This is a genomic window from Mycobacterium sp. 48b (assembly GCF_048282725.1).
Lineage (GTDB): Bacteria > Actinomycetota > Actinomycetes > Mycobacteriales > Mycobacteriaceae > Mycobacterium.
Genome location: NZ_JBLVUL010000001.1, coordinates 4,929,997 through 4,984,656, shown reverse-complemented (window position 1 = coordinate 4,984,656; position 54,660 = coordinate 4,929,997). Strand labels below are relative to the sequence as shown.

58 protein-coding genes (2 of these 58 cut by a window edge) are annotated in these 54,660 nt (G+C 68.1%); 29 read left to right on the top strand and 29 right to left on the bottom strand.

The features are described 5' to 3' along the window. Both ACNQR1_RS24310 and ACNQR1_RS24305 read right to left on the bottom strand, forming a co-directional pair. On the bottom strand, nt 1–661 hold the 5' portion of the coding sequence (locus tag ACNQR1_RS24310) for a YihY/virulence factor BrkB family protein (protein WP_418048236.1). The gene continues 344 nt to the left of window position 1, outside the view; only the first 661 of its 1,005 coding nucleotides appear in the window; it begins with the start codon at nt 659–661; its stop codon lies beyond the left edge, outside the window. 73 nt (nt 662–734) lie between these two features. Further along, nucleotides 735–926, bottom strand: a complete 192-nt coding sequence (locus ACNQR1_RS24305) for a DUF7455 domain-containing protein (RefSeq protein ID WP_036444951.1) — start codon at nt 924–926, stop codon at nt 735–737. A gap of 159 nt (nt 927–1,085) precedes the next feature. Between ACNQR1_RS24305 and ACNQR1_RS24300 the strand changes: the two genes are divergently transcribed. The 4 genes from ACNQR1_RS24300 (at nt 1,086) to ACNQR1_RS24285 (ending at nt 4,474) form a co-directional block, all read left to right on the top strand. Beyond that, complete coding sequence (locus tag ACNQR1_RS24300; protein WP_418048235.1) at nt 1,086–1,457, top strand: DUF952 domain-containing protein; 372 nt, start codon at nt 1,086–1,088, stop codon at nt 1,455–1,457. 43 nt (nt 1,458–1,500) lie between these two features. After that, nucleotides 1,501–2,139, top strand: coding sequence for a TetR/AcrR family transcriptional regulator (locus ACNQR1_RS24295; protein ID WP_418048234.1), 639 nt, complete (start codon nt 1,501–1,503; stop codon nt 2,137–2,139). Nucleotides 2,140–2,225: 86 nt separating this feature from the next. Beyond that, complete coding sequence (locus ACNQR1_RS24290) at nt 2,226–3,422, top strand: LLM class flavin-dependent oxidoreductase (protein WP_418048233.1); 1,197 nt, start codon at nt 2,226–2,228, stop codon at nt 3,420–3,422. Then, a complete protein-coding gene (locus ACNQR1_RS24285; RefSeq protein ID WP_418048232.1) occupies nt 3,422–4,474 on the top strand; it encodes an alcohol dehydrogenase catalytic domain-containing protein in 1,053 nt (350 codons plus the stop codon). Before ACNQR1_RS24290 ends, ACNQR1_RS24285 begins: the two co-directional genes overlap by 1 nt. A 25-nt stretch (nt 4,475–4,499) precedes the next feature. On the opposite strand, the gene ACNQR1_RS24280 is transcribed toward ACNQR1_RS24285, so the two are convergent. From ACNQR1_RS24280 to ACNQR1_RS24265, 4 genes are read right to left on the bottom strand one after another with little or no spacing between them, the layout of a single operon-like run. Continuing rightward, nucleotides 4,500–5,282 (bottom strand): glucose 1-dehydrogenase, encoded by a 783-nt coding sequence (locus tag ACNQR1_RS24280; protein WP_418048231.1) that lies wholly within the window; start codon nt 5,280–5,282, stop codon nt 4,500–4,502. A gap of 2 nt (nt 5,283–5,284) precedes the next feature. Next, complete coding sequence (locus ACNQR1_RS24275) at nt 5,285–6,082, bottom strand: SDR family NAD(P)-dependent oxidoreductase (RefSeq protein WP_418048230.1); 798 nt, start codon at nt 6,080–6,082, stop codon at nt 5,285–5,287. Between the two features lie 40 nt (nt 6,083–6,122). Further along, nucleotides 6,123–7,094 carry an alpha/beta hydrolase gene (locus ACNQR1_RS24270; RefSeq protein ID WP_418048229.1) on the bottom strand — a complete coding sequence of 324 codons (972 nt, stop codon included), beginning with the start codon at nt 7,092–7,094 and terminating at the stop codon, nt 6,123–6,125. Beyond that, nucleotides 7,091–8,737 carry an AMP-binding protein gene (locus ACNQR1_RS24265; RefSeq protein WP_418048228.1) on the bottom strand — a complete coding sequence of 549 codons (1,647 nt, stop codon included), beginning with the start codon at nt 8,735–8,737 and terminating at the stop codon, nt 7,091–7,093. Before ACNQR1_RS24265 ends, ACNQR1_RS24270 begins: the two co-directional genes overlap by 4 nt. Before the next feature lie 148 nt (nt 8,738–8,885). Between ACNQR1_RS24265 and ACNQR1_RS24260 the strand changes: the two genes are divergently transcribed. Then, on the top strand, nt 8,886–10,325 hold the full coding sequence (locus tag ACNQR1_RS24260; RefSeq protein ID WP_418048227.1) for a wax ester/triacylglycerol synthase family O-acyltransferase: 1,440 nt from the start codon (nt 8,886–8,888) through the stop codon (nt 10,323–10,325). Here the strand turns inward: ACNQR1_RS24260 and ACNQR1_RS24255 are convergent. Further along, nucleotides 10,272–11,291, bottom strand: a complete 1,020-nt coding sequence (locus ACNQR1_RS24255) for a hypothetical protein (RefSeq protein ID WP_418048226.1) — start codon at nt 11,289–11,291, stop codon at nt 10,272–10,274. The genes ACNQR1_RS24260 and ACNQR1_RS24255 overlap by 54 nt on opposite strands. A 74-nt stretch (nt 11,292–11,365) precedes the next feature. Between ACNQR1_RS24255 and ACNQR1_RS24250 the strand changes: the two genes are divergently transcribed. Then, entirely contained in the window at nt 11,366–12,463 is a 1,098-nt protein-coding gene (locus tag ACNQR1_RS24250) for an acyl-CoA dehydrogenase family protein (protein WP_418048225.1), read from the top strand. 8 nt (nt 12,464–12,471) lie between these two features. Here the strand turns inward: ACNQR1_RS24250 and ACNQR1_RS24245 are convergent, their stop codons facing one another. After that, the gene (locus tag ACNQR1_RS24245) at nt 12,472–13,284 is read right to left on the bottom strand and encodes an IclR family transcriptional regulator (protein ID WP_418048224.1); all 813 of its coding nucleotides are present in this window, start codon (nt 13,282–13,284) and stop codon (nt 12,472–12,474) included. 210 nt (nt 13,285–13,494) lie between these two features. Between ACNQR1_RS24245 and ACNQR1_RS24240 the strand changes: the two genes are divergently transcribed. Beyond that, entirely contained in the window at nt 13,495–14,562 is a 1,068-nt protein-coding gene (locus ACNQR1_RS24240; RefSeq protein WP_418048223.1) for a hydroxylase, read from the top strand. Between the two features lie 72 nt (nt 14,563–14,634). On the opposite strand, the gene ACNQR1_RS24235 is transcribed toward ACNQR1_RS24240, so the two are convergent. Next, complete coding sequence (locus ACNQR1_RS24235; protein WP_418048222.1) at nt 14,635–15,429, bottom strand: SDR family NAD(P)-dependent oxidoreductase; 795 nt, start codon at nt 15,427–15,429, stop codon at nt 14,635–14,637. Between the two features lie 5 nt (nt 15,430–15,434). Further along, complete coding sequence (locus tag ACNQR1_RS24230; RefSeq protein WP_418048221.1) at nt 15,435–16,211, bottom strand: SDR family oxidoreductase; 777 nt, start codon at nt 16,209–16,211, stop codon at nt 15,435–15,437. Between the two features lie 253 nt (nt 16,212–16,464). Here ACNQR1_RS24230 and ACNQR1_RS24225 point away from each other — a divergent pair, with 253 nt between their 5' ends. Further along, nucleotides 16,465–18,111: a flavin-containing monooxygenase gene (locus tag ACNQR1_RS24225; RefSeq protein ID WP_418048220.1), complete on the top strand. Its 1,647-nt coding sequence runs from the start codon at nt 16,465–16,467 to the stop codon at nt 18,109–18,111. On the opposite strand, the gene ACNQR1_RS24220 is transcribed toward ACNQR1_RS24225, so the two are convergent. Further along, entirely contained in the window at nt 18,072–19,043 is a 972-nt protein-coding gene (locus ACNQR1_RS24220) for an alpha/beta hydrolase (protein WP_418048219.1), read from the bottom strand. The two genes, ACNQR1_RS24225 and ACNQR1_RS24220, sit on opposite strands and share 40 nt — an antisense overlap. A 332-nt stretch (nt 19,044–19,375) precedes the next feature. On the opposite strand from ACNQR1_RS24220, the gene ACNQR1_RS24215 reads away from it, so the two are divergent. Further along, nucleotides 19,376–20,815, top strand: a complete 1,440-nt coding sequence (locus ACNQR1_RS24215; RefSeq protein ID WP_418048218.1) for a histidine phosphatase family protein — start codon at nt 19,376–19,378, stop codon at nt 20,813–20,815. A gap of 113 nt (nt 20,816–20,928) precedes the next feature. Here the strand turns inward: ACNQR1_RS24215 and ACNQR1_RS24210 are convergent, their stop codons facing one another. After that, the gene (locus tag ACNQR1_RS24210) at nt 20,929–22,371 is read right to left on the bottom strand and encodes an RNA polymerase sigma factor (RefSeq protein ID WP_418048217.1); all 1,443 of its coding nucleotides are present in this window, start codon (nt 22,369–22,371) and stop codon (nt 20,929–20,931) included. A 205-nt stretch (nt 22,372–22,576) separates the two neighbouring features. After that, nucleotides 22,577–23,398, bottom strand: a complete 822-nt coding sequence (ppgK, locus tag ACNQR1_RS24205; RefSeq protein ID WP_418048216.1) for a polyphosphate--glucose phosphotransferase — start codon at nt 23,396–23,398, stop codon at nt 22,577–22,579. A gap of 155 nt (nt 23,399–23,553) precedes the next feature. Between ppgK and ACNQR1_RS24200 the strand changes: the two genes are divergently transcribed. Continuing rightward, nucleotides 23,554–24,393, top strand: coding sequence for an inositol monophosphatase family protein (locus tag ACNQR1_RS24200; protein ID WP_418048215.1), 840 nt, complete (start codon nt 23,554–23,556; stop codon nt 24,391–24,393). On the opposite strand, the gene cei is transcribed toward ACNQR1_RS24200, so the two are convergent. After that, the gene (gene cei / locus ACNQR1_RS24195) at nt 24,367–25,017 is read right to left on the bottom strand and encodes an envelope integrity protein Cei (RefSeq protein WP_418048214.1); all 651 of its coding nucleotides are present in this window, start codon (nt 25,015–25,017) and stop codon (nt 24,367–24,369) included. The genes ACNQR1_RS24200 and cei overlap by 27 nt on opposite strands. 165 nt (nt 25,018–25,182) lie before the next feature. Between cei and ACNQR1_RS24190 the strand changes: the two genes are divergently transcribed. After that, on the top strand, nt 25,183–25,485 hold the full coding sequence (locus ACNQR1_RS24190; protein WP_019344626.1) for a DUF4193 domain-containing protein: 303 nt from the start codon (nt 25,183–25,185) through the stop codon (nt 25,483–25,485). A 33-nt stretch (nt 25,486–25,518) separates the two neighbouring features. Here ACNQR1_RS24190 and ACNQR1_RS24185 read toward each other — a convergent pair whose 3' ends face one another. After that, complete coding sequence (locus tag ACNQR1_RS24185; protein ID WP_418048213.1) at nt 25,519–25,998, bottom strand: DUF3093 domain-containing protein; 480 nt, start codon at nt 25,996–25,998, stop codon at nt 25,519–25,521. Nucleotides 25,999–26,023: 25 nt separating this feature from the next. On the opposite strand from ACNQR1_RS24185, the gene dut reads away from it, so the two are divergent. Further along, nucleotides 26,024–26,488 carry a dUTP diphosphatase gene (dut, locus tag ACNQR1_RS24180; protein ID WP_418048212.1) on the top strand — a complete coding sequence of 155 codons (465 nt, stop codon included), beginning with the start codon at nt 26,024–26,026 and terminating at the stop codon, nt 26,486–26,488. Continuing rightward, on the top strand, nt 26,488–27,291 hold the full coding sequence (locus tag ACNQR1_RS24175) for a DUF3710 domain-containing protein (RefSeq protein ID WP_418048211.1): 804 nt from the start codon (nt 26,488–26,490) through the stop codon (nt 27,289–27,291). The genes dut and ACNQR1_RS24175 overlap by 1 nt, the downstream gene beginning before the upstream one ends. Nucleotides 27,292–27,303: 12 nt before the next feature. Here ACNQR1_RS24175 and ACNQR1_RS24170 read toward each other — a convergent pair whose 3' ends face one another. Next, the gene (locus tag ACNQR1_RS24170; protein ID WP_418048210.1) at nt 27,304–28,023 is read right to left on the bottom strand and encodes an alpha/beta fold hydrolase; all 720 of its coding nucleotides are present in this window, start codon (nt 28,021–28,023) and stop codon (nt 27,304–27,306) included. 134 nt (nt 28,024–28,157) lie between these two features. On the opposite strand from ACNQR1_RS24170, the gene ACNQR1_RS24165 reads away from it, so the two are divergent. Both ACNQR1_RS24165 and ACNQR1_RS24160 read left to right on the top strand, forming a co-directional pair. Beyond that, nucleotides 28,158–28,529 carry an OB-fold nucleic acid binding domain-containing protein gene (locus ACNQR1_RS24165; RefSeq protein WP_090425325.1) on the top strand — a complete coding sequence of 124 codons (372 nt, stop codon included), beginning with the start codon at nt 28,158–28,160 and terminating at the stop codon, nt 28,527–28,529. Between the two features lie 92 nt (nt 28,530–28,621). Next, entirely contained in the window at nt 28,622–29,230 is a 609-nt protein-coding gene (locus ACNQR1_RS24160; RefSeq protein ID WP_418050479.1) for a DUF3159 domain-containing protein, read from the top strand. Here the strand turns inward: ACNQR1_RS24160 and ACNQR1_RS24155 are convergent. Both ACNQR1_RS24155 and ACNQR1_RS24150 read right to left on the bottom strand, forming a co-directional pair. Further along, nucleotides 29,227–29,895 (bottom strand): potassium channel family protein, encoded by a 669-nt coding sequence (locus ACNQR1_RS24155; protein ID WP_418048209.1) that lies wholly within the window; start codon nt 29,893–29,895, stop codon nt 29,227–29,229. The two genes, ACNQR1_RS24160 and ACNQR1_RS24155, sit on opposite strands and share 4 nt — an antisense overlap. Continuing rightward, nucleotides 29,895–30,569 carry a potassium channel family protein gene (locus ACNQR1_RS24150; RefSeq protein ID WP_418048208.1) on the bottom strand — a complete coding sequence of 225 codons (675 nt, stop codon included), beginning with the start codon at nt 30,567–30,569 and terminating at the stop codon, nt 29,895–29,897. The genes ACNQR1_RS24155 and ACNQR1_RS24150 overlap by 1 nt, the downstream gene beginning before the upstream one ends. A 105-nt stretch (nt 30,570–30,674) precedes the next feature. Here ACNQR1_RS24150 and ACNQR1_RS24145 point away from each other — a divergent pair, with 105 nt between their 5' ends. Together ACNQR1_RS24145 and ACNQR1_RS24140 are read left to right on the top strand one after the other, a co-directional pair. Beyond that, nucleotides 30,675–32,669, top strand: coding sequence for an APC family permease (locus ACNQR1_RS24145; protein WP_418048207.1), 1,995 nt, complete (start codon nt 30,675–30,677; stop codon nt 32,667–32,669). Beyond that, nucleotides 32,666–33,883 (top strand): class I SAM-dependent RNA methyltransferase, encoded by a 1,218-nt coding sequence (locus ACNQR1_RS24140; protein WP_418048206.1) that lies wholly within the window; start codon nt 32,666–32,668, stop codon nt 33,881–33,883. Before ACNQR1_RS24145 ends, ACNQR1_RS24140 begins: the two co-directional genes overlap by 4 nt. 19 nt (nt 33,884–33,902) lie before the next feature. Here the strand turns inward: ACNQR1_RS24140 and ACNQR1_RS24135 are convergent, their stop codons facing one another. After that, entirely contained in the window at nt 33,903–34,991 is a 1,089-nt protein-coding gene (locus tag ACNQR1_RS24135) for a GGDEF domain-containing protein (RefSeq protein WP_418048205.1), read from the bottom strand. Between the two features lie 188 nt (nt 34,992–35,179). On the opposite strand from ACNQR1_RS24135, the gene nhaA reads away from it, so the two are divergent. Next, entirely contained in the window at nt 35,180–36,472 is a 1,293-nt protein-coding gene (gene nhaA, locus ACNQR1_RS24130) for a Na+/H+ antiporter NhaA (RefSeq protein ID WP_418048204.1), read from the top strand. 27 nt (nt 36,473–36,499) lie between these two features. Then, nucleotides 36,500–38,413, top strand: coding sequence for a 1-deoxy-D-xylulose-5-phosphate synthase (gene dxs, locus ACNQR1_RS24125; protein WP_418048203.1), 1,914 nt, complete (start codon nt 36,500–36,502; stop codon nt 38,411–38,413). Here dxs and ACNQR1_RS24120 read toward each other — a convergent pair. Further along, nucleotides 38,410–38,913, bottom strand: coding sequence for a phosphate-starvation-inducible PsiE family protein (locus ACNQR1_RS24120; protein WP_418048202.1), 504 nt, complete (start codon nt 38,911–38,913; stop codon nt 38,410–38,412). The genes dxs and ACNQR1_RS24120 overlap by 4 nt on opposite strands. A gap of 75 nt (nt 38,914–38,988) precedes the next feature. Here ACNQR1_RS24120 and ACNQR1_RS24115 point away from each other — a divergent pair, with 75 nt between their 5' ends. Next, the gene (locus ACNQR1_RS24115; protein ID WP_418048201.1) at nt 38,989–39,888 is read left to right on the top strand and encodes an alpha/beta fold hydrolase; all 900 of its coding nucleotides are present in this window, start codon (nt 38,989–38,991) and stop codon (nt 39,886–39,888) included. 9 nt (nt 39,889–39,897) lie between these two features. Here ACNQR1_RS24115 and ACNQR1_RS24110 read toward each other — a convergent pair whose 3' ends face one another. After that, nucleotides 39,898–41,145 carry an HRDC domain-containing protein gene (locus ACNQR1_RS24110; protein ID WP_418048200.1) on the bottom strand — a complete coding sequence of 416 codons (1,248 nt, stop codon included), beginning with the start codon at nt 41,143–41,145 and terminating at the stop codon, nt 39,898–39,900. 1 nt (nt 41,146) lies between these two features. Beyond that, on the bottom strand, nt 41,147–41,683 hold the full coding sequence (locus ACNQR1_RS24105; protein WP_418050478.1) for a DUF3000 domain-containing protein: 537 nt from the start codon (nt 41,681–41,683) through the stop codon (nt 41,147–41,149). 156 nt (nt 41,684–41,839) lie between these two features. On the opposite strand from ACNQR1_RS24105, the gene hemE reads away from it, so the two are divergent. The 4 genes from hemE to ACNQR1_RS24085 all read left to right on the top strand — a co-directional run bounded on the left by hemE (nt 41,840) and on the right by ACNQR1_RS24085 (nt 45,932). Beyond that, nucleotides 41,840–42,901, top strand: coding sequence for a uroporphyrinogen decarboxylase (gene hemE / locus ACNQR1_RS24100; protein ID WP_418048199.1), 1,062 nt, complete (start codon nt 41,840–41,842; stop codon nt 42,899–42,901). Then, complete coding sequence (locus ACNQR1_RS24095) at nt 42,898–44,253, top strand: protoporphyrinogen oxidase (RefSeq protein WP_418048198.1); 1,356 nt, start codon at nt 42,898–42,900, stop codon at nt 44,251–44,253. Before hemE ends, ACNQR1_RS24095 begins: the two co-directional genes overlap by 4 nt. A 4-nt stretch (nt 44,254–44,257) precedes the next feature. Then, nucleotides 44,258–44,953, top strand: a complete 696-nt coding sequence (hemQ, locus tag ACNQR1_RS24090) for a hydrogen peroxide-dependent heme synthase (protein WP_418048197.1) — start codon at nt 44,258–44,260, stop codon at nt 44,951–44,953. A 235-nt stretch (nt 44,954–45,188) separates the two neighbouring features. Further along, complete coding sequence (locus ACNQR1_RS24085) at nt 45,189–45,932, top strand: class I SAM-dependent methyltransferase (protein ID WP_418048196.1); 744 nt, start codon at nt 45,189–45,191, stop codon at nt 45,930–45,932. Between the two features lie 9 nt (nt 45,933–45,941). On the opposite strand, the gene msrB is transcribed toward ACNQR1_RS24085, so the two are convergent. Next, on the bottom strand, nt 45,942–46,358 hold the full coding sequence (gene msrB, locus ACNQR1_RS24080; RefSeq protein WP_418048195.1) for a peptide-methionine (R)-S-oxide reductase MsrB: 417 nt from the start codon (nt 46,356–46,358) through the stop codon (nt 45,942–45,944). A 117-nt stretch (nt 46,359–46,475) separates the two neighbouring features. Between msrB and ACNQR1_RS24075 the strand changes: the two genes are divergently transcribed. The 4 genes from ACNQR1_RS24075 (at nt 46,476) to ACNQR1_RS24060 (ending at nt 48,453) form a co-directional block, all read left to right on the top strand. Then, nucleotides 46,476–46,775, top strand: a complete 300-nt coding sequence (locus tag ACNQR1_RS24075; protein ID WP_418048194.1) for an SGNH/GDSL hydrolase family protein — start codon at nt 46,476–46,478, stop codon at nt 46,773–46,775. A gap of 19 nt (nt 46,776–46,794) precedes the next feature. After that, complete coding sequence (locus ACNQR1_RS24070) at nt 46,795–47,022, top strand: hypothetical protein (protein ID WP_418048193.1); 228 nt, start codon at nt 46,795–46,797, stop codon at nt 47,020–47,022. Nucleotides 47,023–47,030: 8 nt separating this feature from the next. After that, on the top strand, nt 47,031–47,780 hold the full coding sequence (locus ACNQR1_RS24065) for a helix-turn-helix transcriptional regulator (protein ID WP_418048192.1): 750 nt from the start codon (nt 47,031–47,033) through the stop codon (nt 47,778–47,780). Nucleotides 47,781–47,889: 109 nt separating this feature from the next. Beyond that, nucleotides 47,890–48,453 carry a class I SAM-dependent methyltransferase gene (locus tag ACNQR1_RS24060; RefSeq protein WP_418048191.1) on the top strand — a complete coding sequence of 188 codons (564 nt, stop codon included), beginning with the start codon at nt 47,890–47,892 and terminating at the stop codon, nt 48,451–48,453. On the opposite strand, the gene aftC is transcribed toward ACNQR1_RS24060, so the two are convergent. From aftC to ACNQR1_RS24045, 3 genes are read right to left on the bottom strand one after another with little or no spacing between them, the layout of a single operon-like run. Then, nucleotides 48,445–49,722 carry an arabinofuranan 3-O-arabinosyltransferase gene (aftC, locus tag ACNQR1_RS24055; RefSeq protein WP_418048190.1) on the bottom strand — a complete coding sequence of 426 codons (1,278 nt, stop codon included), beginning with the start codon at nt 49,720–49,722 and terminating at the stop codon, nt 48,445–48,447. The two genes, ACNQR1_RS24060 and aftC, sit on opposite strands and share 9 nt — an antisense overlap. Nucleotides 49,723–49,758: 36 nt before the next feature. Next, nucleotides 49,759–51,336, bottom strand: coding sequence for an alpha/beta hydrolase (locus ACNQR1_RS24050; protein WP_418048189.1), 1,578 nt, complete (start codon nt 51,334–51,336; stop codon nt 49,759–49,761). 28 nt (nt 51,337–51,364) lie between these two features. Further along, complete coding sequence (locus ACNQR1_RS24045; protein ID WP_418048188.1) at nt 51,365–52,135, bottom strand: pyrimidine reductase family protein; 771 nt, start codon at nt 52,133–52,135, stop codon at nt 51,365–51,367. A 34-nt stretch (nt 52,136–52,169) separates the two neighbouring features. Here ACNQR1_RS24045 and zapE point away from each other — a divergent pair, with 34 nt between their 5' ends. Next, a complete protein-coding gene (gene zapE, locus ACNQR1_RS24040) occupies nt 52,170–53,210 on the top strand; it encodes a cell division protein ZapE (protein ID WP_418048187.1) in 1,041 nt (346 codons plus the stop codon). On the opposite strand, the gene ACNQR1_RS24035 is transcribed toward zapE, so the two are convergent. The 3 genes in view from ACNQR1_RS24035 to ACNQR1_RS24025 are tightly spaced (at most 45 nt apart) and all read right to left on the bottom strand, a layout consistent with a single transcriptional unit that may run on beyond the window. Continuing rightward, complete coding sequence (locus ACNQR1_RS24035; protein ID WP_418048186.1) at nt 53,207–53,758, bottom strand: GNAT family N-acetyltransferase; 552 nt, start codon at nt 53,756–53,758, stop codon at nt 53,207–53,209. The genes zapE and ACNQR1_RS24035 overlap by 4 nt on opposite strands. Next, nucleotides 53,722–54,255, bottom strand: coding sequence for a hypothetical protein (locus tag ACNQR1_RS24030; RefSeq protein ID WP_418048185.1), 534 nt, complete (start codon nt 54,253–54,255; stop codon nt 53,722–53,724). The genes ACNQR1_RS24035 and ACNQR1_RS24030 overlap by 37 nt, the downstream gene beginning before the upstream one ends. Nucleotides 54,256–54,300: 45 nt before the next feature. Next, nucleotides 54,301–54,660 carry the 3' portion of a PPOX class F420-dependent oxidoreductase gene (locus tag ACNQR1_RS24025; protein ID WP_418048184.1) on the bottom strand. It continues 66 nt past the right edge of the window, so the window shows 360 of its 426 coding nt (coding positions 67–426); its start codon lies off the right edge, out of view — the gene reads right to left on this strand; its stop codon occupies nt 54,301–54,303.

Sequence of the window (54,660 nt, the reverse complement as noted above, 5' to 3'; positions counted from 1 at the left end):
TCAGCCGATGCGTCGGGATCGGTGCGGGCAACGAGACCCGGTACAGGATGGTCACCCCGACGAACACTGCCAGGAACAACGCCGGGTAGTAGCCGTACCTCAGCACGTTGTCCCAGCTGTCGGGGATGTGTTCGGAGATCGCCCGGGGTCCGAGCGCGAGCAGCGGCGCCATGCCGATCGCGGAGATCAGCATGATCACGTACAGGCCCAGCGCGTAGAAGCGCTGCCGCACCGGATGCCGCAGCGGTGTCTGATCGTGGGCCTCCACGATGGAGTCCACGAATGCCGACACCGCCGACGACCCGGCCCACAGCGAGATCACGAAACCCACGGACACCACCTCGCCGCGGGCGCCCTTCACGATGTCGCGGATCGTCGGTTCGATGATCTCGTTGACGACGTTGGGGGAGAAGAAGCTGTTCGCCGCGTTGATCAGCTGATCCTGGATCGTCGGCAGGGTGTCCGGCCCGAACAACGGTGCGATGTAGGCCAGGCTGCCGAGCATCCCCAGCAGGAGGGGAGGCAGTGACAACGCGCACCAGAACGCCGCCTGTGCCGATTCCGAGAAGATGGAATCGTCCCAGCTCTTCGACAACGTGCGTCGAGTGATGTGCCAGATGTGGTGGCGTGATGGTGGTACTGGAAGCGGCTGGCCAGTCATGACCAGTCAAGCATTACTGACGAAACGTGCTCCTGCCCAGGCGGGTGGTGTCCGAGGCGACGGCTGATGGCCGTCAGGCGTCTGCGGTGCTGGTTTCCAGCACCGCGGCCAGCTCGACCAGCTTGGCTTCGTGCTCGTTTGCGTGGTGCTGGCAGAAGAGCAGCTCGGCTCCCGAAGGCAGCTTCGCGCGCACGCGTGCCGCCGCACCGCAACGATCGCAGCGATCGGCTCTCGTTAGCTCCGGGCTTGTCAGAGTTGCGTTCATGGCTCCTCCGTCTTCTGCTCTGCGCATCTCGGCAAAGGCGCCTTGATTGCGTATGTCTACTCTGTCAGACGTTTTGGATTCCGGCCTTGTTCCCCAGGGGTTCACCGGTGTGTCGTGTCTCACTTGGCCGCCGTGTTGCTGGACGGGCAAGCTGGCGGTATGAATCCATCGCCGTGTGTCCTGGTTCACTTGTGCAGTGCCGAGGACTGGCTGACGGCTCAGCGTAACGGCGAACATCGCCCCGACTCACTCGGGGTGCAGGGATTCGTCCACCTCTCGGCTCCTGAGCAGGTTCATCTGCCGGCGAACCGGCTCTACTCCGGACGCGGCGACCTGGTGCTGCTGCACATCGATCCCTCGAAGCTCACGGACCCGGTGCGCTGGGAGCCGGGGGTGCCGACGGACCCCGAGGCGATGCTGTTCCCGCATCTGTACGGTCCGCTGCCGGTGGACGCTGTGATGACCACCACGGCCTACGCGCCCGACGATCAGGGGCGGTTCGCGCCGCTGGCCGACACGCCGTCGGGGTAGCGCGCAGCTCAGCGGCCGGCACGGCGCGTGCCATGCTCGTCACGTGTCCGGCGCAGCCCAGAATCGGCAGGGCGCGGCCACCCGGCTGCGTCTGGTGAAGGCCGCCGAACGATTGTTCGCCGCCCAAGGGGTGGACGCGGTGTCGGTGCGGGCGGTCAATGCGGCCGCGGGACTCGGCGCGGCGTCGGTGCACTACCACTTCGGATCCAAGGACGACCTGCTGCGTGCGGTGCTCACCGACGTCGGTGCTCCGGTGCGCGACGAGATCGCGGCCAACGTGGCGGTGCTCGCGGCCGATCCGGTCGCGCCCAGTCCCGACGCTCTCGTCCGGGCGGTCACCGGGCCGTACCTGAAACTGTTGCTCCGCCACCGGGTCCGGGGCATGCGCTGGATCAAGATCATCGCCCAGATCTCTCAGGAGAACAATCCGGTGTTGCTCGATACCGAACAGCGCCTGCCCGATGAACTGTTCGCACAGGTGCAGCGGGCGTTCCCCGATTCGGATCCCGCGCGCCTGGAACTGCGGTGGGCCATCTCGATCATGAACTTCATCCAAGCGCTGAGCCGGGCCGACGAATGGCGCCGCAACGGCAGCCGGCTGGACGAGACCGAGCTGCGGGACTTCTATGAAGATCTCGTCTGTTTCGTCGTCGGCGGCGTCGATCGCCTTCTCGGTTCCTGACCGGTCCGTCCTGTCCAGTGGGAGATTTTGCGGCGAAATTTCTGGATCAGTTGATCCAATCAGTCGATCCAGATAGCGTCCCGGGCATGTGGAACTCGAGTTCGATCAAGTTCGGGGCCTTCCTCGCCCCATATCACCCCCTCGACGCCGACCCGGCGCTGCAGTTGCGCCGTGACATCGACTTGATGGAGCACCTCGACCATCTCGGCTTCGACGAGGCGTGGATGGGTGAACACCACTCGACCGGGTCCGAAATCGTCCCTGCGCCGGACATGTTCATCGCGGCAGCGGCCGAGCGCACCGAGCGCATCCGGTTCGGCACCGGCGTGATCTCGCTGCCGTATCACCACCCGCTGATCACCGCGGACCGCATCACCCAACTCGATCTGCAGACGCGCGGCCGGCTGATCGTGGGCACCGGCCCGGGCAAGATCCCGCTGGACGCGCACATGATGGGGATCAACCCCGTCGACCAGCGCCGGATGCAGGGTGAGGCGCTGGAGGCGGTGCTTCGCCTACTGCGTGGCGAGGTCGTCGACATGGAGACCGACTGGTTCACCCTTCGTGACGCGCGCGCCCAGCTGCCCACCTACGATCCGGCAGGCATCGAGGTGGCCACCGCGTCGACCATCTCTCCGAACGGGTCGGTGCTCGCCGGAACGCACGGGCTGTCCCTGCTGTCACTGGCCGCCAGCTCGCCGGCCGGGTTCGATGTGCTCGACCGCAACTGGGGTGTCTACGAGAAGGTTTCGGCAGAGAACGGGTACCGGGCCGACCGCTCCAGCTGGCGCCTGGTCAATCCGATGTTCATCGCCGAGACCCGGGCCGAGGCCGAGCGGGCCGTCAGCCGCCGGATCCATGCCATCGCCGAATACGTCAACCGGCAGCAGGGCGTCAAACCCGACTGGGCCCAGACCCCCGAGGGCATCATCAACCAGTGGCGCACCGACAACCTGGGTGAGTTCGGCCAGGTCGTCATCGGCACCCCCGAAGATGCGATCGCTCAGATCGAGCGCCTCATCGAGAAGACGGGCGGATTCGGCACGCTGCTGATCCTGCATGTCGACATGGCCAGTTGGGAGGACACCAAGCGCAGCTACGAGCTGTTCGCCTCGGAGGTCGTCCCGCACTTCAAGAGGCGCAACGCGGGCAGGCAGGCCAGCCTGCAGTTCGCCGAGGACAACAGCGAGTACCTGCTGGGCGGCCTGATCGGCGCGATCACCAAGGCGCACACCGACTATTACGGCCAGCCTGCCGGGCAGCTCGCCGGACAGGGGGCGTGATGCGCGCGGCGGAGTACTTCGACGGACAATTCACCGTCACCGACGTCACCGAACCGCCGGCCACCGGGCCCGGACAACTGCGCATCAAGGTCGCGGCCTGCGGCATCTGCGGCAGCGACCTGAGCATGTCGAAGGATCCCTGCCGGTTCGTCTCGGTCGCGGCGGCCGGCGGGTTTCCGCTCGCGGTGTTCGATCACGCCAAGCCCATCGTGCTCGGGCACGAGTACGCCGGCACGGTCGTTGAATGCGGCCAGGGCGTAACGGATTTCGAGGTGGGCGATCGGGTCGCGGGCATCGGTGTGGCCACCGAGGCCGGGACCGGTATCCCGACGATCATCGGCTATTCGAACGAATACCACGGGGCCTTCGGGGAATTCATCGTCGTCGACGGTTTCTGGGTGCGCAAGGTGCCCGACGGTCTGTCGCTCGAACACGCCACCCTGGCCGAACCGCTGCACGTGGGTGAGATGCACGTGCAGCAATCGGGCCTCACCGAGGCCGACGCCGCACTGGTGATCGGTTGTGGCTCCATCGGTCTCGGTACGATCCTGGCGGCCAAGGCGCACGGTGCGCACACCGTGATCGCCGCCGAGCCGTCGCCCAAACGCCGCGAACTCGCGCTCACGATGGGCGCCGACATCGTTGTCGATCCCGATGAGCAGGATCCGATCGAACTCTGGAACTCGATGTCGGCTCAGGGCAGGGGTGGTTCGGGCATCCTGATCGCGTATGAGTGCAGCGGGCGCGTCGGCACCCTCAACACACTGACCCACACTCTGCCGTTCGGCTCCCGGATCCAGGTCGTGGCATCGCCGTTCGGTGACGAGACGATCATCCCGGTGGTCGCCCAGTTCCGGCAGATCGCGATCAACTTCGGCCACGGTCCCTACCACGAGGCCTACGAGACCGTGCTGAAGCGGTTGGCCGACGGTGAGATCGACGCCGAGGCGATCATCACGGGTCGCGTCGGTCTGGACGGCCTCGGTGCCGCGTTCGAGGCACTGCGTGACCCCGAGGCACACGTCAAGATCCTGGTGCTGCCCGGGGCGTGACCGGCCGGCAAAGTTCTGGCAGGGCTCAGTCGGCGGGGGCCGGCGTCGCCGGAATCCGGCCCGCGCTGGCGCCGCCGTCGACGGTCAGGTCCGCGCCGGTGATGTACGACGACGCGTCCGAGGCCAGGAATGCCACGACGTCGGCGACCTCGTCGGGGGTGCCGACCCGCGTCAGGGGCGCACCCGGATGGCCGCCGAGACCGCGTTGCACCCCGAGATGGGCGATCATCGGGGTGTCGATCATGCCGGGATAGACGGTGTTGACGCGAATACCCAACGGGCCCAGCTCGATTGCCGCGACCTTCGACATGCCGCGCAGACCCCATTTGGATGCGCCGTACGCGGTGTATCCGGCGAGCCCCTGCACCCCCGCCTGCGACGAGATGTTGACGATCGATCCGCCGCCGGCAGCCTTCATCGGCTCGGTGACGGCCTGCATCCCGAGAAAGGCGCCGATCAGGTTGACCCGCAGCATCTGCTCGAATCCGGCGGTGTCCTGCTCGGCCAGCGGCACAACCTTGCAGATGGCGGCGTTGTTGACCAGTACGTCGACCCGGCCGAACTCGGTGACCGCGGTGTCGACCGCGATGCGCCAATCGGCTTCGCTGCCGACATCGTGGCGCACGAAACGGGCGGCCGGGCCGATCGATTCGGCGACCCGCTCACCCTCCGCGACGAGGACGTCGGTCACCACCACCCGGGCGCCGAGCGCGGCGAACAACCGCGCTTCGGCTTCACCCTGCCCGCGCGCGGCGCCGGTGACGATCGCGACCTTGCCGGACAGATCCATCAGCTTCGCGTCTGCCATCGCTACTTCTCGTTCTGGTCGATGCCGGTCAGCAGGATCTCCGACATCCGGCGCGGGAACTCGGTGACCTTGGCCATGGCCACGATCTGACGGGGCATGACGACATGACGCTTGTTTCGTTCGATGGCGTCGGCGATGGCAGTGGCCACCACCTCGGGCTCCAGCGCGGACGAGGGGAGCATGCGCAGGCGCTCGAACCGTTCGATCGTCTTGCGGGCCGGCGTGAATTCCCGGATGTGGTCGATCATGTCGGTCCTCACCTCGCCGAGCTGGACGAGTGTGGTGCCCACGGGCTTTCCTCGCAGCTCCGCGCGGATACCGGCGGTGAAATGGCTCAGGCCGGCCTTGGAGGTGCCGTACAACGTGACGCCGGGACCCTGCGCGATCGCGCCGTACGACGACACGTTCACGATGTGGCCACGGCCCCGGCGCACCATCCGCGGCATCGCCTGGCGGCACAGCTCCAGAGGTGCGGCCAGGTTGACCTGCAGGAGGTTCTGCACGTCGGAGGCGCTGGCGTCGGGGAACAACCCCACCCGGTCGATTCCGGCATTGTTGACCAGGATGTCGACCGGGCCGTCTGCCTCGACCTGGTCCAGCAGCGCCTCGACGGCCGCGGGATCGGTGAGGTCGGTGGGGTAGGCCTTGCCGCCGATCTCCTTGGCGAGCAGGTTGAGCGACTCGGCGTCACGCGCCACCACGGCGACGTCGACGCCGCGGGCCGCCAGCACCTCGGCGATGCTCTTGCCCAGTCCGCGGCTCGCGCCGGTGACAAGGGCGCGGGTGTTCGGAAGCTTCACGGGTTGCCTTTCAATGGATTCGAGCTGTGGTCTTGGTTGTTCAGTTCGGGTACAGGGCGTCGCGGACGACGGCACACACGTCTTCGGTGGCCTCGGCCGCGGCTGGGAGGTGGTCGGCGAGGTTGAAGAAACCGTGGAAGCCGCGCTCGTAGCGCCGGACGCTGACGTTGGCCCCGCCCGCGGCGAGCAGGCGGGCGTATTCCTCGCCCTCCTCGCACAGCGGGTCCAGGGCGCCGGTCAGCACGTGCCCATCCGGAAGTCCGGTCATGTCACCGAGAATCGGCGACGCCGACACCTCGGTCTGGGCGCCACTGTCCCCGAGGTACTGCGCGGTGAACCACTGCATGTGCTCGGCGGTCAGCACGCCGCTCTTGGTGTGCGGGCTGGACAGCGACGACTTGCGGCGCTGGTCGACCACCGGATAGATCAGCACCTGGAACGCGATGGGCGGGCCGCTGCGGTCCCGGGCCGTCAGCGCCACCACGGCCGCCAGGTTGCCGCCGGCACTGTCGCCCGCGACCACGAACCGGGCCGGGTCACCGCCGAGCTCGCCGGCATGCGCCGCCGCCCATTCGGTTGCGGCCCAAGCATCTTCGACCGCCGCGGGATACGGGTGCTCCGGTGCCAGCCGGTAGTCGACCGAGATCACGATCGCACCGATGCCGTTGGCGAGCCTGCGGCAGCAGGAGTCGTGAGAGTCGAGGTCGCACAGCACGAATCCGCCGCCGTGGAAATAGACCAGGACCGGCAGGCCGACGTCAGTGCCGAAGCCGGAGCCGACGGGGTCGGCCGGATGGTAGATCCGCACCGGGATGTCGCAGGCGGGCCCGGGAACGACACGGTTCTCGACGCTGCCCACCTGCATGGGGCTGGCCGGCCGTCGGCTGGCCTTGAGCCGGGCCCGCACCTCGGCCGCGGCCGCGACGGGGTCGTTGCCGCCGGAGAGGATCGGAGCGAACGCATCGCCCATCCGGCCGGCGACCTCGCGCTTCATGGTTTCGGAATCGCTCATCGGGAACCCCCGGTCAGCTCGCCGCGCAGCACCTTTCCGGTGGCGTTGCGGGGTAGTTTGCTCAGGAACTCGACGTCCCGGGGGATCTTGTACCGGGCCAGGTTCGCCCGTACGTAGTCCTTGATGTCGTCGGCGGCCACGGTGGCTCCGTCGATCAGCACCACATAGGCGTTGAGCCGCTGTCCGAAATCATCGTCGCTGACCCCGATCACGGCCACCTCGTCGACCTCGGGATGGCTGGTGATCAGGTTTTCGACCTCCAGCGGATAGACGTTCTCGCCACCGCAGATCACCATGTCGTCGTCGCGGCCGTCGATGTAGAGCCGCCCGGTGTCGTCGAAGTGGCCGACGTCGCCGCTGCTCTGCAGTCCGTCGATCGACTCCTTGGTGCGGCCGTCGGTGTAGCCGGCGAAGCTCACATCGCTTCCGGCGAAAACCCGGCCGATCACTCCCGGCTCGGTGATCTGTCTGCCTTCTGAGTCGTACAGGCGCACGGCACATCCGACCGGCGCCCGGCCCGCGGTGCGCGGATCGTGCAGCAGGTCCTCGGGCATCGCCACCGTCATGACCGCGAGTTCGGTCGAGCCGTAAAGGTTGTAGAGCACCGGACCGAATTCGGCGAGGGTGCGCTCGACCAGGTCGGGTGGCATGGCAGAACCCGAGACGAAGATGATCTTGAGTGACGACGTGTCGTATCGATCGCGAACTTCCTTGGGTAGAGCGAGGATTCGCTGCAGCATGGTGGGCACCACGACCAGCACGTCGCAGCCGTGGTTCTGGACCGCGCGCAGCGTCTCCTCGGGGTTGAACTTGCGCCGCAGTACCAGGCGGTTGCCCAGCGCCAGCGACAGCACCGCCTGGCCGAGCCCGGTGCCGTGGAACATCGGCGCGGCCAGCATGCAGGTCTGACCGCGGCGCCGCGGGACGCGGTCCAGCAGCTGCGCCGAGAACAGGGGAGAGGTCTTGCCGCGCGGGGCGCCCTTGGGCGTTCCGGTGGTGCCGCTGGTCAGCAGCGTCATGCCACCGGGCTTGGCGGGTGCGGCCACCGGTGCCGGCGAGGTGGCGGCGATCAGGCCCTCCAACGAACCCTCGACATCGGCTGTCGAGAGTTCATCGGTCCACGCCAGGAAGCGCCGAACCGCCGGATCGATGGCGCTCACCAGGTCGGTGAACTCCTCGTCGTGGATCAGCACGTTGACCTTCTCGCGGGCGGCGACATCGGCGAGCTGCGGTTTGGCGAAGCCGGTGTTCATCAGCAGCAGCTGCGCCCCGACCTTGCCCGCCGCGGCCAGGATGGTGACCAGGCCGCGGTGATCCCGGCACAGTGCCGCGATCACCGAGCCCGCGCCGATTCCGCGTGAGTTCCAGGCCCGCGCAAGCGCATTCACCCGGTCGTTGAGTTGGGCGAACGTCACGTCGCCCCATTCGTCGGTGATGGCGATGGCGTTGGGATCGCGGGTTGCAGCGCTCTCGATCACGGCGGCGAAGCCGCCGAACTGGCGGACCAGCTTGGCCTGCCGGATGCCGTCTGCGGCTCCACCGGACAGGCCTGATTCGCGGAGCACGGCGACGCTGCGGGCGATCACGCGGAATCGATTGACCCTGGCGACGACGCCGGCAGGGCGCGGAATGGCTCGCTTCATGGCGCAAACCGTAGGGGCCGCCGAGCAGGCTGCGGGTCCCGGAGTCTCGCTGGCCGGGACAGCTTGTCTACTGGGACACACGGTCGGATAAGAGTGATGGCAGCCACAGACAGGTGCCGTACCGGCGGCCGGACTAGCGAGGTTGAGAATGCGGCGTTTGAAGGGTGAGGACAACAGCTTTCTGGCATGGGAGAGCTCCGTCCAACCGCAGCACACGATGAAGGCCGTCGTGCTCGACCCGAGCCAGATGTCCGAGCCGCTCACGTTCGACCGGCTCAAGACCGCCGTGCAGGGCTGGGTCGATCAGATCGAGCCCATGCAGTGGCAGTTGCTGTCCCCGCGAGTGGGGTTCGGCCGCCCGTGGTGGGTTTCGCGGCCGCAGATCGACATCGGATACCACCTGCAGCGGACCACCGCGCCCGCACCCGGCGGCGACGAGGAGCTCGCCGCGACGATCGGCGAGATTTTCGAAGTCGGGCTGGACCGTGGCCGGCCGGCCTGGCAACTGTGGTTCGTCGAGGGCCTTGCCGACGGCCGCATCGCCCTGGTGCTCAAGATTCACCATGCCGTCGCCGACGGCACTGCGTCGCTGCGGCTGCTGGAAACCCTCTACAGCGCCGATCCGCAGGCGCCGTTGCCCCAGCCGCGGTCGACGCCGTTGGCCAACGAGCGACGCCCGGCCCCGTGGATCTGGTGGCCGCTGGTGCTACGACACCAGATCGCGGCGCTGGCCCGCTTCCCGAGCATCATCGCCCGTACGGTGGCGGTGACCGGGGTGATCCGGCGCCGGCAGAAGGCCGGAAAGCCCGGTTACGCAGAAGCTTTCGCCGCACCGGCGATGCCGTTCAACGAACCGTTCTCGGCCAGTCGCCGATTCGCCTACCGGCGCTGCGACGTGACGGAGATCAAGCGGGTGTCAAAGGCTTTCGGTGTCACCATCAACGACGTCTTCCTCACCATCTGCGGTGGGGCGTTGCGCGACTACCTGGCCGAGAACGGAAAGCTCAGCGACGAGAGCATGACCGCGGTGGTACCCGTCTCGATGCGCCCGGACGAAGCCGAAGCCGAGTGGGGCAACAAGGTCGCACGCTGGAACGTCGACCTGGCGACGCACATCGCCGATCCGGTGGATCGGCTCCGGGAGATCGCCTCGGCGACCCGCACCGCGCGTGAGGTGCAGGCCGAGCGCGACGCCTGGCTGCAGCACGACTGGATGGAGTACTGGCCGCTGTTCTGGTTGTACTCGCGGGTGTTGCCGATCCTCGGGGCCAAGATGAAGCGCCGCCCGATGTTCAGCCTGATCGCGTCCAACATGCGGGGCCCGCAGACCACGCTGTACTGGGGCGGTGCGCCGATCGAGCAGCTCATCTCCTCAGGGCCGATCGTGTTCCCGATGGGGTTGAACTTCACCGGGTGGAGCTACCGCGACGAGATGGCGATCTGCGTGCTCACCTGCGGCGATCAGGTCTCTGACCCGTATGGGATCGCCGATCGGGTCCCGCAGGTGCTGGCCGAGCTGTCCGCACGAGCGAACTCAGCGGGCGCCGGGATCGTCGACACCTCGGAGCGCCAGGCGGTATCCGGCTAGGACGTCGAGCCAGAGGCGGGCCACCGGGTCGGTCGCGTCCAGCGCGTGGCGGCTGCCGCTGCTCAGTAGTTGGTCGGCAGCGTTGCGTGCGCGGGTGACCGCCTGGCGCAGCGCGGTCGCGGTGTCGGCCGCCCCGGCGCCCAGCGCTGTGACCAGTTGCAGCCGCGCGGCGTCGATGTCCGATTCCGCCTTGGCCACCAGTACCGCGGAAGCGGTCAGTTCGGTCGTGTCCTCGCTGCCGTATGAGGTGGCCAGTCGCCGGCGGACCTGGCCGACGTGGGCCTGCCACACACCCGAAGCGGCTCCGACCACGGCGGCGGCCTGCGCGACTCCGGCGAGGATCTCGTAGGGAGGGCCGGCATCGTCCGATTCATCACTGGCACAAGAACTGTCGTCGGGGTGCGCGAACACGTCCGGCGCGTCGATGAGCACTTCGGACACCGTGACGTCGCCGATTCCGGCTGCATCCAGGCCGCGCCGGCCGTCCTGTTCGTCTACCCGCGCCGCGTCGCGGGGGAGAAGGACATACCGGAGCGAATCGCCGTCGAGGGCGCCCAGCAGCAGCCAGTCCGCGAGCAGTGCACCGGTCACCGACTCCCAGCGCCCCGTCAAACGGAACTGTCCGCGGTCGGCGGTCAACCGTCCTGTCGGCGCCCCGCAGGCGGTGACCAGCGCTGCGGTGTCGGCGCCCCACACCCGTTCGGCGGCAGTGTCGCCGAGGCCCGCAACCGCATAGGCCGAGGCGTTGACAGCCGACGTGAACCACCCGGCCGATCCGTCGCGCTCGGCGAGGTCGGCCACCGTCGCGACGAACCCGGACACCACCGAGGCCGACCTCGACACCGCCCGCCCGCCGTACCGGACCGGCTGCAGCAACCGGCACGATTCCGAATCGCGCAGGACGGCAATCGATTCAGCAGCCGAGACGCCGGGATCGGCGCCGGGTGCACCGGGCGGCTCGGCCATATGACCTCCTGGGAGGGGTGACGAATGGTATCCACGATGGTGACACACCGGACGGGAAGGACAGGGCGGCACTGATGACGCAGAATGTGCGCGCTGCGGTGGGGCAGGCACTGCCTGCGATCGCCGCAGCCGCCGCCGATGTCGACCGCACCGGGGCTGTCGACCCGTCGGTGATCGGCGATCTGCACGATGCGGGTTTCTTTGCGATGCTGCGGCCCAAGGTGTTCGGGGGGATGGAGGCCGATCCGGCCGAGTACCTGGCGGTGACCCGGGACCTGTCGGCGGCATGCACCTCCACGGGCTGGCTGGCCGGGTGGCTGGGGGTCAACACCTGGCATCTGTCGCTGTTCGACGAGCGTGCCCAGCGCGATGTGTGGGGATCCGACCCGCGGACCCTGCTCTGCGAGTCGTATGCCCCGACCGGCCGGCTCGAACGTGTCGGTGACGAATTCCGGCTGTCCGGCCGATGGAGCCGGTGCACCGGCATCCAGCACGCCTCGTGGCTCATGGCCGCTGCGGTGCTGGTCGGTGAGGACGGCGCGGCCCAGGATTTCTTGGTGGCCCTGGTGCCGCGAGCCGACTTCGTCGTGGAATCGAGTTGGAACAGTGTGGGATTGCGCGGCATCGGCGCTCACGACGTCTTGGTCTCGGGTGCGGTGGTGCCGCGGTACCGCACCTTCGGCTGGGTCAGTGGCGAGCAGCTCAGCACATTGGCTCCGCTGTACCGGCTGCCGCAACCGACCATGTACACCCACACCGGCACGGTTCCGCTGCTCGGCGCGGCCGAGAACATCTTTGCGGCGTTGCGGCCCCGGGCCGGCTCGTCGATCGACCCGGTGGCCATGGCGTGCAGTGACCTCGCGCTGTCGGTCGCCCAGATCGAACGCAACCTCGGCGATCTGATCGCCTCTGCGCGTGCCGACCATGCCCCGGACAGCGACCTGGTGCTGAGATCGCGCCGGGACCAGGTGCTGGCCTCCGAACGCGCCGTCGCGGCGATCCGGACCTTCATCGCGCACTCGGGCGGCCGCGATGCGGAGGACCCGTTGGTGGAACGGGTATGGCGCGACGTCCAGACCGCGCAGACCCATGTGGCCAGCAATGTGGAGCAGGTGCTGGCGCTGGTGGGTCGACACTCGTTCGGCATGGAGGTCGACGAGATCCTCTGGTAGGCGCCGTGTCAGACCCACGCGTCGGAGGTGAGCGTGCGCAGCACGCGGGACAACAGGTTGTCGGTGGCCTGCGCCTGCGACGGGGCCGGCGCTGCGACATCCCGGCCGGCACCGAGCTGCTGGGAGATGTGCCGGGCCGCGCGGATCACGAACGGCGCGGTCCGTTGCAGGCGGTGCAGCGGCACCGCACCGGTCAGCGACAAACCCGCCACCTCGCCGTCGGCCGAGCGCAGCGGGGCCGCCACGCTGGTCAGCCCGATCGCCAACTCCTCGTTGTCGTAGGCCAGGCCGTGCCGGGAGCGGATCCGGGCCAGTTCCCGGTGCAGGGTTTCCAGATCACTGATGGTGGACCGGGTCGAGCGGGTCAGCCGCGGTCCCAGGACGGCATCCACCTCCTCGGCGGGCAGCTGGGCCAGCATGGTCTTTCCCAGCGCGCTGGCGTGCGCCGGCGAGTGCCCGGCGACGCGGGTGGGCACGACAGCACTGTTGCGGCCGGCCACCTTGTCGAGGTAGACGACGTCCCCGCCGAACAGCACGCCGAGGTGCACCACCAGGCCGGTGTCGGCATGCAGGCGAGACAGCGTGGGTGATGCCACGCTGCGCAGCTGCGAGTGGTCGACCATGCGGGTCACCGGCAGCGGGGAAGCGGCGAGTGCGTAGCCGTCGGGACGGTGCTGCAGGAGCCCGGCGCTGTGCAGCTGCTTGAGAATCCGGTGCACCGAGGACCTGGGCAGCCCGGTGCGGCCCGCGATCTGGTCCAGCCGCAGGTGCTTGCCCGGTTCGTCGAACACATTGAGGATCAACGCGACGCGATCCACCATCGACACCGCCGTGTCACGTTGTTCGGCGCGTGGTCGTGATGTTGCGTTGCTGGTGGAAGCCGGCACCTGCGCCCCCTAGGACGTCGAGCAGTGGGTCACCCACGATCTCACTCAGCGGGATGATGCCGCAAGCACGCGATCGCCGTACCTGACCATGGTGGTCAGCACGCGATACGCGCGACAAGGGAGTTTCGGATGCGTGGTGTGGAAATGACCAGGGACGTTGTGGACGGCATCTACGAGAATGCCGATCGGATACAGGCACTCGGGCCCGTCAACGAGACGCTGGGCCGGCTCGACAACCGGACGGTCGACGCGCTGCGTGAGTGCGGGGTGATGCACATGCTGCAGCCCGCGGAGTTCGGCGGCATCGAGACCCATCCCGGCGATTTCGCCGAGGCGGTGCTCGAGATCGCCCGGTTGGACGGGGCAGCGGGGTGGGTCGCCGGTTCGGTCGGTGTGCCGCCATGGGCGCTGGCCTCGGCCGACCGTCGTCTGCGCGACGAGGTGTGGGAGGCGGACTCCGATGTCTGGATCGCCTCGGCGCACACCCCGGCCGGCGTGCTGCTGCCGGTCGACGGCGGCTATCGGCTTTCCGGCGAATGGCGGTCGGTCGCGGCGATCGACCACTGTGAGTGGGTGGTTGTCGGTGCCCGCGTGGTCGGCACGGGGGATACCGACGGACTCGGGTATTCGCTTGTGCCGCGGTCAGATCTGAGCATCGTCGAGGAATCCTGGGATGCGATCGGGTTGATCGGCACCGGCAGCAAGAGCATCACGATCGATGACGCGTTCATCCCGGGGCATCGGTTGCTGAACCACGACAGCATCGTCGACGGCACCGCGGCAGGACGCGCGGGTCTGCGCAATCCTATCTACCACATTCCGCTGAGCACCATTGCGCCGCTGGGCATCACAGCCGCGGTGATCGGTATGGCCGAAGGCGCTCTGGCGCACCATGCCGGGTCGGTGGACTCCGAGGACCCGGTCTGCGAACACGCTGCCGCCGAGATCCGGGCGTCGCGGCTGGCGCTGCTCGATACGCTCACGGCGTCCTTCAACCGGGTGCTGGACGGTCCGATCGATCCGGGCATGCGGGCACGCGCGCGCCGGGATCAGATCGCCGCGGCCCGCCGCGCGGTGCGAGCGATCGATGAGATCGCCTGCCACTCAAGCGTTGACGCCCTGCGCCGCGGCAGCCCGGTGCAGCGGCTGTGGCGCGATGCCCACGTCGGTTTCGCGACGGTGGTCGGCGAGTCGAAGGCCGTGGCCCCCTAGGCTTACTGCTCCACGAAAAACGGTGCGCGGCGCTGATGTCAGCGCCGCCCACCGTTTTGGTCCGCGGTTGAATCAGGCGTGTGTTCCGCCGTCGATCCGGATCTCGGTGCCGCTGATGAACGCGCCGTCGTCGGACACCAGCATCGCGATGACGCCGGCGACCGCGGACGGGGCGCCCATCCCGGCGCCGCCGGAGTCCAGGCTGGTCGGCATGATCGGCGACAACTTGGCGAACAGCGACCAGTCGCTGTCGGCGGGAACGAGTCCCGGTGTGGCGTCGGTGATTCCGGACTTGATGCTGCCCGGCGCGACGCAGACCGCCCGCAGGCCCTGCTTGCCGTACTCCAGGGCAAGGGCGTGGGTCATCGCCTGGATGCCGCCCTTGCTGGCCGCATAGGCCGCCATGTAGGGATGGGCGAACGCCGCCGAGGTCGAGCTGAAGTTCACGATCGCACTCTGCGGATTCTGCAGCAGAGCCGGCAGCGTCTCGCGGATCACCAGGAACGTCCCCGTGAGGTTGACGGTGATGATCTGGTTCCACGCCTGCAGGGTCATCTCGTGGGTGTGCACGGCACGCAGCATCCCCGCGGCATTCACCACCGAGTCGAGCCCGCCCAGCGTTTCGACCGCGGTCCGCGCGCCTTCGATCACCGACGCCTCATCGCCGATGTCCATGGTCAGTGCGGTGAAGCGGTCGGCGGCCGTCCCGGCCTCTTGTGCGCTCTGGCGGGTGGTTTCCAGGCCATCGGCAGCGATGTCGGCGCCCACCACCGCGGCGCCCTCGTCGAGCAGTCGCAGCGCGGTGGCCTGTCCGATCCCGGATCCTGCGCCGGTCACCAGGATCCGGCGGTCCTCAAGTCGATTCATGACCATCACTGTCCCATCACGTATTTCACGGTCGGACCGGCGGTCCAGCCGCCGTCGACGGCGATCTCGGCGCCGGTGACGTAGGTGGAGGCGCCGGACAGTAGGTAGCCGACCGCTCCGGCGATCTCGTCGGCCTCGCCGACCCGGCCCATCGGGGTGTTGGGGTAGTTGCCCTCACCCTGGGCGATGCCGATCTGTGCGGTCATCGGTGTGTAGGTCATGCCGGGATGCACCGAGTTCACCCGGATACGGTCGGGCGCCAGTTCCACGGCGGCGATCTTGCTCAGGCCACGTACGCCCCACTTGGATGCGCCGTACCCGGCGGTGAGCGCCAGGCCCATCAGTCCGGCGGCCGAGGAGATGTTGACGATCGAGCCCCCACCCGCGGCGCGCATCGGCGCGATGACCGCCTGAAGGCCGTTGAAGACACCGACCAGGTTGATCTCGAGCACGGTGCGGAAATGGTCGAGCGGCTCGTGCTCGATGAACTGGCCGGTCGAGATGCCCGCGTTGTTCACCAGGCCGGTCAGCGTGCCGAACTCCGCGAGGGTCAGATCGACGGCGGATTGCCATTGCGCCGGATCGGTCACGTCGAGGTGGACGTAGCGGGCGGCGTCGCCCAGTTCGGCGGCCAGCGCGGCGCCGTCGTCGTCGAGCACGTCGGAGATCACCACCTTGCCGCCACGGGCGACGACGTGGCGGGCGAACGACGCGCCGAGGCCGCGTGCCCCGCCGGTGACGATCGCCACGACATCCGACAGGCTGTCCGAATCTGCTTGCATCCCAGCAATTTCCTTTCAGGGTGAACCCCGGCCGGCGTCCAGCGCAGCGCAGCCGGTCTGTGGAACGCAACGATAATCCCGCCGACGGTGGTTAGGGCCTGAGTCTCACCCAGCGGGAGTTGACTGGTCAGCGCTGGTCAGCCGGCCCGGTCCGCCCGCGGCCACCTCGTACCGGTGAGTGAGACAACGCCTGTCCGCCGCGCTCGCCGGTTCGTAACGTCACGGGCCGAATCATGAAGCGAAAGGCAACGATGTGACAGCCCAGCCAGCTCCGTCAGGTACCCCCGAAAACTCCGCCGCAGCGGTGGATGTGGTCGTGGTGGGAGCCGGCTTCGCCGGGCTGTACGCACTGCATCGCCTTCGCCGGCAGGGCCTTTCGGTGCGGGTGTTCGAGGCCGCCGCCGGGGTGGGCGGCGTCTGGTACTGGAACCGCTATCCGGGTGCCCGTTGCGATGTCGAGAGCGTCGACTACTCGTACTCGTTCGACTCCGACCTTGAGCAGGAGTGGATCTGGACCGAGAAGTACGCCACCCAGCCGGAGATCCTGGCCTACCTCAACCACGTGGCCGACCGGTTCGACCTGCGGCGCGACATCTGTTTCGAGACCCGCGTGACCGACATGGTGCTGGACGAGAGCACTCTGCGCTGGGAGGTCCGCACCGACCACGGCGACGTCGTGTCCGCGCGGTTCTGCATCCTGGCGGTCGGGCCGTTGTCCAACGCGAACATCCCCGCGATCGAGGGCCTCGATTCGTTCGCGGGCGAGGTCTACCACACCGCGCACTGGCCGCACGGAGGCGTCGATTTCACCGGTAAGAGGGTCGGGGTGATCGGCACCGGGTCCTCGGGCATCCAGGCGATCCCGTGCATCGCCGAGGAAGCCGAACAGCTCTACGTCTTCCAGCGCACCCCGAACTACAGCGTGCCGGCGGGCAACATTCCACTCGACGACGACACGCGCGCCGCCCAGAAGGCCGGGTATGCCGAGCGGCGCAGGCTCTCGATGCTCAGCGGCGGCGGCTCACCGCACCAGCCTCACCCCAAGTCCGCGCTGGAGGTCTCCGCCGAGGAACTGCAGCAGACCTACGAACGGCGCTGGGAACTGGGCGGTGTGCTGTTCTCCAAGGCTTTCCCGGACCAGTTGGTCACCATCGAGGCCAACGACACCGCACGGTTGTTCTGGGAGCAGAAGGTGCGGGCCGTGATCGACGATCCCGCGGTCGCCGAGGTGTTGATCCCGAAGGACCATCCGATCGGCGCCAAGCGAATCTGCACCGACGACAACTACTTCCAGACCTTCAACCGGGACAATGTCTCGTTGGTGAATCTGCGGGCCACGCCGATCGAGCGGATCGACGCGTCCGGTCTCGCCACCACCGAGGAGCACTACGATCTCGACGCCCTCGTGCTGGCCACCGGATTCGACGCGATGACCGGATCGGTCCAGAAGCTCAACGTGGTGGGCCGGGGAGGCCGCACCCTGAACGAGGCGTGGGCCGAAGGGCCTGCGACCTACCTCGGTCTCGGGGTCCCGGGCTTCCCGAACCTGTTCAACATCGCCGGTCCCGGCGCGCCGTCGGTGCTGGCCAACATGGTGCTGCACTCGGAGTTGCACCTGAACTGGGTGGCCGACGCGATCGCCTTCCTCGACACCCAGGGCGCTCCGGCGATCGAGGCGCGCGAGGATGCCGCGGCCGAGTGGGTGGCCGAATGTACCCGCCGTGCCGCCGGAACGCTCATGCCTCAGGCCAATTCGTGGTATCTCGGGGCGAACATCCCGGGCAAGCCGCGGGTGTTCATGCCGTTCGTCGGCGGTTTCGGCGTGTACGGCGAGATCATCGCCGACGTCGCGGCGGCGGGCTACAAGGGCTTCGACATCCACCAGGATCTGACCGCATAGCGGTCGCTCCCGAGCACCGCGCGGATATCCGCGCACACCTGCCGCCTGGCGGCGCCGGCCAGGGCCAGCGCAGGCATGGTCATGAACCCGTGGATGGCGCCGTCGAAACTGCGGTGCACCACCGGAACCCCCTGGTTTGCAAGCGCTTCGGCGTAGTCTTCACCTTCGCAGCGCAGCGGGTCGAAACCCGCGGTGACCACCACCGCCGGTGGCAGCCCGGCCAGATCCGCGCGCAGCGGGGAGGCATGGGGGTGGCTGCGGTCGCTCGCGTCCGGAACGTACTGGTCCCAGTACCACGCCATGGCGGCGCGGGTGTTGTAGTACCCCGTCTCGAACCGGCGGTAGGACTCGGTGCCGAAATCCGCGGCGATCACCGGGTACAACAGTGCCTGGCAGGCGACGGCCGGACCGCGCCGATCACGGGCGAGGATCGCGGTGACGGCGGCGAGATTCCCGCCGGCGCTGTCGCCGGCGACGACGATCTTCGCCGCGTCGGCGCCCAGTTCCCCGGCCGTGACCGCGATCCAGCGCAAGGCGGTATATACGTCGTCGGCGGCTGCCGGCCAACGTGATTCGGGCGCCAGCCGGTAGCCGACGGACACCACCACCGCACCGACGCGGTTGGACAGCGACCGGCACAGGTCGTCGTGGGTGTCGAGGTCGCAGAACACGAATCCACCGCCGTGCGCGAACAGCACCACGGGGGAGGGGACGTCGGAAGACGTTTCCGGCCAGTAGATCCGCACGGGGACATCGCCCTCTGGCCCCGGTATCGTCCGGTCCTCGACCGCGCCGATCGGTTGCGGGTGGTCCGGCGCCCGATACCGCGACCGGACGGCGGCCCGTGCCTCGGCACCGCTCATCGTCTCGACGGCCGGGAATCCGGAATTCAGTAGGGGCAGCAGTCCTGCGATCTCCGGATCGACGTTCATATCCGCCTATTCGTCGGGTTGTCCGTGCGTCGCAACGGATCCTTTGACGCACCAAACCACATCGGCGCCCGGCCCGGTCCGGGTGTTCCGCGCAGCGGGACTCACGGGATCCGGCTCTGGACCGGCACGATTACGGCCTGTCTTGTACCGCTGAGCGAGACTGCAGATCCCCGGCGGGTTCCGAGTGCGGACCATCACATGGCCCGGACCAGTGAGGCGGTCGACACACCGGATGCGGCTCTCATCGAAATCCGTAGTCGGGGAGTCGCATTCGGCCGGGCAACCGGAGCCGTCACCACGGCGCGTTCGACAACCAAATAAATGGAGAGGAAATGGACAGACATAGCAAGTTCGACAACGGCGCCGCACCCGCTGTGCGTCGACGTTCGAGAACGACATGGAGAGCCCTCGGCATCGTGCTGACCGCCTTCGGCTTCTTCATGATGTCCGTGCTGCCCGCATGGGCCGCCGAGAACATGCGGGTCACTTTCGTGCGCCACGGTCAATCCGCGGGCAACACGTCGGGAAACATCGACACCTCGACCCCGGGCCCGTCTCTCACCGAGTTGGGGCGAGAGCAGGCCCGGGCGGTGGCCGACAAGCTGGGGGACAACAACTATGACGCCATCTATGCGTCGCAGATGATCCGTACCCAGCAGACCGCGGAACCGATGTCGGCCTACCTGGGTCTGCCGATCCAGGTGCTGCCCGGCCTGCAGGAGATCGAGGCGGGCGACTACGAGGGCACAGCCGAGAGCGGCGCAATGGGCGGTTACCTCCAGGCCCCGATCGCCTGGGCATTCGCCGGTCAACTCGGCGCACGCATCCCGGGTTCGATCGACGGCAACGAGTTCGACGCGCGCGTCGACGGTGCGCTGAAGACCATGTACGACAAGGGCGACCGCAACGTCGTCGTGTTCTCGCACGGCGGCACCATCATGTTCTGGACCATGATGACCGCCAAGAACCTCACCCTGGCACAGAAGGGCATGCTGCTGAGTCAGCATGCACTGGGCAACACCGACTACGTCGTCATCGAGGGAAACCCCGAGGACGGCTGGACGTTGGTGGACTGGAACGGTCAGCGGTTCAGCCCCGAGCCGACATTCGGGCACGAAGTCGGGGTGCAGATGCGAACCCTGAGCCGCCAGCTCGAAGCCGCCATGAAGCAGGTGACGGACTCGTTCGCGACCGGTGACGTGATCAAGGTGGCGACGGCGATCAACCGCAGTGTGGCCGATGCCTCATTCTCGGTGGCCAAGTTCAACCGGGCGATCAATGCCGAGGTCATCAAGCGGGTCGGCAAGGCCATCAATGACGCGCGCAATCCGGATCCCGGTCCGACCTCGGAACAGACCGACCAGGTGTCCGACACGGTCAAGAGCGTTGCCCCGAGCACGGGTTCGGCCACGGACATGCTCAAGCCGCTCGACGCCGTGGTGGCAGATCCGAAGGACGCACCGGAATCGGCCGGTTCCGACCGTGCCAAGGTGACCCGGAAGGTCGCCTCCGCGGTGCGGGGCAACGGTGCGACCGATCTGACCGCGGGCAACATGGTCAGGCCCGGCAAGGCCCTCGCCGATGCCAAGCGCGCCGGCGAACAGGTCCGTACCGCGGTGTCCGATGCCGCCGATCAGCTCAGGTCGACGGTGAAGTCCTCGCTCGGCAGCATCACCGGTGCCGCCAAGAAGGTGTCCGAGAGTGCGGGCGCGCCAAGCGCTTCGCGCGACACCGCCGGATCCGAGAAGGCTTCCGCCGATTCGGACAGCTGATGAATGCAGGTAGGACGGCGTAGTTTCCCGTCGTCTGAACAAGAGATTGGCCCCCTCCGTCTGACGGAGGGGGCCAATCCCGTTGTGGCACGTGGCCCGGACCGGGCCGGGTGCTAGTCGAGGTAGTCGCGCAGCACCTGCGAGCGGCTGGGGTGCCGCAGCTTGCTCATGGTCTTGGACTCGATCTGGCGGATGCGCTCACGGGTGACTCCGTAGACCTGGCCGATCTCGTCGAGCGTGCGGGGCTGACCGTCAGTCAGGCCGAACCGCAGCCGGACCACGCCGGCCTCGCGCTCGGACAGGGTCTCCAGCACCGACTGCAGCTGATCCTGCAGCAGCGTGAAGGACACCGCGTCGACGGCCACCACGGCCTCGGAATCCTCGATGAAGTCACCGAGCTGGCTGTCACCCTCGTCGCCGATGGTCTGGTCCAACGAGATGGGCTCACGCGCGTACTGCTGGATCTCCAGCACCTTCTCCGGCGTGATGTCCATTTCCTTGGCCAGCTCTTCGGGCGTGGGTTCGCGACCCAGGTCCTGCAGCAGCTCACGCTGGATGCGGCCGAGCTTGTTGATCACCTCGACCATGTGCACCGGGATGCGGATGGTGCGGGCCTGGTCGGCCATGGCACGGGTGATGGCCTGACGGATCCACCAGGTGGCGTACGTCGAGAACTTGTAGCCCTTGGTGTAGTCGAACTTCTCGACCGCGCGGATCAGACCCAGGTTGCCTTCCTGGATCAGGTCGAGGAACGCCATACCGCGGCCGGTGTAGCGCTTGGCCAGCGACACCACCAGACGCAGGTTGGCTTCCAGCAGATGGTTTTTCGCGCGATCGCCGTCGCGGCAGATCCACTGGTAGTCGCGCCGCACCTGAGTGGTGAGCTTCTCGCCCTTCTCGGCGAACTCGGCCATCTTCTGGGTGGCGAACAACCCGGCCTCGATGCGCTTGGCGAGCTCGACCTCCTCCTCGGCGTTGAGCAGGGCGACCTTGCCGATCTGCTTGAGGTAGGCGCGGACCGAGTCGGCCGAAGCCGTCAGCTCGGCGTCTTTGCGTGCCTGCCGCAGCGCCTCGGACTCTTCCTCGTCCCACACGAAGTCGCCGGAGGCCTTGTCCTTCTCGGACGGCTCGGGGTGCTCCTCGTCGGCCTTGGCCGCCTTGGCCGGTGCGGCGGGCTTGGCGTCCTTGCTCTCGCCTTCTTCGGCCTCGTCCTCATCCTCGTCGTCGGCGGAATCTTCGACATCGTCGTCGGTGTCGAGATCGTCGTCGAGCTCGAGGTCGGCGTCCTCGACGTCGAGGTCCTCACCGGGACCCGCTTCGAGGTCGTCGGAGGTCTCAAGATCGTCATTGACGTCTTCGGGCTTGCCCGCCGCGGCCTTCGTGGCCTTCTTGGCGGGCGCCTTCTTGGCGGGGGCGCGCTTGGTGGCGGTGCCGCCCTCGGCCTTGGCCGCGGTGCTCTTGGCTGCCCGCTTGGCCGGGGCCTTCTTGGCGGGAGTCTTGGTAGCGGTGCGCTTCACCGGCTCGTCGGTCGCCGGGCTTGCCTTTGTCGCTGCCACGTACACCCTTTCGGTCTCGCGAAATTCTCGGTGGGCATGGGCATACTCCACCGAAAGCGTCTGCTATCGAATGTTGGCGTTCTTATCGGCTGGGATATTCACCGCTATTCGGTAGGCGGCCGCCGAGGACCATTGTAACGACAGTGTGGGTGTTCACCGTGCCGAGCGGCAAATTTCGCGACGTGGCCGACCGAAAGCGGCAAAGTTACCCGGCGGTAGCGTGGGCGCCTGCGGGCCCTGGTTCCTGACTGGCCATGGCCGCACCCACGATGCCTGCGGTGTTGAGCAGGGCCGCCGGGACGATCGGGGTGCGGATCTTCAGCAGTGGCAGCCACTTGTCCGACTTGCGGCTGATGCCGCCGCCGGCGATGAACAGGTCCGGCCAGATCGCGTTCTCGATCGTCACCAGGACCTTGTTCACCTCCTCGCTCCACCGCGCGTAACTCCAGTCCTTGCGTTCCTTGACCGAGGACGCGGCGCGGTGCTCGGCCTCCTTGCCGTCCACCTCCAGGTGGCCAAATTCGGTGTTGGGCAACAACACCCCGTTGTGGATCACCGCGGAGCCGATGCCGGTGCCGAAGGTCAGCAGGACCACGACGCCGGTGTTGTCCTTGCCCGCCCCGTAACGCTCCTCGGCCAGACCCGCCGCGTCGGCGTCGTTGAGCACGCGCACCGGCTGTCCGCCGAGCGCGGTGCTGATCACCTCGGCGGCGTTCACCCCGATCCAGCCCTTGTCGACATTGGCGGCGGTCCGCACGATGCCCTCGGTGACCACGCCCGGGTAGGTGACGCCCACGCTGCCGGTCCAGCCGAACTCGGCCACCACCGCAGCCACCGTTTTCGCCACCGAGTCGGGCGTCGACGGCTGCGGCGTGTCGAGCTTGAACCGCTCGCCGATCAGCTGCCCGGTGTCGAGGTCGACGATCCCGCCCTTGATCCCGCTGCCGCCGACGTCGACACCGAATCCGCGGCGTTGCGCGTCGGCGGGGGAAACCGGATCGGCCGCGGGTGCATCGGGTGCGGTCACGGGTGCTCCTTCGTGGGGCAGACAGTGAGGCTGTCGGACAGGGTGAGGGACAAACCAAGGCGCGTCCCCACCCTAGTCGTTGACCATCGCCCCCGCGGGTCGTCTGCCCTGCACCGCGAAGGGACTTTTCGGTCAGAAGATGTTGCGATAGGGCCGTGACCGACAACAGTTTCGATGCTCCCGCCCTGCGCGCCGTGGCCGAGCAACTGGCGACCGAGGCCGCAGAGTTCGTCGTCCGCCGTCGTTCCGAGGTGTTCGGCGCGGGCTCGCCCTCCGGTGCGTCCGGTGCCGTCCGGACCAAGAGCACCCCGACCGACCCCGTCACGATCGTCGACACCGAAACCGAGCGGTGGCTGCGCGAGCGATTGGCGGTGTTGCGGCCCGCCGAGGCGATCCTGGGGGAGGAGGAGGGCGGTCAGCAGCACGACCGCCCGGGCCTGAGCTGGGTCCTGGACCCGATCGACGGCACGGTCAACTTCGTCTACGGGATCCCGGCCTATGCGGTGTCGGTCGCAGTGCAGTACGACGGCCGGTCCGTGGCCGGAGCCGTGGCCGATGTTCCGGCCGGCGAGGTGTACTCGGCCGCCCTCGGCCATGGTGCAGAACTGGTCCGGGGCGGCGTGCGAACCCCGCTGCGGTGCTCCCGTGTCCAGGACCTGTCCATGGCGCTGCTGGGCACCGGGTTCGCCTACGACGTTCCCCGGCGGGCTCGGCAGGCCGGGGTGCTGGCCCAGGTGCTGCCCGCGGTGCGCGACGTGCGCCGCATCGGCTCGTGTGCGCTCGATCTGTGCATGGTGGCCGCAGGCCGGCTGGACGCCTACTACGAAGAGGGCGTGCAGGTCTGGGACTGGGCCGCGGCGGCGCTGATCGCCGCCGAAGCCGGGGCGACGGTGTGGCTGCCGACCGCGCCCGGTGCCGAGTACGCGGCGGCGTCGGCGCCGGGCATCGCCGACGCCCTGCGCGACGCGCTAGCAGGTGCCGGTATGGATCTTTGACAGCAGCGCGGAATCCGATGGTGCGGTGGCGTCGGGCCGCAGGCTGGCCAGCACGGCCTTGATGTCGTCGTTGCTGGTGAGTTCGCTGAACTCGGTGCCGAGCGCCAGATCGACTGTGGCGTCCGGCCTTTCGTCCTGGAACAGCTCGGTGCACGGGGCCACCAGCCACACCGCGGCGGCGGCGGTGCGGCCGGACGGGCCGAATCGGATCTGGCCCTGGCATTCCAGTCGCGTGCCGGAGTAGATCGGGTCGTTCGCGGCCTCGGGTTGGGCGAAGCCCAGATCGCGCAGCGCCCCGGCCACCTCGCCGGCCTGCCCCCCCTGGCCGCTGGCGTTGAGCACCCGGATCCTGGTCTCGGCCAACGGTGCCGGGGTGACCTCGGTCATGGCCGAGCTGGCCACCTGTTCGCCCAGCTTGGGGGCGGCCGGATCGGTGGCCGGCGGCGGGTTGTTGCAGACCGTGGCCTCGTGCACATCGGCGGGCTGACTGAGCGCGATGATCCAGACGATCATCGTCACCACCGCGAGTGCGACGAAGAGCACGATGCCGGGAACGAAACTGCGCCGACGGAACGGTCGACCCTGCCGGTCGAAGGCGGTTCCATCGGTGATTTGCGCGACCACACCTGCACTCTAAGGGCAACTGTGTTCGCTGATGCAGCAGAGCTCAGACGGTAGTGTGATGTAAATCACACTGAAACGTGTGGCAATACGGGCACGAATCATTTGGGGAATGCGTTCGACGCTGGTACAAAGCTCTGCTGCAAGGTAAGGGAGGGGACACAGACGATGGCTACCGACTACGACGCTCCACGGCGTTCCGAAGCAGACGAGGTTTCCGAGGATTCGCTGGAGGAGCTCAAGGCGCGGCGCAACGAGGCGCAGTCCGCAGTGGTGGATGTCGACGAATCAGAATCCGCCGAGTCGTTCGAGCTGCCGGGGGCAGACCTTTCCGGCGAGGAACTGTCGGTGCGGGTGGTCCCGAAGCAGGCCGACGAGTTCACGTGCTCCAGCTGTTTTCTGGTGCACCACCGGAGCCGCCTGGCAAGCGAGAAGAACGGCGTGATGATCTGCACGGACTGCGCCGCCTGACGGCGGCTCAGCCGCTGCAGCCTGATTCGCGGCTCAGCCGCGGAGCGCACCGAGGACGCGGTCCGGATGACGGGAACTGACGAGCCAGTACGGGGTGGGGTCATCTGGATCGTCGAGCACCACCAGGACCATCGGGCCCACCCAGGCCCGGTGGACGACGTAAGCAGCGGGATCGAGTTGGCGTCCCAGCGCGGCCGACTTGGCCGACCGCGGCACCTCGGCGGTCCGGGAGATGACGCTCGTCGGCAGGTGGGCGTCACCGACCCACAACTCGGTGTCCCCGTCGCTGTCGCGCATCACCTTCAACTCGGTCTTGCTGAACCACATCAGCACAGCTCCCGCCACGCCGAACAGCAGCACGTACGGCAACCACGCCGGAATGGCCGGGGCGGCCAGGCCGATCTCGAATGCGATGACCCCTGCCAGCACCGCAGCGGGCAGAGACCACCACCACGGCACCCACAAACGTTCGCGGTAGTGAACGCTTTGGGTGGTTGCGCGCGTGTCTGACACGGGGCTCAGAGTAATCTGTGACGTCGTGTCCACCTCTCTGGCGGTCGTCCGATTGGACCGCGAACTACCGATGCCCAGCCGGGCACACGATGGGGACGCGGGCGTAGACCTCTACAGCGCGCGCGATGTCGAGCTGGCCCCCGGGCAACGGGAGCTCGTGCCCACCGGAATCGCGGTGGCGATTCCGCACGGAATGGTGGGATTGATCCATCCGCGTTCGGGTTTGGCTGCACGCGTGGGTCTTTCGATCGTCAACAGTCCGGGCACGGTAGACGCCGGTTATCGCGGCGAGATCAAGGTTTCGCTGATCAACCTCGATCCCGACACGCCGATCGTGGTCAACCGCGGTGACCGGATTGCCCAGCTGCTGGTTCAGCGGGTAGAACTGCCCGAGTTGGTCGAGGTGACCTCGTTCGACGAGGCGGGCCTGGCTGACACCTCCCGTGGCGAAGGCGGCCACGGTTCCTCCGGCGGACATGCGAGTTTGTGATGGCATTCGGAAAACGCAAGAGCAACGACGCGGCCGACGATTCGGCCGGTCAGAACGATGACGAGCGGGTTGTCGACCAGCCGTCCTCGGCGGACGTGGCCGATGACCTCGACGAGGGGTCCGACGAGGGCCCGTTCGACATCGAGGACTTCGACGATCCCGCTGTCGCGGTGCAGGGCAGGCTCGACCTCGGCTCGGTGCTGATCCCCATGCCCGATGGTGGGCAGGTCCAGGTCGAGCTCAACGAGGCCGGTGCGCCCAGCGCGGTGTGGGTGGTGACCCCCAACGGGCGGTTCACCATCGCCGCCTACGCCGCGCCCAAGAGCGCGGGCCTGTGGCGTGAGGTGGCCGGCGAGCTCGCCGAGTCGCTGCGCAAGGACGCCAGCTCGGTGAACATCCAGGACGGCCCGTGGGGTCGCGAGGTGGTCGGTGCGGGCAACGGCGGCGTGGTGCGCTTCATCGGCGTCGACGGCTATCGCTGGATGGTGCGGTGTGTGGTCAACGGTGCCCCCGAGACCATCGACGCGCTTGCCGCCGAGGCGCGGGCGTCATTGGCCGACAGCGTGATTCGCCGCGGCGACACGCCGCTGCCGGTGCGCACGCCGCTGCAGGTCGAGCTGCCCGAGCCGATGGCGGCCCAATTGCGCGCCGCAGCGCAGCAGGCCGCGGTGCAGCAGGCTGCCCAGCAGCTCGCCGCCGCCACTCAGACGTCGCCGCAGGATCAGCCTCCGGCCGAGCCGGTGGCGCGCCGCAGTGAGCAGGGCTCGGCCATGCAGCAGCTGCGCACCATCACCGGCGGGTAGTACAGCCGCGTTTCAGCCCGCGACGGTGTCGCTGGCGGCCTCCTGCAGTGCCGCCAGACAGGCGGCCCCCAGCACGCCGGTGTCGAGCCCCATCTGTTCGAGGGTGACCGAGCGCAGCGCCGCCTGCGGTGCCGCGGCCACCCACTCGTAGCCGACCTCGGCGGGATGCACCGGATCGTCGGTGGCCACCGCGACACCCATCGGCACCCGGAGCTGTTCGAGCTCGGCACTGCCGGGCGCGCGGTAACCGGCGGCTTCCTCCATCGCATCGGGCAGGGTCGGCCACTGGCCCACCCAGGAGCGGGCCAGTTCGTCGGCCAGCCACGGCGGGCTGGAGGCGCGCATCTGCGCGACCGTGGCCGCCAGACCGTCCCGGCGCAACAGGTCCGCGGACTGCCGGGCCAGCAGCGCCGCGGGGGCGTGCTGAGAGGACCCCGTCCACGGCGGCAGGGCGGCCAGAATCGCCACTGCCCGCCCCGGATGGTCCAACGCCCACCGGAGCGCCACGACGGCGCCGATCGACACTCCGCCGACCGCGATCGGGCCCGACCGGGCCGCGTCGTCCAGCGCGGCCAGATAACCCTGGACAAGCCGGTCCGGCGTCGGGGGCGGGGTCACCACCAGAGCGTCGGCGGCGTGCAGTGCACCCGAAAACGCCCGGTAGACGTAGTTGTCGTCGGACCCCGTGCCGGGCAGCAGAACGGTTGGGACACCGCGCAGAATGACGCTCATCACACGATCGTGCCTGCCCCGTCAAATCGTCGGCGTGCCGACCCACACCCCACGTGGCATTCCCCGTGTAAGAGGTCTACCGTGGCCTTGGTTGGGCGGATTCACAGTGGATCCGCAGAAGGTCAGGAGAGGCCATGGCTACGGCCGAAGGGTATCTGCGCCGGCTTACGCGACGCCTGACGGAAGACCCCGAACAGCTTGATGTCGAAGAGCTCAGCGACGAAGCCGCCAACACCGGCGCGCTCAAGGCGATCGATGCTCAACGCGGCCAGGAAGTGACGATGGTCGGCACCCTGCGCAGCGTCGAATGTAACGGCAAGGGGTGTTCCGGCGGCATCAAAGCCGAACTGTTCGACGGTACCGACACGGTGTTGCTGGTGTGGCTGGGACAGCGCCGCATCCCGGGGATCGAGTCCGGCCGCACCCTGCGGGTGCACGGCCGGGTCGGCAAGCTGGAGAACGGCGCCAAGGCGATCTACAACCCCCGCTACGAAATTCAGAAGTGAGTCAGCCCGAACCCGACACAGGCAACGCACCTCGACCTCCCGAGAGTGAGCCGGCGCCGGCCCATGGTGGCGGACGGGCCGTGCTCGACCAGATGGGCGGCATCAGCGGCCTGATCTATTCGTCGCTGCCGGTGGTGGTGTTCGTCCCGGTTTCCACGGCGTTCGGGCTGCTGCCCGCGATCGCGGCCGCGCTCGGCGTGGCGACCCTGATCCTGATCTGGCGGCTGATCCGTCGCGAATCCGTTCAGCCCGCGGTGTCGGGATTCTTCGCCGTCGGCGTCAGTGCGCTCATCGCATATCTGGTGGGGGAGTCGAAAGGCTACTTCCTGCTTGGCATTTGGAGCTCGCTGTTGTACGCCGTCGTGTTCGGGGTGTCGGTGGTGATCCGGCGCCCGGTGGTCGGCTACATCTGGGGCTGGGTGAATTCACACGACCGGGCCTGGCGAGGCGTCCGTCGGGCGGTGGTGGCCTTCGACATCGCCACCCTCACCTGGGTCGCGGTGTTCGCGTCCCGGTTCCTGGTCCAGCAATACCTCTATGACTCCGACCAGACCGGCTGGCTGGGCTTCGCGCGTATCGCGATGGGCTGGCCGCTGACCGCCGTCGCCGCGCTGGTGACCTACCTGGCGATCCGGGCCGCGCAGCGCGCCGTACACGCCGAGGACGCCGCAGCGCCCGTCGAGCGCGATCCGGCCGGTTAGCGCTGCACCGGACGCAGCAGCAGTTCGCGCAGTTCGTCCTCGGACTCGGTGACGGCCACGAACAGCAGCTCGTCGCCTCCCTCAAGGGGCTCATCGGACTCGGGCACGATCACCCTGGCGCCGCGCAGGATCGTCACCAGCGCGGTGTCACGGGGCAGATCGAGGCGCTTGACGGGGCGTCCGCCCCACGGGGTGTCGTCGGGCAGCGTGATCTCGACCAGGTTGGCCTGCCCCTTACGGAACTCCATCAGGCGCACCAGATCACCGACCGCGACCGCCTCCTCCACGAGCGAGGCGAGCATGCGCGGTGTCGACACCGCCACGTCCACGCCCCAGTTCTCGTCGAACAGCCACTCGTTGCGCGGATCGTTGACGCGGGCCACCACCCGGGGAACCGCGAACTCGGTTTTGGCCAGCAGACTGACCACCACGTTGACCTTGTCGTCACCGGTCGCGGCGATCACGACGTCGAACTCCTCGAGCTTGACCGACTCCATCACGCTGAGCTCACAGGCATCGCCGAGGCGCCAGTGCGCGGCCGGTATGGCGTCGACGTCAATATGGTCGGGATTGCGCTCCAGCAGCGTTACGTCGTGATCGCTGTCGAGCAACTCCCGGGCGATGGAGCGGCCGACGGCCCCGGCCCCGGCGATGGCAACTTTCATCAGTGGGACTCCAAGTCCTCGCTCGGCGGCAGCGCGGCGATGGCCAGCGCCTCGGCGATGTGCCCGGACACCGCGGCCACGTACACCTGGTCGCCGGCCTGGATCACGGACTTCGGTTCGGGCAGGTAGCCGTTGCCGAAGCGGATCATGAAGGCCACGCGACCTCCCGTGGCGGCCTCCAGGTCGGTGACCAGGTGCCCGGCCCAATCCTGGTGCAGCGGAAGTTCGGCCACGCCCACGTTGCCCGAGGGATCGCGCCACTTGGTGGTCTCGGTCTCCCTGGTCAGCACGTTGAGCAGACGATCGGTGGTCCACGGCACCGTGGCCACCGTGGGGATGCCCAGCCGCTCGTAGACCGCGGCGCGCTTGGCGTCGTAGATGCGCGCCACCACGCGCTCGACGCCGAACGTCTCGCGGGCCACCCGGGCCGAGATGATGTTGGAGTTGTCGCCCGAGGACACCGCGGCGAACGCGCCGGCTTCCTCGATCCCCGCGCGCAGCAGGACGTCGCGGTCGAAGCCCATCCCGAGCACCCGTTCGCCGGTGAACTCCGGCGAGAGCCGGTGGAACGCGGTGCTGTCGCGGTCGATGACCGCGACCTCGTGGCCGATACGGGCCAGGCTGTCTGCGAGGGAGGCGCCCACCCGGCCGCACCCCATGACGACTACTCGCACCCGAAGGTCCTTTCCGGTGGCAGAAACGCGCGGTTGCGCTGTCCGTGCCCTCGAACGCTACAGCTTTGTGACGACTTTTCCCGTTCGGGCTTAGTCTTGGCTCTCGTGTCCAAGCTTTCGACGGCGACGCGCCGGTTGGTACTGGGGCGGCCGTTCCGCAGCGACAAGCTGTCTCACACCCTTCTGCCCAAACGGATAGCCCTGCCGGTGTTCGCCTCCGATGCGCTGTCATCGACGGCCTACGCACCGGAGGAGATCTTCCTGGTGTTGTCGGTGGCCGGGCTGACGGCCTACTCGCTGACACCGTGGATCGGTCTGGCGGTGGCGGCCGTGATGTTCATCGTGATCGCCAGTTACCGGCAGAACGTGCACGCCTATCCGTCCGGTGGCGGGGATTACGAGGTCGTCACCACCAACCTCGGGCCCACCGCGGGGCTCACAGTCGCCAGCGCGCTGATGGTGGATTACGTGCTGACCGTTGCGGTGTCGATGTCGTCGGCGATGTCGAACATCGGTTCGGCGATTCCTTTCATCGCCCAGCACAAGGTGCTGTTCGCGGTGATTGCGATCGTCGTCCTGGCGTCGCTCAACCTGCGTGGGCTGCGGGAGTCGGGGACGGCGTTCGCGATTCCCACCTACGCCTTCATGATCGGCATGTACGTCATGCTGGGCTGGGGGCTGTTCCAGATCTACGTCCTGGGCCACCCGCTGCGCGCGGAATCTGCCGGTTTCGAGATGCATCCCGAGCACGGCGAGGTACTCGGCTTCGCACTGGTGTTCCTGGTGGCCCGGGCGTTCTCCTCGGGCTCGGCGGCACTGACCGGTGTCGAGGCGATCAGCAACGGGGTACCGGCCTTCCGGAAACCCAAGTCACGCAACGCCGCCACCACCCTGTTGCTACTCGGTGTCATCGCCGTTTCGTTGTTCATGGGCATCATCCTGTTGGCCAAGGAGACCGGGGTGCAGATCGCCGAGCGGCCCCACGAGCAGTTGATCGGTGCGCCGCCCGACTACCACCAGAAGACGCTGATCGCTCAGCTCGCCGACGCGGTCTTCCACAATTTTGGTCCGGGTCTCTTTCTCATCGCACTCGTCACCGCGCTGATCCTGATGCTGGCGGCCAACACCGCCTTCAACGGCTTTCCGGTGCTCGGCTCGATCCTGGCCCAAGACCGCTACCTGCCGCGGCAGCTGCACACCCGCGGCGACCGGCTGGCGTTCTCCAACGGCATCCTGTTCCTGGCCTTCGCCGCGATTGCGTTCGTGGTGGCGTTCCGTGCCGAGACGACCGCACTGATCCAGCTCTACATCGTGGGTGTGTTCGTGTCGTTCACGCTCAGCCAGATCGGCATGGTCCGGCACTGGACCCGGTTGTTGCGCACCGAAACCGATCCCGCGGTGCGACGGCGCATGATGCGGTCGCGGATCATCAACGCGGTGGGTTTGACGGCCACCGGCACGGTGCTGGTGGTTGTGGTGGTGACCAAGTTCGCCGCCGGTGCCTGGATCGCCATCCTGGCGATGGCCGCGATGTTTGTCGTGATGAAGATGATCCACAAGCACTACGACACCGTGGCCCGCGAGCTCGAGAAGGAGGACGAGGAAGCGGGCGACATCGTGCTGCCGAGCCGCAACCACGCGGTGGTGCTGGTGTCCAAGCTGCACCTGCCGACCAAACGGGCGCTGGCCTACGCCCGGGCCACCCGGCCGGACGTGCTGGAGGCGATCACGGTCAGCGTCGACGACGCCGAGACCCGTGCGCTGGTGCATCAGTGGGAGGACAGCGACATCAGCGTGCCGCTGAAGGTGATCGCCTCGCCCTACCGGGAAATCACCCGGCCGGTACTGGATTACGTCAAACGGGTCACCAAGGAATCGCCGCGCACCGTGGTGACGGTGTTCATCCCCGAGTACGTCGTGGGGCACTGGTGGGAACAGGTGCTGCACAACCAGAGCGCGTTGCGGCTCAAGGGCCGGCTGCTGTTCATGCCCAATGTGATGGTGACATCGGTTCCGTGGCAACTGAATTCGTCGGAGCGGTTGAAGGCGCTGCAGCCGCGCGCCACCCCGGGCGACGCGCGCAGGGGATTCCTGGAATGACAGAACTGACCCTGACCACGGGACCCGCGGCCAACGGCGGCAGTTGTGTGGCCCGCCACGACGGCCGGGTGGTGTTCGTCCGTTATGCCCTGCCCGGCGAGACCGTGCGGGTCAACGTGTTCGACGAACGCGGATCGTATTGGCACGCCGAGGTTGTCGAGGTCGTCGAACCATCCAGTAGCCGAATCCCATCGCTGTGCTCGATTGCCGGCGTGAACGGCGCCGGGTGCTGCGATCTGGCGTTCGCCGAGCCGGACGCCGCGCGGCGGCTCAAGGGTTCGGTGGTGGCCAACCAGTTGGCCCGGCTGGGTGGATTCACCTGGCGCGACGAGGAGACGGCGGTCGCCGAACCGGTCGGCGGCGGTGAGGCGCGAGGCTGGCGGACCCGGGTGCGGTTGGACACCACTGCCGACGGCCGGGCCGGGTTTCACCGCTACCACAGCGCCGAGTTGGTCACCGACCTCGGTTGCGGACAGCTGCCCGCCGAGCTGACCGACGGTCTGGCCGAGATGCGTTGGACACCGGGCGCACATGTGCACGCGGTGCTGGACTCCGACGGCCGCAGGCACGTCGTGCAATCCGGCCCCAAGGCCACCGCCAGTAAGGGCAGCCGCGCCGCCCCGAAGAGCCAGACGCGCGTCATCGAAGGCGACTACGAGGCGGTACAGCGCATCGGCGGACGGCAGTGGATGCTGCCGGCGACGGCGTTCTGGCAGGCCCACCGCGATGCGGCCGCCATGTACAGCGGGCTCGTGGCCGACTGGTCCGGGCTGCAGCCGGGTATGACGGCATGGGACCTGTACGGCGGTGCCGGGGTTTTCGCCGCGGCGCTGGCCGAACTGGTCGGGCCGGACGGACGCGTGCTGACCGTCGACACCTCCCGCGGGGCGTCCCGTGCGGCGCGCAGCGCTCTGGCCGACCTGCCGTGGGTCTCGGTGATCACCGAATCGGTGCGTCGCGCCCTGTCTGCCGAGTCGGGACGTCCCGACGTCGCGGTCCTCGACCCGCCGCGCACCGGCGCCGGCCGGGAGGTGATCGACGCCCTGGCTGCCACCGAGGTGCCCAGGGTCATCCACATCGGTTGTGAAGCGGCATCGTTCGCCCGCGACGTCGGGCTGTATCTGCGGCACGGTTACGCGGTGGAGGAGTTGCGGGTGTTCGATTCCTTCCCGCTCACCCATCACGTCGAGTGCATCGCGGTGCTGACCCGCTGACCCGGATACCCATCGCCACTCACTCCTGGGCGTCCGGGCCCATCGTCGGGGTGGGGAAGTGCGCGTAGGTGGCCCGGTTGCCGCCATGAGCCTTCGACTGGTTCATCGCGGTGCCGGCCAGCGCCACGAGGGCGTCGACGACCTGCGGGGTGGGCAGCTCGGTCAGCGGGCGCAACTGGCTGGAGGCCGCGCCAATGCTGGCCGTCAGCCGCATGGGGGTGGTGGTGATGGCCATGCGGATCCGGTTGACCAGCGGTGAGGGGTCGTTGGTCTTGAACACGTCCGCGATCAGGAATTCGCTGTCGGACACGTGGGCCAGCGGGACCTTGTGGCGCACCGTCTCGCGGATGGCCTGGGCGACGGCCACGCGGGCATGCAACGTGCTGTGGCTGCCGTCCATGTCGCTGAGCAGCGCCATGTCATCGATGCCGACCGCCACCACCACCAGGTACTGATCGTCGTGACGGCTGTGGGAGCCCAGCATCGTGGCCGTGTGCATGTCGAACGCCTCGCGGTTGAGCAGACCGGTCAGCGGGTCGATCTCGCCCGGGTGCTGGACACCGTCGGGTTCGATCAGCTCGACGGCCATCCGGCACAGCGCCGAGGTACTCAGGATCACCAGGACCGCCACCAGCGTGCCCACGGCCCCCAGCCAGACATCCGTCAGTGCCACCCGCACGCCCAGGAAGGCCACCACGAGGCCGGAAGCCACCCAGGTCAGATGCAGCACCCGGCGACTGTGCAGGAAGGCCGTGTAGGCGGTGATGAGGCTCAACGAACTGGAACCCATGAGCCCGACGACGGGGTCCACCAGCAGGATGCAGGTCGCCGCGATACAGGCGGTGCCGATGGACACGACGGTCCAGGACTGGGTGCGGCTGGGCCACTGGCGTCGCCACCACCATTGCGCGAGCGTCAGGCCGCCGATGCTCACCGCCACCGCCACGTACTGCAGGCCGCCGTGGGGTCCCTTGGGGTTGATCAGCAGCAGCAGGGGGACCAGGCTCAACCCGACGATGGTGACCCCGACGAGGCGTTGCATCCGGGTGCGCTTGCCCTGCGCAGCGAGCAGGGCAGTACGCGCGTAGTAGTGATCGAATGGACTCAACCCGCACCCCGGAGTAATCGACTTCGCCTACACCTTACGTAATCATGTGGGTCGCAGTTTTGTCGCCGGTTTGAGGCGCTGCCATTGACTTCGTCGGTATTTGCTCGGAGACCTCACCTGTTAGCGTTATCCGCAGGTGTGCCGGGAAGTCTGGTCGGCGTTCGATGCATGCTGACCACAGGAGCCCGATGACCAATCGCCGTCTACCCACCAGCCGACGTCTGCTGGCACGCGGGTCCTGGCCGGAGTGGCAGCGGGTCTCCGAGCTGTTGCGCACCGAGACCGTCGGCGGGGCATTACTGCTGGCAGCCGCGGGTGCGGCGCTGGTCTGGGCCAACTCGCCGTGGTCGGCCGACTATCACCGGCTCTCGGAGTTCGTCATCGGCCCGGAATCGCTGCACCTGAACCTGAGCCTGTCCTCCTGGGCGGCCGACGGGCTGCTGGCGGTCTTCTTCTTCGTCGTGGGCGTGGAGCTCAAGCGCGAGTTCGTCGCGGGCGACCTGCGGGACCCGGCCCGGGCCGCGCTGCCGATCGCGGCTGCAGTGGGCGGCATGGTGGTGCCCGCGGCGATCTTCGTCGGGATCAACATGTTCTCGGGCCATCCGGAGAACCTCGGCGGGTGGGCGGTGCCCATCGCCACCGACATCGCCTTCGCCCTGGCGGTGCTGGCCGTGGTGTCCACCCATCTGCCCACGGCGCTGCGGATCTTCCTGCTGACCCTGGCGGTCGTCGACGATCTGCTGGCCATCGCGGTGATCGCCTTCTTCTTCACCGATCACGTCGCCGTCGGACCTTTGGCGGCGGCCCTGATCCCGATCGGGCTGTACGCGTTCGCGGTGCAGCGGGGGGTACGGCAGTGGTGGATCCTGATGCCGCCGGCCATTGTGGCCTGGGCGCTGGTCCATGCCAGCGGCGTTCACGCCACGGTGGCCGGCGTGGTACTCGGTTTCACGGTTCCGGTACTGGGCCGCCACGCCTCGGCCAAACACTTCGAACATCTGGTGCGGCCGCTCTCGGCGGGTTTTGCGGTGCCGGTGTTCGCGTTCTTCGCCGCCGGGGTGACGGTCGGCGGCTGGTCGGGTTTCGCCGACGCGTTGTCGCACCCGGTGACCATCGGGGTGATCGCGGGCCTGGTGCTCGGAAAACCCATCGGTGTACTGGGAACCACGTATTTGCTGGCCCGCTTCACCCACGCCACCCTGGACGAGGATCTCGCCTGGCGGGATGTGCTCGGCGTCGCGATGCTGGCCGGGATCGGTTTCACGGTGTCGCTGCTGATCGGTGAACTGGCGTTCGGACACACCAGCGTGGCCGACGACGACGTGAAGATCGCGGTGGTCACCGGATCGGTGGTGGCGGGCCTGCTCGCGTCGGTGGTCCTGGTGTCGCGCAACGCCGTATATCGCCGGATCCACCAGCTGGAAACCGTCGACGCCGACCACGACGGTGTGCCCGACGTCTATCAGCCTCGACAGGACTGACCCGGGGTGCGTGCGTACACTGGCGGAATGCTTGAACAGGTCCGCGGTCCCGCTGATCTGCAGCACCTGTCACAGTCCGAGTTGACTGATCTGGCGAAGGAAATCCGTCAGTTCCTGATCCACAAGGTCGCTGCAACCGGCGGACATCTTGGCCCCAATCTGGGCGTCGTCGAACTCACCCTGGCGCTGCATCGCGTGTTCGATTCGCCACACGATCCGATCATCTTCGACACCGGCCATCAGGCCTACGTGCACAAGATGCTGACCGGGCGCGCACAGGATTTCGACACCCTGCGGTGCAAGGACGGCCTGTCCGGATACCCGTCGCGCAGCGAGAGCGAGCACGACTGGGTGGAGTCCAGCCACGCCAGCACCGCCCTGTCCTACGCCGACGGTCTGGCCAAGGCCTTCGAGCTGACCGGGCACCGCAACCGCCATGTGGTGGCGGTGGTCGGCGACGGCGCCCTGACCGGTGGCATGTGCTGGGAGGCGCTGAACAACATCGCCACGGGTGGCCGCCCGGTGGTCATCGTCGTCAACGACAACGGACGCAGCTACGCGCCCACCATCGGCGGCTTCGCCGACCATCTCGCGGGTCTGCGGCTGCAGCCGGCCTACGAGCGGATCCTGGAAGAGGGCCGCAAGGCCGTGCGCGGGCTGCCTGTCGTCGGCGAGTTCTGCTACCAGTGCATGCACAGCATCAAGGCCGGGATCAAGGACGCGGTCGCCCCGCAGGTGATGTTCACCGATCTCGGCATCAAGTACGTCGGCCCGATCGACGGCCACGATGAGCACGCGGTGGAGAACGCACTGCGCAATGCCCGCGGCTTCAATGCCCCCGTGATCGTGCATGTCGTGACCCGCAAGGGCATGGGCTACGCGCATGCCGAGAACGACGAAGCCGACCAGATGCACGCCTGCGGTGTCATCGACCCGGAGACCGGGCTGCCGACCAAGGCTTCGGCGCCCGGGTGGACGTCGGTGTTCTCCGACGAGCTGGTCAAGATCGGCGCCAAGCGCCGTGACATCGTGGCGATCACCGCGGCCATGCCCGGGCCGACCGGCCTGAGTACGTTCCGGGATCGGTTCCCCGACAGGTTCTTTGACGTCGGCATCGCCGAGCAGCACGCCATGACCTCGGCGGCCGGGCTCGCCATGGGCGGCCTGCACCCGGTGGTGGCGATCTATTCCACGTTCCTCAACCGCGCGTTCGACCAGCTGATGATGGATGTGGCGCTGCACAAGCTGCCCGTCACCATGGTGCTGGACCGGGCTGGCGTCACCGGGCCGGACGGTGCCAGCCACAACGGAGTCTGGGACCTTTCGATCCTCGGCATCATCCCGGGCATCCGGGTCGCGGCTCCCCGCGACGGTGCGCGGCTGCGGGAGGAACTCGGCGAGGCGTTGGCGGTCAACGACGGTCCGACCGCGCTCCGGTTCCCCAAAGGTGATGTGGGCGAAGACATTCCGGCTGTCGAGCGCCGTGGGCGTGTCGACCTGCTCGCCGTCCCGGCGGCCGGCCTGACCGACGACGTGTTGCTGGTCGCGGTGGGCTCGTTCGCGTCGATGGCACTGGCGGTCGCCGAGCGACTGCGCAATCAGGGCATCGGTGTCACGGTGGTGGATCCGCGCTGGGTGCTACCGGTCCCGGAGGCCATGGGTGAGCTGGCCCGCGGTCACAAGCTGGTGGTCACGGTCGAGGACAACGGTGTGCACGGCGGCATCGGCTCCTCGGTGTCCGCGGCGCTGCGCCACGCCGAGATCGATGTACCGTGCCGGGACCTCGGTGTCCCGCAGCTCTTCCAGGAGCATGCTTCGCGTGGAGAGGTACTGGCCGAGATCGGTCTGACCGACCAGCACATCGCCCGCCAGATCACGGGATGGATCGCCGCGATCGGTGCGCCGGAGGGCGAACAGGAAGTCAGCCACCGGATCGACTAGGACTCGTCCGGTCTGTCGCGGATGTGGTCGGCGCCGGCGCGCTGTAGCCGCAGTATGAAAATGGCGATCGCGAGGACGAGCACCAGGGCGCCGAGTACGCCGACCTGCACGATCGCGCGGGCGAACTCGGGTCCTTTGTCGAGCAGGTTGGCCGCGTCGACGGACACCACGACGATCTCTTTGATGCAGGCCAGGATGCCGACGATCAAGAACGGTTCGGCAACCAGCTCGCGGGATCGCAGTGAGGTCCGCACGGCGTACAGCAGCTCCACGAAGATGAAGACCAGCAGCAGCCCGTCGAGCAATTCGAGCATGATCTGGGTGGTCGGGGAGTCGCCCAGGTGCAGCAGCGTTTTGACCTGAGCGATGATCAGCACGACCGACGCGGAGAGCAGGAGTGCCGCGATCGACCAGTACACGCCGTCCTCGGCGACCCTCAGCACCCGGTCCGCGAAGCGCTCCCGTTCCTGCTCTTGGTCGGTTTCTTCTTGCTGCACCACGCCCCGACGATATTCCAGTCTTCTCCCGGCCATGGGGAAACCATCCCGCTTCGTGAACTCAACTAGGTTGCAGACATGGACGCCGAATTGCAGCGCTGGAAGGACGCCGGGCAGTTCTTCGACTACCTGGGCTTCGACATCTTCTACCGGGTCGAAGGGAGCGGGCCGAATCTTCTTCTCATCCACGGCTATCCGTTCAACTCGTGGGACTGGTCGCTGATCTGGCCCACGCTGACCGAGCGGTTCACCGTCATCGCGCCCGACATGATCGGGATGGGTTTCTCCGACAAACCCGTCGCCTACGGCTACTCGGTCCCCGACCACGCCGACATGCACGAAGCGCTGCTGGACCATCTTGGCGTCGGCAGTGCCCACATCCTGGCCCATGACCTGGGAGTGTCCGTCGGTCAGGAGCTGCTGGCCCGGCACGAGTTCGGTGGACGATCCTACGGCGCACTCGACATCGAATCGATCACCTGGCTCAACGGCGGGTTGTTCAACGAGGCCTACACCCCACGGCTGCTGCAAAAGGCGATGTCGCGAACCCCGTTGGGCGACATCATGAGTCCGCTGCAGGGCAGCCGATTCTCGCGCCGGCTCGTTGAGCCCACCATCAACGAGATGTTCGGGGTGAACACCAAACCGTCGCAGGAGCTGATGGAGAAGTTCCACCAGATCCTGGAGTACAACGACGGCAAGCGGGTCATCCACAAGGTGGGCCGGTTCGTCAACGACCGCTATACCCACCGGAATCGGTGGGTGCGCGCGATGCGGGAGACCACGGTGTCGATGCGGCTTATCGACGGCCCGTCGGACCCGAATTCGGGCCGGCACATGGCCAAGCGCTATCTCGAGGTGATTCCGGCACCCGACGTGGTGATGCTCGCCGACGACATCGCGCACTGGCCGCAGATCGAGGATCCGCAGGGCGTGCTGTCACATTTCCTGGCTCACATCGACCGGGTCGGCGCGTGAATCGCCGGGTCAGTCGGCGCTCAGCGCTGCGGTCAGCACCGGCACCGTGAGCTCGCGCTGCCAGGGCCGGACGTTGGCCTCGACGAGGAATTCCGACACCGCGGTGGCCACGTCGCCGACGGGACGCCAGTCCCAGCACAGCCGGCGCACCACTTCGGGGGTGATGAGGTTCTCGGCAGGAACCGAGACCCGATCCGACAGTTCGGCCAGGCCTGCCCGGGCGGCTTCGAGGCGCGCGGCGGCTTCCGGCTTGCGCCGCGCCCACCGGGCAGCCGGCGGCGGGCCGCTCTGGCTCTCGTTGGCCTCTGGCGGATCGGTGCTCTCCCTGGCCCGGTTCAGTGCGTCCAGCCACACCTTGGCGCTCTTTCGCTGCTTGGAGCCGCCGAAGACCGGTAGCGCGATGAGCTCGTCGACCGTCTTGGGGTCGGCCGTGGCCGCGTTGATGATCGCAGAGTCGGGAAGGATCCGTCCGGGCGCGATGTCGCGGCCGCGGGCGATGCTGTCGCGGGTGGTCCACAGCTCACGTACGGCCGAGAGCGCCTGCGGGTTGCGCACCTTGTGGATACCGGAGGTGCGCCGCCAGCGGTCACGCCGGGTGGGTTGGGCAACGTAGGTGCGCAGGTACTCGAATTCCTGTGCCGCCCAATCGGTTTTGCCCTGCTCTTCGAGTACCGCGGCGATCGCGTTGCGCAGTTCCAGCAGCACCTCGACGTCGAGGGCGGCGTAGTTCAGCCATTCCGCCGGCAGCGGGCGCTTGGACCAGTCGGCCGCGCCGTGGCCCTTCATCAACTGCAGGCCGAGCAGCCGTTGCACCATCGCGGCCAGGTTGACCCGCTCGAACCCGGCCAGCCGGCCCGCCAGCTCGGTGTCGTAGAGCTTGCCCGGGCGCAGGCCGATCTCGGACAGGCACGGTAGGTCCTGGTCGGCGGCATGCAGCACCCACTCGTCCTGGGCCAGCGCCTCGGCCACCGGTGCCATCGCATCGATGGGGGAGCCGCCGTGGTTGACCGGGTCGATCAGCGCGGTACCCGAGCCTGTCCGCCGGATCTGGACCAGGTATGCGCGGTTGGAGTACCGGAAGCCCGACGCACGCTCCGCGTCGATCGCGAATGGTCCGCTGCCTTTCGCCAGAGACGTTGCAGCAGAAGATATTTCACCAGCAGTGACGCAGACCTCGGGAACCCCCTCTGCGGGCGAGAGCAATGGGGTCGAGTCGGCCTCTTCGGGCTCGGCAGGGTCTGGGTCTTCGTCAGTCATCTCACGCGCGGGTACGGGAACTAAGGTCGGTCACGCCGGACGGGGGCAACCCTGCGGCGTGCTCGAGCACTTCACAGAATGCCTCCACGTGCGGTCCCAACTCCAGGTCGGTGGCAGTCCAGGAGGCCCGCAGTTCGAGCTGGTGTGCCCGCGGCGGGCCGGAGATGTCACCGTAGCGCACCGAGGTGGTGGCGGTGACCGTGCCGCCCAGCGCGGTGACGTGCTCGGCCCGTGATTCCAGGGCATCCACCAGCCAGCTCCAGGCCACCTCGGGCAGTAGCGGGTCGACGGCTTCGCTGGAATCCAGGTCGGCCTGGATGTAGGCGACCAGCCGCATGGTGCCGTCCCACGCTTCGGCCCCCTCGGGGTCGTGCAGCAGGATCAGCCGTCCGAAAGCGTCACCCTCGGAGCGCTCCGGGATGACCGCCGTATCGGGATGTCGGACCTCGGCGCCCAGCGCGTAGCTGTACGGAGCCAGCCGCTGTGGCGGGCGTATCGGACCCAGTTCGATTTCCGGCCGTACGGTGGTGGCGTTCATCGCCGCCACCGCCGTCCGGAACTGGGCCGGTTCGGCAGAGGTCACGGCGTTTGACGCTAGCGGATACTGCCAGGACGGGACGCAGGCGCGCCGAAGTCGGGCCGTCACGAACCGGCAACGGTCCGCGCCTACGGGCACGTGGCACCATAGGAGCCGATGAATACCCGCCGGGAGCTGCCCGATTCCCCCTATCTTGCCGCTGCGAGCGGCCGCACCCCGCACCGCGTGCCGGTGTGGTTCATGCGGCAGGCCGGCCGTTCGTTGCCGGAGTACCGCGCGCTGCGTGCTCAGCACCGCATGCTGGAGGCCTGCTTCGACCCGGAACTGGTCTGCGAGATCACCTTGCAGCCGGTGCGCAGGCACGGCGTCGACGCGGCGATCCTGTTCTCCGACATCGTGGTGCCGCTCAAGGCCGCCGGGATCGGTTTGGACATCGTCCCGGACGTCGGCCCGGTGATCGAGCACCCGATCCGGTCGGTGGCCGATGTCGACGGCATGAAACCGCTCGATCAGGGCCAGGTTTCGCCGGTGACCGAGGCCGTCTCGATGCTGGTGCGCGAGTTGGGCGACGTGCCGCTGATCGGCTTCGCCGGCGCCCCGTTCACCCTTGCCTCCTACCTGGTGGAGGGCGGGCCCAGCCGTCACCACGAACGCACCAAGGCGATGATGCTGGGTGAGCCGGAGACCTGGCACGCCCTGATGACTTCGCTGACCGATCTGACCATCACCTTCCTGCAGGCCCAGGTCGACGCCGGGATCGATGCCCTGCAGGTGTTCGACTCCTGGGCCGGGACGCTGTCGCTGGCCGACTACCGCACCTACGTGCTTCCGCACACCACGCGGGTGTTCTCCACCATGGCCGCAGCGGGCGTGCCGATGACGCATTTCGGCGTCGGCACGGCGGAGTTGCTGGGGGCGATGTCCGAAGCCTTGGGCTCGGCGCCGGCCACCATGGTCGGGGTGGACTGGCGCACCTCACTGGTCGACGCCGCGGCCCGGGTCAAGCCGGGCAGCGCCCTGCAGGGCAATCTCGATCCGGTGGTGCTGCTGGCGGGCTGGCCGGTGGCCGAGGAGGCGGTGCGACGCGTGGTCGAGGACGGGCGCGCGGCGGTGGCGGCCGGGGCGGCCGGTCACGTCTTCAACCTGGGCCACGGTGTGCTGCCGGCGACCGATCCCGGCATCATCACCGAGGCGGTGACGCTGGTGCACTCGCTGTGAGTGCCAGCTATTGCGTTGTCGGCGGCGGTATTTCAGGCCTCGTCGCGGCGTACCGGTTGCGGCTCGCGGCCGGCCCACGGGCTCAGATCACGCTGCTCGACCCGGCTGACCGGCTTGGCGGGGTGCTGCGCACCGAACGGGTCGGTGGGCAGCCGTTCGATGTCGGCGCCGAGGCATTCATCGTCCGCAGGCCCGAGATGCCCGACCTGCTGGCCGAGCTGGGCCTGGCCGGTCGTCAGGTCAGCCCGACCGGCACCCGCCCTCTGATCTACAGCGGTTCCCGGCTGCATCAGCTGCCGCAAGGCACCTTGCAGGGCATTCCCGCTCAGGCGTCATCGCTGCTCGGCCTGGTCGACGACGAGACGGTGGCGCGCATCCACGATGAGCGCGCCCGGCCTCTGCGGTGGACCCATGGCGCCGATCCGTCGGTGGCCGAACTGGTCGGTGACCGGTTCGGCACACAGGTGGTGACGCGGTCCGTCGACCCGTTGCTCACGGGTGTGTACGCGGGATCCTCGGCAACCATCGGTTTGCGCTCGGCGGTGCCGTCGCTGGCAGCTGCGCTGGATCGCGGGGCGCGAAGCCTCACCGAGGCGGTCCGGGAGGCGCTGCCGCCACCGTCGGACGCGCCGGTGTTCGGCGCGGTCGACGGCGGCTACACGGTCCTGCTGGAGGAGCTGCGCCGCCGCGCCGACGTGCGGTGGGCCCAGGTCGCCGCGGTGCGGGTGGACCGCCGTGGACAGGGCTGGTCGGTGCTCGACGACGAGGGCGCGAGTTGGTATTCCGACGCGGTGCTGCTGGCGGTCCAGGCCCCGCACCTGCCGCCGCTGATCGAACACATTGCCCCGCGCACGGCGGCAGCGGCCCGGCGTATCCGGGTGGCCTCGGCCGCGGTGGTGGCCCTGGCGCTGCCGGGTGGCACGCCGTTGCCGCAGCAATCCGGGGTGCTCGTCGCCGCGGGTGAACGGCTCAATGCCAAGGCGATCACGATGTCTTCGCGCAAGTGGGGCCGGCGCGGGAACGTCGAGATGGTGCGGCTGTCTTTCGGTCGCTACGGCGACGATATGGCCCGCAGCACCGGTGACGAGGACCTGCTGGCCTGGTCGGCCCGCGATCTGAACACGCTGTTCGGGGTGACCGTGGATCCGGTGGACAGCCACGTACACCGGTGGATCGACGCGATGCCGCAGTACGGCCCCGGCCACGGTGATCTCGTCGCCGATCTGCGTGCGGGACTGCCGCCGACGCTCGCGGTGGCGGGCGGTTATCTCGACGGGATCGGGGTGCCGGCGTGTGTGGGCACCGCCACCAGGGCGGCAGCGGAACTCGTCCACAGCCGCGTGGCACGATAGGCCTATGGCCAAGCTCGACTACGACGAACTGAACTCCACCATCCGCTACCTGATGTTCTCGGTGTTCGCGGTGAGCCCCGGGGAACTGGGCGAGGAACGCGCCCAGGTGACCGACGAGGCGACCGCGTTCTTCAAGACCGCCGAAGAGCGTGGTGTGGTCGTGCGCGGTCTGTACGACGTGGCCGGTCTGCGGGCCGACGCCGACTTCATGGTCTGGACCCACGCCGACAACATCGAGGCGCTGCAGGCGACCTATTCGGACTTCCGCCGCACCACTGCGCTGGGCCGCATCAGCGACCCGGTGTGGAGCAGCGTGGCGCTGCACCGCCCGGCCGAGTTCAACAAGAGCCACGTCCCGGCCTTCATCGCTGGCGAGGACCCGGGCAACTACATCTGCGTATACCCGTTCGTGCGGTCCTACGAGTGGTACCTGCTGCCCGACGAGGAGCGTCGCCGCATGCTGTCCGAGCACGGCATGGCCGCCCGCGGCTACAAGGACGTGCGGGCCAACACGGTGCCCGCGTTCGCCCTCGGTGACTACGAGTGGATCCTGGCCTTCGAGGCGCCCGAGCTGCATCGCATCGTCGACCTGATGCGCGATCTGCGGGCCACCGACGCCCGTCGCCATACCCGCGAGGAGACGCCGTTCTTCACCGGGCCGCGGGTCAGCGTCGAGGACCTGGTCGCCAAGCTGCCGTAGGTTTTTCCGCGCATCCGGCATTGCGCTTGTCGCGGTCCGACGTTGTCACGCTGGAGTGGCTGTCGCGCTCGACAGTCACGCTGGCGCAGCAAGACCGCGCGCGGTCGCTCACCTTGTCACGTTGGAGTGGCCCTCGGTGTCGACCGCCACTCCAGCGTGACATTGGCGGTGCGATCCGGTTGGCGTGCGGGCGGGCTGAACTGGGCTTTTAGTTAGCGGGTCTACCCTCGCGGACATGACTGTTCCGCAAGAATCCGACCGCTTCGAAGAGATGTATCGCGACGGGCGGACGGCGCACGGACTGCCCGCCGCGACACCATGGGACATCGGTGGGCCGCAGCCGGTCGTGCAGCAGCTCGTCGCGCTGGGCGCTGTCAAGGGTGAGGTGCTCGATCCCGGGACCGGGCCCGGTCACCACGCCATCCACTACGCGTCAAAAGGGTTGTCGGCCACGGGTATCGACGCGTCACCGGCCGCGATCGAGCGGGCCCGGCAGAACGCACGGCAGGCCGGCGTAACAGTGGATTTCCAGGTGGCCGACGCGACCAAACTGGAGGGCCTGGAAGCGCGGTTCGACACTGTCGTCGACACCGCCTTCTACCACGTGTTCACCGATGAGCCCGACCTGCAGAAGTCGTATGCGCGTGCCCTGCACCGGGCCACGAAACCCGGTGCGCGGCTGTACATGTACGAGTTCGGTGAGCACAACGTCAACGGCTTCCGGATGCCACGTTCGATGTCGGCCGAGGATTTCCGCGGGGTGCTTCCGGACGCCGGCTGGGAGATCACCTACCTCGGGACCACCACCTACCAGGGCAACGTCAGCGTCGAGGTCTTCGAGATGATGGCTGCGCGCAACCCCGACATGGCCGACCAGATGACCCCCTTGCTGGAACGGCTGCGGGTCATCGAACCCTGGCTGGTCGACGGTCGGGTGCACATGCCGTTCTGGGAGGTGCACGCCACCCGCGTCGACTGAGGCCGCCCGTCACTCCGGCTGGGGCACCAGCTTCAGCGAGATCGAGTTGATGCAGTAGCGCTGGTCGGTGGGCGTGGGATACCCCTCGCCCTCGAACACGTGCCCGAGGTGGCTGTGGCAGTTGGCGCACAGCACCTCCACACGGCGCATGCCCAGCGAAGTGTCCGACCGCAGGATCACCGCGGCGGAATCGGCCGGATCGAAGAACGACGGCCAGCCGCAATGCGATTCGAACTTCTCGGAGCTGCGGAACAACTCGGCGCCACACGCCCGGCACTCATACACACCTTCGGTCTTGGTGTCGGTGTATTCGCCGGTGAAGGGCCGCTCCGTACCGGCCCGGCGCAGCACCGCGAACTCCTCGGGGCTCAGCTTCTCGCGCCACTCGTCATCGGTCAGTTGCAGCTTGGGACCGTCGGTCGTCATACCCCCAAATTACGTGGTGCCCAGGGGTGCGCGCCAGGTACGGCGGATCGGTACAAGCCATCCGAACCCGTCCGCGCCAGGCTGTTGTCAAGCAGTCATCGAGGTGAGGGGCGAGACATGAGCGACCGGATGCGCATCGTGTGTGCGGGCGACAGCATTACCCGGGGCAAGCTGAGCGCCGACTACATAGCGATGCTCAGGCAGCGACCGGTCGGGGAGAGGGCGGAGTTCGTGCGGGCCGGGGTCAACGGGGATCTGGCGCACAATCTCCTGCAGCGGCTGGACACGGTGATCGCGGCCGACCCGGATGTCGTGACGGTTCTGATCGGGACCAACGACGCCCGGGCCGGGATCTGCACGGAGGCGGCCCGCCGGGCGATCCGGCGTAAGCGGTGTCGCGTATCTGCCGCTGAATGAACGCCAGACCGGGTATCTGATGGGCAGAAAGTCGACTCCCGCAGTCGAATTCGATTCGGGAATGGGGCTGGTGTACCGGTCGGCATTGCGGCATTTTCTGCTCGGTGACTCCTACGGGCGGATCGCGGCGTCGCAGGGCCTGACCCTCACTACCGACCATGTCCACCAGAATCCGCACGGGGCGATGGTGATCGCTGACGTGATCGAGGAGCACGTGGAGATGGTTGTACCGCTGCGCCCGCGGTAGCCTGCGTTATGCGCGGCAACTGGACCACCAGGCCCGGCATGATGGTGGTGGCGGGTTCGTTCGGTGACATCGAGTTGCACCATCATCCGGCGGTGCAACTCGCGGTTGGGATCGGCGGGTCGCTGGCGTTGGTGGCCGGCGACGGTACGGCGCAGCGCTGCTCCATCGCGGCGGTGGCCGGCGGTACCCGGCACGCGATGCGGCCGGACGGGGCGAGCGCGGCCCTGTCGATCTATCTCGGTCCTGAAACCGACACGGCCACAACGCTCAACGCCGCGATCCGGACGCACGGCGGACATCCCGGCCTGTGGGCGATCGATGGCGCCGAACCCCTGGCCGCGGCAGTGGCGGCCGCGGTGCGGGCCGAGGATCTCTCGGGTGCGGCGGACATGGTGGTCGCCGCGATCCTCGCCAGGGCCGATGCCCCCGCCGGGGTGGCGGTGCACCCGCAGGTACGCCAGGCGATCGAACTGGTCACCGCCCGGATACCGAGTCGCACCGATCTCGGGTCGGTCGCCGGCGAGGTGGCGATGTCGGCGGACTATCTGGGCCGGCTCTTCCGCACACAGACCGGCACTTCGTTCGGTGCGACGGCGCGGTGGAGACGACTGCTGGCCGCGTTGGAGCACCTGAGTGCGGGTACCTCGATCACCGACGCGGCGCATCTGGCCGGATTCGCCGACGGTGCCCACGCCACCCGGGTGTGCCGTGAGCTGACCGGTATCGCCCCCAGTGATGTGGCGCGGGCCTTGAGCTGACCCGAAACCGGACGGATCGGTACAAGCGCCGAACGGGTACGGGCGCGATGCTGGAGGCGGTAGCAGTACACCGACTCACACACCGATGACGGGAGCTCACATGCCGGCGATGTCACGAATCGAACGCGCATTCTGCAAGACGGCGCTGTGGCGCGGAGGAACCGGGCAGGCCGTGCTCGGCAGCATCCCGGTCGATCGGCTGGGTCGTGATGTGCTCGAAATCGGCTCGGGCAGTGGCGATATCGCGGCGCGGCTGCGTCAATCCAACCCGGAGCTGGCCATTACCGCCACCGACTACGACCCGGCCATGGTGCGTGCGGCGGCCCGGCGGCTGCGGGCGTTCGGCGATGTGACCGTGCGCGGGGCCGATGCCACCGATCTGCCGTTCGCCGACGACTCGTTCGATTCGGTGGTGAGTTGCCTGATGCTGCACCACATCGTGGAGTGGGAGAAGGCGATCGCCGAGATCGCGCGGGTGCTGCGGCCGGGCGGTGTGTTCACCGGCTACGACCTGACCCGCACTCCGATGGCGACGGCGATCCACCGGCTCGACCGGTCACCGTTCCGGTTGGTCGATCCCGGCGAGCTCGACGAGGTCTGCGGGCGGTACGGCCTGCAGATGCGGACCCAGACCCGGCTGGCGGGTCAGGTCATGCAGTTCACCTCAGACTGATTCGGGTTCCCGGGCCCGGGCCAGCCACGGCGGGTCGATGCCCTCGTCGAGCCTGCCGTCCTGCTTGGCGTCGAGATACCGGAAGAACAGCACGCAGAACACCACCACGAGCATGAGCGACCAGCCGTAGGTGATCTTCATGTATTCGAGGTAGCGCCCGGTGGTGGGCCAGCGCCACAGCAGCCAGCGGTCCATCGTCATGAATCCGTAGACAGCCAGCCAGGCCGGCCAGTTGCGGACCACCGAATTCGGCAGCACCACCGTCATCAGGAACGGGAACAGCATCATCGAGTAGTAGCCCTGGGCCAGTCCCATCACCAGCCACCAGGCGATCAGCAACACGCCGGATGAGGTCAGCATCCAGAACAGTTGGTCGCGCTCGCGGTAGTAGCGGTAGAGCAGCCACAGGCTGATGACCGCCAGCACGGCCGCGGCCAGCCGCAACACCAGGATCAGCCAGATCGGCAGGCCGTAGTAGACGCCGTTGCCTTGGATCGAGGAGTTGAAGTAATCACGGGTCTCGAAGATGTAGGGCACGGTGTTGCGCACGAAGCCCATCGGGTCGGCTGACAGCGGCCAGGCCACCGCATTGAACACCAGAGGTACCCCGAACGCGGTGATCATGGTGCGCCACTGGCGGTTGAGCAACGGCAACAGCAGCAGGGGCGCCAGTGACGGCTTCACCACCAGCGTCAGGCCGATCGCCGCCCCGGCCAACAGTTCGTTGCGGGTGCCGCGCTTGAGGAGGAACCAGAAGAACAGCACCTCGCCCAGCAGCACACAACCGTTGATGTTGGTGAAAACCAGGGTGTTGGTGACTGATTCGGTGCAGAACATGGCCAACAGCAGGGCCGGCAGAGCGACCGAGGTCAGTGAGAATTTGAACAGCCGTACCAGAATGCAGGCGGCGATGATGATCGCCACGGAGTTGATCGCCACGAACCAGAACCGGGACGCGAACTCCGGCAGGAAGCCGAAGGGTGCCAGGAGCAGCGTGCCGCCCGGGGGGTACAGATAGTGCGGGTCGACGTAGCTGAAGTGCTCGTTGTAGATGGCCCAGTTCCGCCGGAAGTTCGACACCGCGCGATACACGGGACCGAAGTCGTCGGTGATGTAGCCGTTGGTGGCCAGCACATAGCTGCGATGGATGATCGACAGGATCGCGAGCGGCCAGAGCACCGAGCGCAGCACCGTGGCGGTGCTCGGCGCGGAGGTGCGGGGACGGAATGCGCTCACGAAACCGGAGATGATGGAATCTGCTGCCGCCACCAGCGAACCTTATACCGACGCCGATCGGGCCCGACGTCAGGCGGGACAGTACGTATCGGTCTCGGGCAGTTTGCCGCTGTCGAGGTAGCCCGTCAGCGGGGGTAGCGCGCACGGGGTGTAGATGCTGGCGCCGTGGCCGATGCCCTGCCACATCACGCGGCGGTTGTTGGCACCGGCGTTGATGATGGTGGCGGCGACGGCCGCAACGCCTTCGTTGCCGACGATCGGGTCGTTGCGCACACCGAGTAGCAGCACCGGAATCTTGAGGTTCTGCGGGTCTTTCGGCGCGGTGCCGCTGGGCCAGTTGAGGCATTTGACGAGGTTCAGCGCGCCGACGGCGCCGAACTGCGGGTAGAGCTTGCCCCAGGCGACCACCAGTTCGCGGACGCGGTCCGGGGTGGGCCGGTTCAGTGCGTCGCTGCAGGAGTTGACGAACTGTCCATCGGTCAGGCGCAGGTTGTTGGCCTGGGTGATCAAGGTCGAGATCGGTCCGGCGTCGCCTGCGCGTGCTGCGGCCAGGGCGCCGGCCAGATTGTTGGTGGCGGCCACCCGGTCGCCTTGTGGGAAGCCCAGTCCGGTGGTGATCGCGTCGGTCAGGGTCGCCACCGAGGCACCGCCGGGTCCGCGCCCGGCGCGGGCGTCGGCGAGCAGGGCATCGACGGCGCCCTTCGGGTCGGGGGCGAGCGGGCAGTTGGTGGCCACGCACTGTGCGGCGAACGCGTCCAGTGCGGCCTGCTGCCCCTTTACCCGCTGTTCGGCCGCGGCCTCGGCACCGACCGCCAGCGGCAGGGGCGAGTCCAGGACCAGCCGCGACACCTTGTTGGGGTGCGAGCCGGCGTAGGCGAGCGCCACCTGCGCCCCGTTGCCGACGCCGAGCAGAGCCAGCGTGGGCACATCCCAGGTGCTGCGCAGCCGTTCCAGATCTTCGGCGGCGTGCGCGTTGTCGTAGGACGAGTCGCCCGGGGCAATCGTGTCGGTGCAACTGGTGGTTGCGGTCATGGTGACCGCACCCAGGTTGGCCACCGGATCGTCGCCGGCCTGGAACTGTGTCTGGTCCTGCATTTCCTGGCGGTCGTAGACGTCGCGGCAATCCAGCGCGCCGGACATGCCGATACCGCGCCGGTCCACGGCGACGATCGGATGAGCCTTGAGGACGTCGGGTCCCGAACGCGCCAACCACGTCGGCAGCTGTATCGAGGTGGGGATGTCGGATCCGGTGGTCATCACCAGGGGACCGGCGTCGGGCGGGGTCTGCGAGGAACGGGCCCGCACCACGCCGATGCTCACGGTGCCGGTGGCCCCGTTGATCGAGTCGAGATCGGCGTCATAGGTGGCACAGTCCAGCGTCACGTCGGGAGCCGGCTGGACGCCGGCCTCGCCGAATACGCGCGGGGTGCAGTCCCGCCAGGACAGGTCGTTCTTGGGCGCGTCGATGCCGGGGGCGCTGGGCGGGCCCGCCGAGGTGGTCACCGGCTGTCCCTGCGGGTGGGCGCCGGAGTCGGTGGCATAGCGCGGATCTGCGGCGAACAGCGGCGAGCAGGCGGTGAGCAGTAATGACAGGACGGGCGCGGCGACCGCCGACCTCCTCATGGCTTTCACCAGCTGATGACGCATGCTGACCACAGTAGCGACAGGGGTTGCACTACCCGCGGACGTAGCGCGTGTACAGGTAGCCCTCGTCGTCGGTGAGTAGGTGCGCGGGCTGCATCCGGGTGTGTGTCTGGCCCGGACCGGTGGCGATGCGCCGGGCCACGCCGCCGACCAGGACCGGCGCCACGGTCAGGCACAACTCGTCGAGCAGGTCGTTTTCGATGAGCATGCTCAGCAGCGCGGGCCCGCCCTCGGTCAGCACGCGGAACAGCTTGCGCTCGGCGAGGATTCGCAATGCCACCGCCGGGTCCACGCGCGCCGGGTCGGCACCGGAGGCATCGAGTACCTCGGCGACCGCACCGAGCCGGTGCCGCGCGTCGGCGACGGTCTTGGTCGTGGTGAGGATCAGTGGCCGCACCTCGGTGCGGGTGAAGAACTTGGCGTTGGGCTCGAGGTCGGCCGAGGCGGTGACGACCGCGATGGGTGGCACCTCGGCCTGCCCGCGACGCTGCCGTTCCTGGCGCTGCGCGACCGTCAGCTGCACGCCGGAGTAGTTCTCGATCCGCACGGTCGCGGCGCCCATCAGGATGACGTCGGCGAGGTGGCGCATGAGATTGAACACAGCCCGGTCACCCGGACCGCCCAGCCCGCCGGACTTGCCGTCCTCGGTTGCACCGCCGTCCAGGCTGCTGATCATGTTGCCGCGCACCCAACATCTCTGCAGGTCATCGGGATATGCGTAGTGCTGGGCCAGCTGTCCGTCGGCGATCTTGTCGACGTTTCCCAGCACGGTCAGGTTTGTCCCGGCGGTGTCATCGGACATGAACTGAATTGGAGCACGTCGCTACGCTGCCCCCATGCACGGGTCCAGCGGCGTCGCTCATCTCGCCGATCGTCATCCCACCGTCACGCCGGAGCGGCTGGTCGCACAGCTGATCCCGCCGCCGACGTTCGCCGACGTCAGCTACGACAGCTACCGCCCGGACCCCGCCGAACCGTCCCAGGCCGCCGCGGTGGATTCCTGCCGCAGTTTCTGCGAGCAGGCCGCGCTTCGGCGGGCGGGCAAGAAGAAGCTGTTCGGTAAGCGCGAGGTTCTGCCCGGGGTCGGGCTGTACCTGGACGGCGGATTCGGTGTCGGCAAGACCCACCTGCTCGCGTCGACCTACTACACGCTTTCCCAAGGCGAAGCACCGACGGCGTTCGCCACGTTCGGTGAGCTCACCCAGCTCGCCGGGGTGTTCGGCTACAACGAGTGCATCGACCTGCTCTCGGAGTATGTGGTGGTGTGCATCGATGAGTTCGAGCTCGACGATCCGGGCAACACCACGCTGATCTCCCGGCTGCTCTCAGCTCTGGTGGAGCGCGGCGTGTCGATCGCGGCCACCTCCAACACCCTGCCCGAGCAGCTGGGCGAGGGCCGATTCGCCGCCCAGGACTTCCTGCGCGAGATCAACACCCTGGCCCAGATCTTCACCACGGTGCGGATCGAGGGTCCCGACTACCGGCATCGCGACCTGCCGCCGGCCCCCGAGCCGCTGTCCGATGACGAGGTGGCGCAGCGCGCCGAGGGTGTCACCGGCGCCACCCTCGACGACTTCGACGTGCTCTGTGCGCATCTGGCGACCATGCACCCGTCGCGCTATCACGCGCTGATCGAAGGTGTGACCGAGGTGTTCATCACCGGGGTGCACCCGATCGAGGACCAGAGCGTGGCGTTGCGACTCGTGGCGCTGACCGACCGGCTCTACGACGCAGGTGTCCCGGTGCTGGCATCCGGGACCAAGCTGGACACCATCTTCAGCCCGGAGATGGTGGCCGGCGGGTTCCGGAAGAAGTACCTTCGGGCCACCTCGCGCCTGCTTGCCCTGACCGCGGCCGCGCAGCAGAAGACCGTCTAGACCGGACGCACCATCACGTAGTCGTTCTCGATGCCGGTCCCGAGCCGGAAGGTCTTGGTGCCGCTGATGGTGAAACCGTTCTTGGCGTAGAAGCGCTGGGCGCGTCGGTTCAGTTGGTTGACTCCCAGCCACACACAGCCGACTCCGGATGCGGCCGCGCTGTCCAGGGCGGCGGACATCAGGGCCTGGGCCACCCCGCCGCCGTGCCGACCGGGCAGCACATAGATCTTCGACAGCTCCAGCGCGGGCCGTAGCGTCACCGCGCGCTGGACATCGTCGTCGTCGGAAACGCCGTGAATCAGCATGGCGTAACCCGTGATCGAGTCCTCCCGCGCCACCAGCACGATCCGGTTCGGATCGGTGAGGTACTCGCCGAAGCGTTCCTCGGAGAGCGTTTCGGCGATGAACGCGGCGATGTTGTCCGGGGTTACCGACGGGGGACAGGCCAACGGGAAAGTGGCGGCCGCGACCGCGGCGAGTTCGGGAAGATCAGCCGCCGTGGCGAGGCTGATCAAGGCAGGGGCGCGCCCGGCTGCCACAGATTCCACTGCGCCAGGTGCTTGCCCGACTTGGTGTCGGTCAGCACCACGTTGGTGACCAGTGCGCGGTAGACATCCCAGTAGACGTCGCCGTTCACGGTGGCTCCCGGGGGCGCGTTGCGCAGCGCCTCTTCGAGCCGGTTGGGTGCATCGGTGTGCTTGGGCGCGTAGGCGTCGGCGTAGGGGGTGACACCGTTGAACGTGAACGCCAGCGCCATCGCGTAGGCGTTGGGTGCGGCGATGGTGGTCACCGTGATCGGCACCCGCCACGGGCCGCCCTGGGCGCGCCAGCGCGGGGAGCCGTTCCAGCCCCAGCCCGGCGGAACGTCGCTGGCGAGTACGTCGTGCACGGTGACGTCGGCGACGATGCCGTTGGCGGTCTGGACCCGCAGCGTCTGGCCGATGTTGCCGATCGGGGTGCCTTCGGCCGAGGCCGCCGGCGGGGCCACGAGGGCGGTAACCGACACCACCATGGCCGTGAACAAGAGCGCAAACCAGCGAGGCATGCCAGGCATGATCGCACAGAGTGAAACGTGTTACAGCCGGATGGGTCAGGACACCCAGGGCCCGACGCCGCCCACCTTGTCGATCCGGATGCGGGTCAGCCATCCGGGCGGCGCGTCCTTCGGCGGGAAGGGCGCGCCGGGAGCGGCCAGGGTCTGCGCCAGATCCTTGAGCAGCTCCGGTGCACCGCCTTCGACGATGCGTGCGGTGCCGTTGATCGCCAGGTACGGCCGCATCACCTCGCCGACCCGGCCCGGGTCGACGATCGTCACCGCGACCCGGGGGTCGCGGCGGACGTTGCGCACCTTCTTGTGCTCGGACAGATGTGCGGTGACGAGTTCGTCGCCGTCTGGGGTGGACTGCAACGCCACCCAAACGAGCGTGACCTGTGGGCTGCCGTCCGGGTT

Coding starts and splice junctions, on each gene's coding strand:
- zapE (WP_418048187.1), top strand. CDS start 52,170: ATGCACGGGTCCAGCGGCGTCGCTCATCTCGCCGATCGTCATCCCACC.
- ACNQR1_RS24230 (WP_418048221.1), bottom strand. CDS start 16,211: ATGCAAGCAGATTCGGACAGCCTGTCGGATGTCGTGGCGATCGTCACC.
- ACNQR1_RS24115 (WP_418048201.1), top strand. CDS start 38,989: ATGGACGCCGAATTGCAGCGCTGGAAGGACGCCGGGCAGTTCTTCGAC.
- ACNQR1_RS24290 (WP_418048233.1), top strand. CDS start 2,226: ATGTGGAACTCGAGTTCGATCAAGTTCGGGGCCTTCCTCGCCCCATAT.
- ACNQR1_RS24300 (WP_418048235.1), top strand. CDS start 1,086: ATGAATCCATCGCCGTGTGTCCTGGTTCACTTGTGCAGTGCCGAGGAC.
- ACNQR1_RS24305 (WP_036444951.1), bottom strand. CDS start 926: ATGAACGCAACTCTGACAAGCCCGGAGCTAACGAGAGCCGATCGCTGC.
- nhaA (WP_418048204.1), top strand. CDS start 35,180: ATGACCAATCGCCGTCTACCCACCAGCCGACGTCTGCTGGCACGCGGG.
- ACNQR1_RS24280 (WP_418048231.1), bottom strand. CDS start 5,282: ATGGCAGACGCGAAGCTGATGGATCTGTCCGGCAAGGTCGCGATCGTC.
- hemE (WP_418048199.1), top strand. CDS start 41,840: ATGAATACCCGCCGGGAGCTGCCCGATTCCCCCTATCTTGCCGCTGCG.
- ACNQR1_RS24175 (WP_418048211.1), top strand. CDS start 26,488: ATGGCATTCGGAAAACGCAAGAGCAACGACGCGGCCGACGATTCGGCC.
- ACNQR1_RS24060 (WP_418048191.1), top strand. CDS start 47,890: ATGTCACGAATCGAACGCGCATTCTGCAAGACGGCGCTGTGGCGCGGA.
- ACNQR1_RS24160 (WP_418050479.1), top strand. CDS start 28,622: ATGGGCGGCATCAGCGGCCTGATCTATTCGTCGCTGCCGGTGGTGGTG.
- ACNQR1_RS24240 (WP_418048223.1), top strand. CDS start 13,495: ATGACCAGGGACGTTGTGGACGGCATCTACGAGAATGCCGATCGGATA.
- ACNQR1_RS24265 (WP_418048228.1), bottom strand. CDS start 8,737: ATGAAGCGAGCCATTCCGCGCCCTGCCGGCGTCGTCGCCAGGGTCAAT.
- ACNQR1_RS24215 (WP_418048218.1), top strand. CDS start 19,376: ATGGACAGACATAGCAAGTTCGACAACGGCGCCGCACCCGCTGTGCGT.
- ACNQR1_RS24110 (WP_418048200.1), bottom strand. CDS start 41,145: ATGACTGACGAAGACCCAGACCCTGCCGAGCCCGAAGAGGCCGACTCG.
- ACNQR1_RS24075 (WP_418048194.1), top strand. CDS start 46,476: ATGAGCGACCGGATGCGCATCGTGTGTGCGGGCGACAGCATTACCCGG.
- ACNQR1_RS24235 (WP_418048222.1), bottom strand. CDS start 15,429: ATGAATCGACTTGAGGACCGCCGGATCCTGGTGACCGGCGCAGGATCC.
- ACNQR1_RS24190 (WP_019344626.1), top strand. CDS start 25,183: ATGGCTACCGACTACGACGCTCCACGGCGTTCCGAAGCAGACGAGGTT.
- ACNQR1_RS24170 (WP_418048210.1), bottom strand. CDS start 28,023: ATGAGCGTCATTCTGCGCGGTGTCCCAACCGTTCTGCTGCCCGGCACG.
- ACNQR1_RS24045 (WP_418048188.1), bottom strand. CDS start 52,135: ATGTCCGATGACACCGCCGGGACAAACCTGACCGTGCTGGGAAACGTC.
- msrB (WP_418048195.1), bottom strand. CDS start 46,358: ATGACGACCGACGGTCCCAAGCTGCAACTGACCGATGACGAGTGGCGC.
- ACNQR1_RS24070 (WP_418048193.1), top strand. CDS start 46,795: ATGGGCAGAAAGTCGACTCCCGCAGTCGAATTCGATTCGGGAATGGGG.
- ACNQR1_RS24140 (WP_418048206.1), top strand. CDS start 32,666: ATGACAGAACTGACCCTGACCACGGGACCCGCGGCCAACGGCGGCAGT.
- ACNQR1_RS24050 (WP_418048189.1), bottom strand. CDS start 51,336: ATGCGTCATCAGCTGGTGAAAGCCATGAGGAGGTCGGCGGTCGCCGCG.
- ACNQR1_RS24105 (WP_418050478.1), bottom strand. CDS start 41,683: ATGAACGCCACCACCGTACGGCCGGAAATCGAACTGGGTCCGATACGC.
- ACNQR1_RS24245 (WP_418048224.1), bottom strand. CDS start 13,284: ATGGTGGATCGCGTCGCGTTGATCCTCAATGTGTTCGACGAACCGGGC.
- ACNQR1_RS24260 (WP_418048227.1), top strand. CDS start 8,886: ATGCGGCGTTTGAAGGGTGAGGACAACAGCTTTCTGGCATGGGAGAGC.
- ACNQR1_RS24165 (WP_090425325.1), top strand. CDS start 28,158: ATGGCTACGGCCGAAGGGTATCTGCGCCGGCTTACGCGACGCCTGACG.
- ACNQR1_RS24250 (WP_418048225.1), top strand. CDS start 11,366: ATGACGCAGAATGTGCGCGCTGCGGTGGGGCAGGCACTGCCTGCGATC.
- ACNQR1_RS24220 (WP_418048219.1), bottom strand. CDS start 19,043: ATGAACGTCGATCCGGAGATCGCAGGACTGCTGCCCCTACTGAATTCC.
- ACNQR1_RS24255 (WP_418048226.1), bottom strand. CDS start 11,291: ATGGCCGAGCCGCCCGGTGCACCCGGCGCCGATCCCGGCGTCTCGGCT.
- dxs (WP_418048203.1), top strand. CDS start 36,500: ATGCTTGAACAGGTCCGCGGTCCCGCTGATCTGCAGCACCTGTCACAG.
- hemQ (WP_418048197.1), top strand. CDS start 44,258: ATGGCCAAGCTCGACTACGACGAACTGAACTCCACCATCCGCTACCTG.
- ACNQR1_RS24270 (WP_418048229.1), bottom strand. CDS start 7,094: ATGAGCGATTCCGAAACCATGAAGCGCGAGGTCGCCGGCCGGATGGGC.
- ACNQR1_RS24030 (WP_418048185.1), bottom strand. CDS start 54,255: ATGCCTCGCTGGTTTGCGCTCTTGTTCACGGCCATGGTGGTGTCGGTT.
- ACNQR1_RS24085 (WP_418048196.1), top strand. CDS start 45,189: ATGACTGTTCCGCAAGAATCCGACCGCTTCGAAGAGATGTATCGCGAC.
- ACNQR1_RS24285 (WP_418048232.1), top strand. CDS start 3,422: ATGCGCGCGGCGGAGTACTTCGACGGACAATTCACCGTCACCGACGTC.
- ACNQR1_RS24065 (WP_418048192.1), top strand. CDS start 47,031: ATGCGCGGCAACTGGACCACCAGGCCCGGCATGATGGTGGTGGCGGGT.
- ACNQR1_RS24155 (WP_418048209.1), bottom strand. CDS start 29,895: ATGAAAGTTGCCATCGCCGGGGCCGGGGCCGTCGGCCGCTCCATCGCC.